This is a genomic window from Fretibacterium sp. OH1220_COT-178 (assembly GCF_003860125.1).
Taxonomy (GTDB): Bacteria; Synergistota; Synergistia; order Synergistales; family Aminobacteriaceae; genus CAJPSE01.
In genome coordinates, this window is sequence record NZ_RQYL01000013.1 from 1 (window position 1) to 57,671 (window position 57,671).

Genomic DNA, 57,671 nt, shown 5'->3' on the forward strand with positions numbered 1-57,671 from the left:
TAGCCCAAGCGCGATTTCAAACACTTGAATGTCTTTCATAATGTCTCTACTATACCACTTCTGACAATTTCGAACTCATCCTTACCCACTCTAAATATCGAGGAACCAACAGTGTTAAGCTTAAGTCGCGAGACAACAAGCCATCACCTGCGAGGTGCAACGATAATTATGCCATACAGACTCCCGAAAATCGAGGTCAAGACGACGGATAAAATGCAGGACATTACCCCCTTTGCCGGTCTTCTCCCTGTCGTCGAACTTTGGAACGGACTTCATCTTCCCGAAATCATCGACACTTCCATAGGAATCCGAAAACACAAAGGGTACAGGGACTCCGAGCAAATCCTGTCGATGGTCCTGTTGAACCTCAGCGGCGGCAGTGCCGTGGAGCACCTGAAGTTCCTGAAGGAACAGCTTGGGACGAAGAGCTGTCCTCTGCCGTTCCCCTCTCCGACGGCAGCGCGGGATTACGCTTGCGGCTTTCATAACGAATCGGAGGACGAGCACCGAGGCCCTGGCCGTTCTTTCGTCCCTGCGTCTAACGCGGCACTGAAAGGTTTCGAGGAGCTTCATCGTCATCTTCTGCACTGCGCTTTCGAGGCATCTCCTCAGGAGGAGCTGACGCTGGATCAGGACGCGACGTTCATCGAGACGGAGACGTCGGGAGCGTTATACAACTACAAGGGGAAACGGAGTTACGAGGCGCTGAACGTGTATTGTCCTGAGTACGACCTGGCGGTGGCGACGGAATTCCGTGACGGGAATGTGAATCCGGGTTACGGCCAGCTGGAACAGCTGAAGGAGGTACTGGCACACCTGCCCGAGGGAGTGAAGAAGGTGAGGTATCGTTCCGACAGCGCGGGATACCAGACGCGTCTGCTGCGCTATCTTGCGGAGGGAGGGGACGCTCGTTTCGGAGTGATCGAGTTTGCGCTGTCGTGCCCGATCTGTGCGGAGTTCCGTAAAGCGGTCGAGGCAGTTTGCGAGACGGATTGGCATCCCTTGGGCAACGGACGGGAATGGGCGGAGGTCGTCTATGCGCCGCAGTCTTTGAGTCTCAGCAAGAGGGGGCCGACGTATCGATTTCTTGCCGTTCGGGAGCCGTTCGATCTGGAGAAATCTGTTAAGAAGCGCCGATTGTCTCTGGAGCTTGAGGACTCTCGCCAGCTGCGCATTCCCGAGCTGATTGAGGACCTGGAGGGGGAGAAGGAGAGGGCGAAGAAACTGCACCTGACGGAGCTGGGAGGGCGAGTGTACAAGGTGTTTGGTATCGTGACGAACATGGAGGATTTGGATGGAGGAGCGATAATCCGGTGGCATCGGGAGCGGTGCGGCAAGTCCGAGGAAGTGCACCGAATCCTGAAGTATGACCTGGCCGGAGGTCACGTCATCTCGCACCGATTTGGTGCGAACGCATTCTGGTGGAACGTGGCGGTGCTGTCGCTGTCTTTGCACAGTCTGTTGAAGCGCCTGCTGCTGCCCTCTGAAGTGAGGGCGTGCCGTCCGAGTACGCTGAGATTTTTGTTCTACACGAGTGTGGGTCGTATCGTTCGCCACGCGCGGCGCGTTGTGCTGCGAGTGAAGGAGGGGGTGACGGGGAGCTGGCTGCTCGGAGCGTACAGGCGACTGGAGAAGTTGTCCTTTTCGCTGGAATGAGTTGAGATCGAGACTTGCCAATAGCCGAGACTCGGGTGTGAGAACAGGCTCACACTGATGAGTCTATTGCGACAACAGGAGAGCACTCCTTTTTTGACGGCAGAGGAGGGCCGGAAGCGCCGATTTTTTCAAAACTTCCCCTGCCGGCTTCATTGACTTGTCCTGCAATTCTCTTGCCTGTGGTTTTGGGCCCCTGCGGTTCGCTTGACTTTACCCCGCCGTTGCGGTATAAACTGCTTGCGGAAGAAACGCCGTTCTTTTCGGAAAGGAGGGACTCGAATGCTGCGCTGCGGAGGCACCTGAGGAGCTGTCTTGGATGCACGGGATGCATGCCGTGGTGGGATTCCTTCGTTGAGGGAATCGTTCGTTCGGGTCGCGTTTTCCGAGGATTGACGTGTCTTTTCCGCATGCCGTCACTTCCGAATTGAATGGAGGCCGCCCGTTCGGCCTCCTCTTGTTTTTTTAAGGATTCCCCCTTACCCCCTCTCGTCTCCCGATCGAAATCGATCGGTCCGTGCGGAACGAGCAGGACCCTTTGTGCCCCAACCCCAACGGTCCGTCATCCCCGTGAATCTCAATCCCGTAATCGGCGCGCCCGATCGCTTCTGCGCCTGCCAAGGCGACAGCGTCGGGTTCCTCTCCCGTCCGCTTTGTCCGCATGTTCAGGAGGAACGACATCCATGAAGAAGTTCGTGCTTTCACTTTTTGTCCTTGCGCTGCTGCTCTCCGCCACAAGCGCCATGGCCGTCCAGTTCGTCAATGTCGCCACGGGCCCGACCGGGGGCACCTACTACCCCGTAGGCTCCGCCATGGCCAAGATATGGACGGACCATATGAAGGGCATCAAGGCCAGCGCCCAGTCCACCGGGGGAACCATGAACAACATCCAGTTGCTGGCGGACGAGGAGGCCGAGGCGGCCTTTGCCGACGGCCTCTACTACGACGCCTACAACGGACTCGAAAGCTACAAGGGCAAGCCTCAGGCCTTCTTGCGCGCTGCCGCCCCCCTCTATCCGGAGGCCATTCATCTGCTCGTCGCTCGGGACAGCGGCATCGAGACCCTTCAGGACCTGAAGGGCAAGAGGGTCTCCGTCGGCGCCGTGGGCGGCAGCACCATGCTGACGGCCTTTCATCTTCTGCGCCTGGCCGGCCTGGACCCGGAGAAGGACATCGTCCCGGAGAACCTGGGCCATGCAGACACCGTAGCGGCCTTCGCGGACAAGCGCATCGACGCCTCGGTCACCATCGGGGCGATCGGCATCGCCAGCGCCGTGGAGACCACCACCGTCGGGACGGCCTCCCTCATCTCCATCCCGCAGGCCATCGTCGGAAAGATCTGCGAGGAGACCCCCTACTTCAGCCCCATCACGATCCCCGCGGGCACCTACAAGAACCAGCCGGGCCCGATCGAGACCTTCAGCAGCCCCAATATCCTGGCGGTGCACGCAAGGCTGGACGACGACCTCGTCTACGGTATGACCAAGGCCCTTTTCGAGCACAAGGAGGACCTCGTCGCCGTCAGCGCGCGGATGTCGGCCATGAACCCGGAGTCGGTCGCACAAATCAAGATCCCCCTCCACCCGGGAGCGCTCCGCTACTATAAGGAAATGGGCATCCTGCAATAAGCCCATCAGCGATGCGCCGCGACCTTGGGGGACGGATCGAACGCAGTCCGTCCCCGGCCGACCGAAAAAGGGACCCTGCGGATCTCAGGACGACCGCGATCTTCGTCCTCTGCATCGCCATGTCCCTGTTCCATCTCTACACCGCGGGGATCGGCCTCCTCCAGACGCCCGTCCAACGGGCCATCCACCTGGGGTTCGTCCTGGTCCTGACCTTCCTGCTCCACCCGCTGAAGGGGGGATGGGGGCGGCTCGACGGTATCCTGATCCTCTGTGCCCTCGCCGGAACGGGCTACATCGCGCTCTTTTTTGAGCCCATCGCCCTGCGGGGAGGGAAGGCCCTGCCCCACGAGATCGTCCTGGGATGCCTCACCATGCTGACCGTCCTGGAGGCCGGCAGACGCGCTCTGGGAAGGACGCTCCCCCTGATGGGGCTGGCCTTCCTGCTCTATTGCCGCTACGGCCGTTACGCTCCGTCGATCTTCATGCATCGGGGCTATTCCCTGGAGCGGATCGTCCAGCACATGTACCTGACGACGGAGGGCATCTTCGGCGTGGCGCTCGGGGTCTCGTCCACGTTCATCTTCATGTTCATCCTCTTCGGGGCCTTCCTGTCCCACAGCGGAGGCGCCAGGCTCTTCAACAACCTGGCCCTTTCCCTGGCGGGAAAGAGGCCGGGGGGCCCCGCCAAGATGGCCATCGTCGCCTCGGGGCTCCTGGGGACCATCAACGGCTCCTCCATCGCCAACGTGGCCACTACCGGAGCCTTCACCATCCCGCTGATGAAGGAGGTCGGCTACACTCCGGAGGAGGCCGGGGCCATCGAGGCCTGCGCCTCCACGGGCGGCCAGCTCATGCCGCCGATCATGGGGGCCGGGGCGTTTGTCATGAGCGAGTTTCTGAGCGTCCCCTACATCAGGATCCTCTCGGCCGCGACCGTCCCGGCCCTGCTCTACTATGCGGGGCTTCTCACGAACGTCCATCTCGGGGCCCGCAGGGCGGGCATGAGGGGGATCGGCGGGGAGGCCCCCAACGTCGGGGCGGTGCTGCGGGCCGACGGACACCTCCTGCTTCCCCTCCTTCTCATCGTGGCGATGCTGATGAGCTCCTACACGCCGCTCAAATCGGCCTTTTGGGCCATCGTCCTGATGGTAGGCATCTCCTCACTGCGGCGGCATACCCGCATGGGCCCCGGTCTGTTGGCCCGTACCCTGGCGGACGGCGCACGCAGCGCGGTCGGCACCGGGATCGCCTGCGCCGTCGTGGGGTTCGTCGTCGGCGGAAGCTCCCTGACCGCCCTGGGACTGACGCTCTCGGACAACATCCTGGACCTCGCCGGGGGCGCTCTGCCGTTCGCCCTGATCCTGTCGATGGGCGCCTGCCTTCTTCTGGGCATGGGACTGCCGACCACCGCCAACTACATCGTGACCAGCACGGTGGTGGCCCCGGCCCTCGTCAAACTGGGAGTCATGCCGCTCGCCGCCCATCTGTTCGTCTTCTACTTCGGGATCATGGCGGACATCAGCCCCCCGATCTGCCTGGCCTCCTTCACGGCTGCGGGCATCGCCAAGGCGGACGCCACAAAAACGGGGATCAAGGCCTTGTTCCTCGCTCTCTCCTCCTTTTTGCTGCCCTATCTCTTCGTCTACCGCCCTGAAATCCTATTGGAGGCGGGGTCCCCATGGGACAGCCTGGTGGCCGCATCAGGAGCACTGGTCGGCGTCGCCGCCCTGGCCGTCGCCGTCCAGGGATGGTGGGGCAGGCCCTTGGGCGTCGCTATGCGCATTGCCGCCTTCATCCTGGGGCTCGCGTGTTTCGCCCCCTCCCCCACGCTGCGCATCGCCGCCGCATTGGCGGCGGCCGGGCTGGGATGTGCGGTTCGCTCCGAAAAGACAAGCTCCGCTTGGGAAAGGATAAGGGATCCCAAATGAAGATATTGATCGTATCCGGCTTTCTGGGGGCCGGGAAGACCACGTTCATCCGGGACGCGGCGCGCCGGATCGGCGGCTCAATCGTCGTCCTGGAGAACGAGTTCGGCGAGGTGGGGGTGGACGGGGATCTCCTGTCGGACGCCCCCCTCGAGGTCGTCGAGCTGGCCCAGGGCTGCATCTGCTGCTCCATGAAGACGGATTTCCTGCGGGCCGTCGCCGAGATCGACTCTCGTTTCCACCCCGATGCCCTCCTCATCGAGCCCACCGGGATCGGCTCCCTGAGCCTCATCCTCGCGTCCCTCTCTCAGGACATGGGGAACGGCGCCGTCCTCGCCCGTCCCGTCACGCTCGTCGACGCGGAGGCGTTTTTGGACTACCTCGAGATCTTCGGCGAGTTCTATCGCGATCAGATCGTCAACGCCTCCACCCTGATCGTCACGAAATCGGAGGAACTGCCACCCGAGGAGCGCGAGAGGGTGTTCTGGAGCCTGGCCGACCTGAACCCGAAGGCCGAGATCGTCCTCCCCCCCTACGAGGAGCTCCCTCGGGAGTGGTGGGATCGTCTGCTGGAGCCCTCCGGGGCGAGGTGCGCCGTCCCGGCCGGGAACTCCGCGGCGCTCTCGCTGGAGAGCCTGGGGCTGAGGGACCTGGCCTTCAGAAGTCGGGACGCCCTGGAGGAGTGCCTCGACCGTCTGGGCTCCGGCTCGTTCGGCCGGATCCATCGGATCAAGGGCATTGCCCCCGCAGGCGAAGGGTGGCTGCGCTTCGACGTCGCGCGCCGGAGGCGGACGATAGGGGCGTGGCGGGCGGAGAAAGCGTCCAGCAAGATGACGCTGATCGGCGAGGACCTGGACACCGCGGGAATCCGAAAGGCGCTGTCCGAGTTTCGGGCCGGGACCGTCTGAGGTCCGGCCGGCGCCGACGGCGTGAATTTCCGAGAGGGAACGGAAGGGAGAACGGATATGCCGATGAGCAAGGAGGAGTATCTCAAGCAGCTTTCGGACTGCGTTCTGGAGATGGAGGACGAAAGGGTCGTAACGGTTGCGGAGGAGTACGTCCGAGAGGGACACAGCGCCCTGGACGGGATCAACCTCGGCCTGGTGGACGGCATGAATCGCGCGGGGCTGCTTTACGAGCAGGAGGAATACTTCGTGACGGACCTCCTGCTCTGCTCGGACGCCATGTACAACGGACTGGACGTCCTGAGGCCACGGCTGAAGGCCGAGGCCGCGGATACGGGGGAGCCGATCCCCTGCGTCATCGGGGTCGTGCAGGGGGACACCCATGATATCGGAAAGAATCTCGTGAAGATCATGATGGAGACGGCGGGGTTCACGATGCACGATCTGGGCCGGGACGTGCCCATCGAGTCCTTCGTGGACAAGGCCCAGGAGGTGGGCGCGCGTCTCATCTGCCTCTCCACCCTCATGACCACGACGATGGTCGGGATGCAGCGCGTGGTGGAGCTCCTGAAGGAACGCGGGCTCCATGGAAAGGTCAAGGTCATGATCGGCGGCGGGCCCGTCTCCCAGAGCTTCTGCGACAAGATCTCCGCGGACGCCTACACGGGCAATGCGATGGAGGCCGTCCGCGTGGCGAAATTGCTCCTGAAGGGCGAGCCGGTCCCCGCCTCCTGACAGGCAGGCGCCGGCCCGATGCAACACCTAAAAGCGCCTGAAACGACGCTCGCCGGCAGGCCTGCTTATCGCCCCTGTGGGCGATGGGGCAACGGAGGGTCCCCTGAGCGGGGATTCGAGGGAGGGCAGGATCTGCGGAAGGAGGGAACAGCGTGAACGAAAAGGAAAGGCTCCTCGGGGTGCTCCGCGGCGATCCCATCCGTGAGGTGCCCTGCATCTGTCCCGGCGGCATGATGAACGCCATCGTCGTCGGCCTGATGGACCGGTGCGGGATCGCCTGGCCGGAGGCCCACACGGATCCGGTCAAGATGGCCGAGCTCGCCAGGGCCGTGTACGACCACGACATGTTCGAGAACTACGGGGTGCCCTTCTGCATGACCGTGGAGGCCGAGGCGATGGGGGCCCCGGTCGACATGGGGAACAGGGAATGCGAGCCTCACGTGACGGACTACGTCCTGAGCTCGGTGGACCGCTGGGAGGATCTGGCCGATCCCGACCCGTACCGCGGGCGTCCCGGGGTCGTCATACGGGCCATCGAGGAGCTCCGGAGGACGGGAAGGGACGAGGTCCCCATCATCGGCAACCTGACGGGCCCCCTCAGCCTGGCGACGTCCCTGGTGGATCCCATCGATTTCTACAAATCCCTGCGGCGTAAAAACGAACAGGCCCACGCCCTGATGCGGAAAGTGACCCACACGCTGATCCGCTTCGGAGTCGCCCAGACGGCGGCCGGAGCGGACGTCCTGGCCATCTCCGACCCCAGCGGCACGGGCGAGATCCTCGGTGCGCGCTATTTCGAGGAGTTCGCCGTCCGATACCTCAACGAGCTGATCCGCGGCGTGCGCCGGGTCTTCCCCGAACTCCGCTTCATCGTCCACATCTGCGGCAGGATGAAGAACGTGTTCGGCGAGCTGCGGGCGGTGGAGGCCAACGCCTTCAGCTTCGATGCGATGGTGAACCTGCGCGAGGCGCGAAAGCAGCTGGCGCCCCGCAAGGTCATGGGCAACGTCAGCTCCTTCGGCCTGGTCTTCGCCTCCGGGGAGAGGGCCGAGGCCATGGCCCGAGCCGCCATCAACATGGGCTCGGACATTCTGGCGCCGGCCTGCGGCCTGGGTACGCAGTCGGACATCCGCTCCGTGCAGGGCCTCCTGAGGGCGGCCAGACGGAACCGGGAGGAGGCCCCCCTTTCATGCACGCCCTGAAGGTCCCGGCCAGGGGGCTTTCCCTCCCCCTGGCGCCGGGCGTGGATCTCCTGACGGCCCTGCGGTCCGCAGGACTTCGGGTCAACGCGGCCTGCGGGGGGCGGAGGACGTGCGGCAAGTGCAAGGTCCGCATACTCGACGGGACGGTCGACCCCGCGAGCGGGGAGGAGCGGCGCTTTCTCTCCGAGGAGGAGCTGAGCGGCGGCGTACGCCTGGCCTGCTTCGTCCGCCCGAGGGGGGACGTCAGCGTCCTGCTCCCCGACGCGGAGGAAAGGGGACACCCGATCCTGACGGACGGCTTCGTCCCCGACTTCGCCTTCGACCCGCCCCTGCGGCGGGAGACCGTCGCCGTGAACGCCCCCACCCTCGAGGCCCCGCTCTCCCTGGACGAGCGCCTGGCCCAGGCGGCAGGACTGAGGACGATACCGATCGCCACCCTGAGGCGACTCCCCTCCGAGGGGACCCGGTTCTCCATTCTGACCCACGATGGGGAGTTTCTGACGGCGGAGCCCGAGGTCGGCGAAGGCCTCTTTGCCGCGGCGGTGGACATCGGGACGACCACGGTCGTCGCGTCGCTCATCGATATGGATACGGGGCTCGAGCTGGGCAGCGCCTCGGCCGTCAATCCGCAGAAGGAACATGGGCAGGACGTTCTGACCCGGATCACCTGGGTTCAGGAGACGGGGTCGGAGGGCGTCGACCGGATGCGGGGCGAGATCGTCCTGGCCGTCGAGGAACTGATCCTGTCCCTCTGCGAAGCCCGATCGATCCCGCCCCGACGGGTGCTCCAGCTCAACGTGGGGGCGAACGCGACCATGACCCACCTCCTGCTCGGCGTGGATCCCCGCTCGATCGGCTGCTCCCCCTACGCGCCCCGGCTGAGGCACGAGCGGTACGAACGGGCCTCGGATCTGGGGTTCACACGCATCCATCCGGAGGCCCGGGTATTCTGCCTTCCGCAGATATCCTCCTTCGTCGGAGGGGATATCGTCGCCGGCATCGTCACGGCGGACCTGACGGGGACGCAGGACAACGTCCTGTTCATCGACATCGGGACGAACGGCGAGATGGTCCTCTCCCGAAGGGGGGAGCTCTTCGCCGCCTCCTGCGCGGCAGGGCCGGCCCTCGAGGGGATGAACATCGGCTGCGGGATGCGCGCCCAGGAGGGGGCCGTCGAGGAGGCGTCCCTGCGGGAGGGCCGTCTGTCCCTGGCCACGATCGGGGGAAGGCCGCCTCTCGGCCTCTGCGGCAGCGGAATTCTGGCCGTCGTTCGGGAGTTCCTCTCGGCGGGCTTGATCACGAAGCGGGGCAACATCGCCCGCGCGGAGGAGGTGAGCGCGGAGCTGCGCCCGTTCATCGGGGAGGCGGGAGGGAAAAGGAGCCTTGTGCTGTGCGGCGGCCCCCCTTCCCTGTTCCTGACCCAGAGGGACGTGAGGCAGATCCAGCTGGCCAAGGGCGCCATCCTCTCCGGGGCCCTCTGCCTGGTCTCCGCCGCGGGACTGGCGCCGGACGAGGTGGACCGGGTCGTGATCGCCGGACAGTTCGGAAAGCACCTGGCCCCGGAAAGCCTGGTCGGCGCAGGGCTGCTCCCAGCCTCCTTCGGGGATCGGATCCATTACATCGGAAATTCCAGCAAGACGGGAGCCTATCTTTCCCTGGTGTCCCGCGAGCATTACCACAGGATGACCCACGGCATCCGCCAGGTCCGCTACATCGAGTTGAGCACGCTCCCGGGCTACGACAGAACCTTTGCCGAAGCGCTGCTCTTTTGAGCGGGCGAACGGCCCGCATCGCCGGGCGGAGCGGTTCGCCCGCATCGAAGGCAAGGCGGCTTCGTCCGCCGAGCCGGGGAGATCCGCCCGGCAGGAAACCGAGGGAGGGAGGATCGTGAAGATCTATCAATGCAAGTCTGAGGACGCGCCGAGCCTCGTCCCCGTCCTGCGGGAGCTGGGGCTGAGCTACGAGGAGACCCTGAGGGAGGGAGTGGCCCTCGCGCGTGCGGCGGAGGGGGTGCGGGAGAAAAACGGCATGGTCCACACCATGCTCCCCCTCTCGGAATGCCTGATGTCGGCCTGCCTGGGGGCCTCCATCAAATGGGATCCGGAGTACGGGGACCGCGTGGCCAGAGAGGCCTTCTCCGACTGGGAGGAGGCCGAGGCCTTCCGGTCAGAATCCATTGGTCGGGCCCTCCTGGAGCCCCTCTTCGAGGCCGTCGGGATGCTGAAGGAAAAGGGCGCCAGGATCGTCGTCGGCGTGACGGGGCCCATCTCCCTGCTCTCGGCCCTCCTTCCGACGGAGGAGGTCTATCGGGCCATGGCGAAGCGGAAGGATCCCTTCCCCAGGCTTTTAGGGATCGTCGAGGACTTCGTCGCGGAGCACATCGAGCGGTTGGACGCACTCGGACCGGAGCTGATCTACCTCGTCGACACCCTCGGGTCCCTGGACCTCGTGGGGCCCCGTCTGTTCCGGCAGGTTTCCGGCCCCAGCTACCTGCGCGTGCTCAGACGGGCGGAGGCCCTGGCGACGCCCATCTACATGTGCCCCAAGAACATGACGTCGCTCTTCTCCGTGGGGTTCCTGGAGAAGGCCGAGGACGGGAATCTTTGTGCGGGGCCATGCCTGGCCCGGAGGTTCCGGGAGCTGCGCTGGGGGAGGTGCCGCCTCGCCCCGGAGGCTCCGGCGTAGCCTTTCGGGCTCCGGATCGTCGGCCGAGGACGCCGAAACGGCGTCCGGGCATCATGATTTTCCAGTTTTTCAATACGGAAAGGAGCGTTCGGGACATGAGCCATGCGGCAAAAAAAGGAACGGGGCCTGCGGCGGACCGGCAGGAACGCCTCAAGGTCTCCATCTCGCTGTGCGAGACGGCCATCACCCTCTTCGGCGTGAACACGAGGGATTACTATTTCAACGCCGACACCATGGCCGACGTCGAGGCGCGGTTCTGGGAGCGGTTCCGGCCGGACGGCGCGAGCATCTCCATCACGCTGCGCGGCATGGCGGAGGCCATGGGTTCCGTCATATCCTACAAGAACCACTGCATCCCCAGCGTGGAGACGCCGCGGGTCCGGGAACCCAAGGACGTCTACGGGCTCAGGGTCCCCGATCCCCTCAAGGACGGCCGTCTGCCCATCGTGCTGAACGCCCTCGTCAAGCTCCGGAAGAGGCTGGACGGAAAAATTGCCGTGGGCGCCGGAATGGCCGGCCCGGTGAGTGTCGCCATCGCCGTCTGCGGCGCGGAGAACTTCCTGCGCTGGACGCGCCGCCACCCCGAGGAGATCAAGCACATGATGGACATCATCGTGGAGGGGAACAATCGGTACATCGACGAGCTCGGCAAGCGCGGGATCGTCGGGCTCTCCTTCTCGGACCCCGTGGCCTCGACGGACCTGTTGGGCTACAAGCAGTTCCTCGAGTTCTCCCTCCCCTACTTCACGGCCAACGTGCGGTACGGCGGCAAGGTCCTGGGAAAGAATCCCGGCACCCACATCTGCGGACACACCAAGGGGATCTGGAAGGACATCGTGGGGTCCGGGGTTTCGAGCTTCAGCATCGACAACGTGGAGGACCTGGCCGAGGCCAAGGAGATCATGGGGGACAGCATCGCCATCATCGGGAACGTGCCTCCGGTCAACGTCCTGAACCTGGGCGGGGAGGAGGATATCAGGAGATCCGTCGCGGAGTGCATCCTGAAGGGACACGACTCCCCCAAGGGCTACGCCCTGGGATCCGGCTGCCAGGTGCCCCTTTTCACCCCCGCGGAGAACATCGACGCCTACATCCGGTGGGGAAAGGAGTTGGGTAAATTGCCCATCGACGTCGAAAGGCTGCAGCGCATCGCGGCCGGCGAGGAGGGCGCCGCGTGAGCGGCGGTGCCCCCGAAAAATCCCGGAGCCCCGTACCCTGACTGGGTGCTCGTATTCCCGCCGCGGGCCGGATGGCCGGGGGATCTGCACAGGCCCCCGGCCATCCTTCGACGAAAAAACGGCGGAGGCCGGTCAAATTTCGTCCAGAAGCTGCTGGATGCTCTTCTTTCCGAAAATCACCTTGTCGTCGTCGACCACGAGGCAAGGGACGCTCATCACGTTATACCGTTCCTTCAGCGCTCCAAAGTGGTTGATGTCGTACACGTCCGCCGTCACCAACGGATTCAGCGACGCAATCTGCTGGGCGGCTGCAACCAGCTCCGGACACATCGTACAGGAGAGGGAGATCAGGATTTTCATATCGATCTTTCTGTCGATCCCCCGAACCCGCCCCCTCGTCTCCTCGTCCAGGGGCTGCCCCGGTCCGGAGGCATTGTAGAGCCCCAGCATGAAGGAGGTGAATTCGTGCCCGCCGGGCACGCCGTGAAAGGCCAGGCCCGTCTCCGTACCATCCTCCCTCAAAATCCTGACACAGGGCAGCTCCGAGGATGCCATCCCCTCGCCCGTCGACACGGTCAGCTTGTCCGTCAGTTGCGCCAGCTCCTCCATATAATTCCGGAGCTCGTGCGAGACGGGCCGGGAATCGAGGTAGAGCTTCAGGATCAAGTTCCGCTCCATCCGGGAAAAGATGACGTCCATCTGCTGACGCATATCCGGAGAGAACAGGCCGCCTGCCGAAGGCTGAGGGGCCTCGCCCTTCGCCTCCGGGGCCGGAGCGGCCTCCCTGCGGACCGGCTTGAGCGGGTGGATGCCCGTCTTGGCCTGCATCGCCGCCGCATACCGCTCCAGCTCCGTCGCCGCCGTGGCCCCATCGCCAACGGCGGTAACGACCTGCCGCAGGTTTTTCACGCAGACGTCCCCCGCCGCGTAGACGCCGTCCAGACCGGTCTTCTGGTTGCGGTCGGTGACGACATAGCCCTGCGGGTCGAGCTCCACTTTGCCCTTGACCAGCTCCGTGGCCGGCACATAACCGGCGAACACGAACACGCCAAAGGTGTCGTTCCCCTCCGTCGAGAACACGGTCTCCTCTCCGGTCCGGGAGTTCCTGTAGCGGATCCTGCGAAGGGCGGTGTCGCCCGACACCTCCTCCACCTGCGTGTTCGTCAGCACCGTAATCCGGGGATGGTCCCGCGCCTCCTGTGCCGTGGCCCCCGCGCAGGAAAAGTCGTTCCCGCGGATCAGCACCGTCACATGGCTGGCGTATCGGGTCAGGAAAACGCTCTCCTCCGCCGCGGCAAAGCCGCCGCCGACGACAAAAACCTCCTTGCCCGTGAAAAACTCGCCGTCGCACGTGGCGCAATAGGCCACGCCGCGGCCGCGGAATTCCGCCTCGCCGGGGAAGCCGAGCATCCGCGGATGGGCGCCGGTCGCGATCAGCACGCCGAAACAGGAGTAGACGCCCCGATCCGTATGGACCTTTTTGACATCCCCATCCAACTCCAGGCCCACGACCTCCGCCATCAGGAACTCGGCGCCGAAGTTCTCCGCCTGAACGCGCATGGCCTCGGTCAAGCTTTTTCCATCCGCCCGCCCGACCCCGGGGTAGTTCACGACCTCGGAGGTGATCGTAATCTGACCGCCGAAGGCCTCCTTTTCAACGATCAGGACACGGTAACAGGCACGGGCGAGGTAGAGGCCTGCCGTCAAACCGGCAGGCCCCCCTCCCACTACAACGACATCATAAAAGTTCCGGTCGTCCATCAGAGCTTGCCAACCAGATCGAGGCTGGGCTTCAAGGTATCCGCACCGGGCTGCCACTTGGCCGGGCAGACCTGATCCCCATGCTGGGCCACAAACTGGCAGGCCTGCAGGCGGCGGAACAGCTCATCGACATTACGGCCCACGTTGCCGGCATTGACCTCGTACACCACGATCTTTCCATCAGGATTGACGATAAAGCTGCCGCGCTCCGCCAGGCCAACCTCCTCGATCAGCACGTTGAAGTCCCTGCTCAGCGCGTGGGTGGGGTCCGCCAGCATCGGATAGGAGATCTTGCCGATGCGCTCGGACCCGTCATGCCAGGCTTTATGGACAAAATGGGTGTCCGTGGAAACGGAGTAGACCTCGCAGCCCGCCTTCTTGAAATCGGCGTACTTGTTCTGAAGGTCCTCGAGCTCCGTGGGGCAGACGAAGGTAAAGTCCGCAGGGTAGAAGAAGAAAACGCTCCACTTACCCAGGATATCCGCCTTCGTCACGGTCTTGAACTCACCGTTGTGGTAGGCCTGAACCTTAAAATCGCTCACTTCTTTGTTGATCATGGACATCGGAAAATCCTCCTTTGGATCAGTTCGTCAGTTTACCCGACTTGCCGTTTTATTGCAGGGCGGGAGCCCTCGTGTACAGCAGGCCCGCCCGGTCAATCCCTCTCACTGCTTCCGTTCCGTGGGGCATGCCCTTCCCCGGCACTCCTTGCAGACATAGGACAGTTTCAAATCGTAAGATTCGATATCCAGGCCGGTCTCCGCCTTCAGTTGCTCCGTGAGGTCGCCCAGGAAGACGTCCTGGATCCTCCCGCAACACCGGCAAAGCAGGTGATCGTGCCGCGAATTGCGGTCGTAACGGTCCGGCTGGCCCTCGACGCTCACCCTTCGAATCAGCCCCTGTGCGGAGAGCGCGTTGAGGTTGTTGTAGATTGTGGCCATGACGATAGAGGAGTGCTGTTTTTTCATCTCGAGGAAAATCCGCTCCGCGGTCATGTGCGTACCGGCCCTGTTCACGAGCTCCAAAATACCGTTGCCGTACCTGCCCATAGCCCCCAAAATAGAATTGATTTAAATCTAATTTACCCTATAGATATCAATTCGTCAAGCACTTTTTTCTCCCCTTGGCGACGTTCAGGGACAGAAATATTTTTGTTGCGGAGACAGCACCGGACATAACTTCCCCGGGGAAAGAGAACGAAGCCTGGAGCGATGGTCAACGGGAATGAACCACGCGCGGATGCGCCCCGCCTCGATGGAGGAAAAAGCGAGAGGCACCGGGCTCTCTCGCCCGGCGCCTCCCATAAATTAAAGTACGGTTCAATCCATCGCGATCCTATCTACTTCTTGAGGGTTCTCCAGATCTTACCCGAATTTTCATAGCTGGGGTCCAGGGTCTCCCTACCGGGAGTCCAGGACGCGGGGACGACCTTGCCCGTCTTGGCGTGCTCCTGAAGCGCCTGAATGCCGCGTATGATCTCGTCGGCGTTACGCCCCAGAGGAGGGACGTTGACGGACAGCCAGTTGACGACTCCGTCGGGGTCGATGACCACGGTCGCACGGATGTCCACTCCGGCGGCCGGGACGTAGGCTCCATAAACATCGCCCAAGACCCCGCCCGGGTCCGTGAGCATGGGGAAGGGAACGCAATCCTTCATGCAGTCGATATTGCAGAGTTCGAAATCGTGCCAGTTCTTGTGAACAAACTTACTGTCCGTGCTGATCAGCAGGACCTGAACGCCCATCGCCTCGAAATCCTTTGCCCGCTCTGCCAGAGCGGTCAGCTCCGTGGGTCAAACGTAGGTGAAATCCCCCGGATAGAAAAAGAGCAAAACCCACTTCTTGGCGTAATCCGAAAGTCTGAAAGTGTCAAAAGCCTTTTTGAAATACCCCTCGGCCGTGAAGTCCGGCGCCTTCTCGCCAACCCGGACCCTGTTGCTGCAACAACCTTCCATGACAACCCCTCCTTGAAATAAACACGAAGACCAAAATTACACTAAACTACTTGGTATTCTATCGCTCCCGCAAAACACGGGGACCGTCAAAAATACCTAGTTCAAACCCACGAACGGATTACCTCAGGAAGCCTTCGACGACCTCGGACCATTGATCTAACAATATCCGTTCTGAACGTACTTCTTCCGCCCCTAGCGCTGGAGCCCCCCTCAGACCTTGACAAGGGATAAGACCCCAATTATTATTTGTTTGCTTAGAAAAACAATTTAATGGATCGACAAATCTCTGCTGCTGTTTTTCAAGCTTTGTCGCTGTATTTTTGTTTTGCCTCGATGATTTTTGTTTCTCTAGCTTACCCAACGATGGGAGGAGGGAGTTTGCATCCTAAGTCGTTAGGTGGGCGGAGCAGTTATGGAGCCGAAATCTTCGGGCTCCGACATGACGCAGCGGATGCGCGGCATCCGGAAAGGAAGGATCGGCACAATGAGCAGAAAGGGTCTATGCGTACTGGGCGTGCTGCTGGCCTTCGTGCTGGTGGCCGGAGGACAACCTCGATTCGCTTCGGCGGAAAATCTTCCGAACACGATGAAGGTGGTCCGTACCTTCGGCGGAGAGGAGGTTGAGGATGCCTACAAACTGATGGGAGGCTGCGCGAACCGCCGCATGTCCTATCGCCTGATGCAGGTGTTGGAGAGGAATCAGTACGGGGACCGCGTCTTTCGTCCCTATGATCTGAGCCTCCGGTCGGAGTGGATGTTCGGCTGCGCGCTGAACTTCTTTCAGAGGGAAAAGTACACGGGGGAAGACCAGGGGATCTGGCTGAACTGGCGTTTTGCCATGACGGCCGGCGCCCCGAAGTTTCAGTTTTCGGGGCGCTCCCGTTCCTCCGGGGAGCGTTTCCTCTGCACGCCTCCCAAAGCGGTGGCCGAGGACCTCTTTACGGTCAATGCCGAATGGAACAAGAGGCTCGGACAAAGGTGGAGCGCCCTGCGTGCGAAACTGATGAAGGAGATCCTCGAAGCGGACTTCCCGGGGAAAAAACCAAAGGATCTGACGGAGGAGGAGCAGGAGAGGCTTCTCGAGAAGCTGAACGCAAAGATGGCCGTCGAGTGGCCCAAGCAGCTCAGCCCCGAGGAAAAGAAACTGGACGACGAGAGCAATCGCCTCGGCGGCGAACTGGAGAGGGTTCTGACCACTCCCCAGGAGAAGGACTACGAGTACAGGGTACTGGAGAAGGGCGTCGGCGTTCCGGTCCTCGTTCGGGACGGCAAGCTGAAGTACGACGGCGGCACGCTCGAGCTTAGTGCACAAAACCGCGGCCTGACGGAGACGATGCTTTTCAGGATGGTTCAGATCGCCTCCGGGCTGTGGCCGGATGGTGTGTTCCGATCCGGCGGCGTGTCGATCGAGACGGGATGGAACGACTCGAAGGTCAGGGGCTTCCTGACGAACGAGCTGAAGGTCCCCGCCGGTAAGGTCCGGATGGGGGCGGCGGGGAACCTGACCGCGGGGAAGGACCTGACGCTGGCCGACGCATGGTTCCGCGTCACTGCAGCCTCGACGGGCAAGACTCTGCTGTTCCGGGCTACGGAGCGGATGCTGTCGCCCCGGTATTTCGAGCTGAAGAGGCAAGGCGCATCCACGGAGGTGGAGGAAAACCGCTTGGCTGCATTGGCGAAGGCATCCCCCTTCCTCGGCGGGTTCGAGGTCCGCGACCACACGGCCGCAGAGAACCTGAACGACGTCCTGTACGGCAACAAGCTCGTATACCTGAGGCAGGACGGCTCCAAGGCTGAGCTGGAGCTGGGCGCTCTGCTCCAGCAGATAAAGGGAACCCCCAACGTCAGCGCCGACAGTCTCTTCAACGCCGTTGCCGGTTTCCGCTCCGCTCAGCTCGTCTCCCAGGCCTGGAGCGACGGTGCCTTCAGGCCGTCGGACGTCGCCGTTGCCGTCGGCCCTGCCCTGGGCGGGACCAACCCCGGGGATTTCTGGAGCTCCCTGGGCGTCGACGATGTGACCATCGATGCGGGGGCCGGAGACGGAAGGCTGAGGGTGACGGTCCGGGTCAAGTCCACGGGCGACACCTACACGATTCGCGAGGCCGAGGACCTGGGACGCCGGGACTACGCGAACCTGAAGGGTTATGCCGACAAGATCCGGCCCACCGCCGAAAAGGAAAAAGGATCCGGGAGCGTCGGAACTCATGGGCTTGCCGCGGACAGGGCGGTATCTGCGCTCGGCACCGTTCAAGCCGCACACGCACATACGGGCTGGAGAGGCGCGCTCCACATCACCGAGGAGAGCATGGAGGCGCTGGAGGAGAACCTGACTTCGGTACCCAGCGTGGGCTACGTCCTCGTCTCGAAGGCGCAACAACCCGGAGGTTCGGAGCCGGGGACACCCGAGCCGGACGCTCCCAAACCCGACCGGCCCAAGCCCGACGTGCCCAAGCCGGACGTTCCGAAACCGGACGTGCCCAAGCCGGACGTGCCCAAGCCCGATGTCGGACAGAAAGAACGTGTTTTGGGCGATTTCCTCAAGGCGCCCAAAAACTGGAGCATCAGCGAAACCCGACAGGGCCCGGTCACCAGGGTCTCCCTCTCGATCCGCTTCGAGACCGATCTGGACCTGAAGACCGTTCGTCTGATGACGCAGGGATTCCGTCAGGACACGGTGAAGGCCGAGCTCGTCCCCGCTGTGGCCGTCAAGTCGCTCTCCGCTGCAGCAGCCGGCAAGCGCGCCTATACGCTGAAGGCGTCGGGGGAGTTCGAAACGGCGAACAGGGACAAGGCAGCGATCACGGGCATCCGCTACACCACGGCCGACGACGCCGCGGAGAGGGAGCTGCCCCTCCCCTCGTCCGGAATTCCGCTGAGCGAGATGAAGCAGGCCGCCCCGGAGGGCGAAAAGAAGAGCGGCGGCAGCGGGTGTGATGCCGGGCTCCTGTCGTTTGCAGCTCTGATCCTGGCGCCCGTCGCGGTGCGCTCCGGCAGAAGGTCCAGATAGCTTCAGCACTTCATCTTTCGTCCCAGCGACAAGCGCAAGGCCGCCCTCTTGAAAGGGGCGGCCTTGCGTCACGCTACGGACGTTTTTTCGAGAGCGGGGGGCTTTGCGTGGTCCCAAAACGCAAGGCTCCGTTTCCCGATCATGCACAAGCGACGGCCGATGCCCCTTGAATGAAGATCCGCTTCCACTCGGAGAAAGGCCGGTCCGAGCCCGACGCAGCGGACCGGAGACGATCGGCAATCACGGGATCGACCGGCGGTCTCCTGCAAAAGACGGGGCCGCGGATCCCCGCAGCCCCGTCTTAATGGTACGACGCAGGTTCGTACGCCGGCTACTTCTTGACCTTGACCTTCTTGGCCGGAGCCTTCTTGCCCGAAACTTTCTTGGCCGGAGCCTTCTTTTCGGGCGCAGGGGCCTTGCCGCGGGCGTAGGCCAGCCCCTTGCCGGGGGTGGACTTGGGGTCGACCGCCGCAAAAACCTTTTTGGTCGCCTCGGCGCTTCCGTCGAACACCGTGCCGTAGATCTCGTTGCCCAGCATGTCGAAATGCTTCAGGTACGTCACCGCAAACTGCTTGCCGTCCGGGGTGTACTCGTAGCCGTACTCGGTGAAATAAAGGCTGCCCGCAACCTCGGGAGACAGGCTGTACTTGGACATCAGCAGGTCGACCGTCTGCTGCTTGACCGAGGTGTTGGTGTAGTACTTACGGGCAACCGCGAAAAGAACGCCGTCCTTCTTGCCGTAGTCCAGGAGGTACCACTGCATCTTGACATGGTCCTGCCCCAGATTCTTCTGTTTGGCCGGGTCCCAAGCCAGTGCAGGAGAGGAGGCGAACAGGGCCGCCGCCAAAACCAACGCGCAAACGAGCACTTTCTTCATTTCCCAACACACAACCTTCCCCAAAAGGAAATTAGGATAGCGGCGTCACCGCCCTATCCATTATTTTCGCTATTTTAGCACAGAAAAACACGGCGGGGCAGCGAATTTACCTCCGCATTTTTGACGAAAAGCGCCCAGGACCGGCATATCCGGACTATTTTTTGTTCCGGGCCCCGATCCCGTTGCTGACGGGGCGTTCCCTCCCCTCCGAGGGAGCGTTGTAGAGCTTGCCGTCGATCAGGATCTCGGAGGACCCCCCTCCGTCCAGGTTCAGGGCGTAGGCGACGTCGTGCGCACTCAGAATTTCCGCGGCCTCCTCCAGGGTCGCTCCCGAAGCGTGCAGCCCGTTGCGCCCGTCGATGACCATAAAGAACCACCTTCCGTCCTCGGTCAGGCCGACGACGGAACGCGGGTGCCTGAGCGAGACCAGGGAGTTGCCGAACCCCTCGGCATCCACCCGCACCTCTCCGTCGCTGAGCAGGAAGGGCCCCGCCTGGACAATATTCTTCATCTCGCTCCAGGATTCCCCGCCGTTGCCGGTCAGTTCGCTTTGCACCCCAACCGCAGCGCCCACGGGGAAATACCCCTCCAGCAGGGCCGCATTGCTCCCATATCCGGCCAGCACCCAGGAACCGGGCTCCAAGGGGCCGCCGCCGCCGAAGCGCAGGCCGGCGCTCCGCCCGTTTCGAACCACGACCTCCGCCGCCGGAACGGACGTCACTAGCGGCGTCGAGGCCCCATAGTGCGGCGTGTAGAGCACCAGCGTGTCGCCCTTGACGAAGCGGTTCACGGCGTTCAAAGCAAGATCCCCCTGCTCGGTGCGGACGGAGCCGCTCCAGAGCACCTCGCCGAACGCCGCCTCGTTTTCGTCGTTCCATCCCAGACAGGTGCGCCCCTGGTAGGGTTTGTTCACAAGGGCCCCCCGGACCCGGAGCGTGCCGATGGGCGCACCGCGACCGCGGCCCGTCACGGAGAAGAATCCCCCATTGATGGCCGCTCGGACGCGAGCGGCGCGGGCGATCTCCGACAAAGGCGCGAGGGTGGACACCCCTTCGGGGGGAAGGATCGGCTCCAGCTTGTATCGATCGGGATCGAGCGTCAGCATCACCCAGTAGCGCGGCGCCGTCTCCAGGCTGACGTTCGAGACCGACGGGAGGACGCGCACCTTCAGCCTCCGGGACCGGATGAGGTCCGCGAGACGGCGTACCTGAGCGTAGTCCTCCAGGAGTGCGCTGCGCAGATGCCACTCGTAGTTCGGCTGGGAGGCCGTCATCTCGAACCCCTTGCCCTTCAAAAACCGCTGCATCGCCTCGACTGCCGGCTTATCGTCGAATCCGTCCGCATAAACCCTCCACTTGGGAACCGCGGTCGCCACACCGCTTCTGTGGACGTGCAGCGTCGTACCCGCCACGGGCGAAAGGGTCACCTCCAGCAACAGGTTGGCGCTGGCCTTGCGCACCGCGGACAGAAGGCTTGCCGCCTCCCGGTCCGTGAGCTTGTGGTCGCCCCTGAAGGTCTTGGCCTTCTGAATGAGGGGCGGATCCATGCGCGTCGCCACGGTCAGGCAGCCCCGTTCGTAGGCGGACAGGCCTCCCGCATCCTTGAAGGAGACCGGCATGTTGGAGAGGATTCGGGCCTCGACCTCGAGCCCCAGGGCCTGGACGACCCATCGAAGTGCCTCCCGGCGCGTCGCCGGGGCGTCCAGGCTCTTCACCCGCTCCGTCACCAAACCGCTCCTCAGAACAAAGGCCGCCCCGCTTCGCTCCTTCGCCGTATTCCAGGAAAGTCCCCGGGCCTCCAGAAGGCCCGAGAGAAAAGCCCCCCTGGAGACCGACGGCGCCGCCTCCGCGGCCAGAACAGACAGCCAGAGCAGAAGAAGGGCGGACAGCCCCCGAAGCGCAGCGCGCTCCGCACGATTCCTCAAAAAACGCAATCGCATCGACCCCTTTAAGCAGGCAACCGCCCCCTCGATACCGTCAGGGCCCGAGGGGCGTGTTGTTCGCCTCGACACCGCAGGAATTGCCGCGGCTCGAAGCAGACAAACGCCTCCTCGAGACCGTCAGGACCCGAGGAGGCGTGTTGTTCGCATGATCCGAGGGCGAAACCCATAAACGAAGGACCGGCAAACGCAGTGCACCGAACCAGTCGCTCATAAGTGACGCCGCAAACCTTCGAGTTGCGCGTTGCTGGCTTGGGAGCTCTATCGGGAACGTCATGCAGCGGCTCCGCCTTCGACGCCGCAGGAATTGCCGCAGCACGAGTCAGGCTACGCACTCCCCCAGTTTCCACACGGACCTTATCGGCCGCGCTCCGGAGGCGTAGGCAAAGACCGCCGGCGTCTCGCCGTCCAGCACCAGGAAGTCGGCCATCTTGCCCGGCTCGATGCTGCCCGCCTCGCGAGACATCCCGATCGCCCAGGCGGCGTTCAGGGTCGAAGCCGTCAGGGCCTCCTCCGGGGTCAGTTCCATCCCCATGACGGCGAGGCTGAAGACGAAGGGCATGGACTCGCAGAAGCACGACCCCGGGTTCAGATCCGTCGCCAGCGCAACGGGGACCCCCTTCTCGATCATCGTCCGGGCGCGGGCGAACGGCTTGCGCAGGCTGTACGCCGTCGCCGGCAACAGCACGGCCACAACGCCCTCCTTCGCCATGGCCGCTATCCCCGCATCGGAGGCGGCCAACAGATGCTCGGCGGAGACGGCGCGCATCTCGCCCGCCATCGCGGCTCCGCCCAAGTCGTGCACCTCGTCGGCATGGACCTTGAGACGGAACCCCCACTCGCGGGCGCGCTGCAGAACCCGGCGGCTTTGTTCGACGGAGAAAACCCCCTCCTCGCAGAAGATGTCGCAGAACCGGGCGATCCCCTGTTCCGCAATCGCCGGAAGCATGTCCTCCCTCAAAAGGCTCACGTATCCCTCCGGGTTGTCCTTGAACTCCTCCGGAACCGCGTGGGCCCCCATGAAGGTCGGGACGACGGTCTGCGGCGTCTCCCGGCCCAAGCGGTCGATCACGCGCAGCATCCGGAGCTCCGTCTCCGTGTCCAGACCGTAACCGCTCTTGATCTCGATCGTCGTGGTCCCGTAGAAGAGCGTCGAGGCCAACAGGGCGCGGGAAAAGTCGAACAGCTCCTGGTCCGAGGCCGACCGGACCGACCGGACCGAGGAGAGGATTCCGCCTCCCGCCTTGAGGATCTCCAGGTACGACTTGCCCTCGAGGCGCATGGAGAACTCCGTCTCGCGTCGGGCGGCGAAGCAGGCGTGCGTGTGCGGATCGACGAACCCCGGGATCACCGCAGCCCCTTCCAAATCGAACTCCTGGTCCGGGCAACGGTCCTCCAGGCACTTTTCCACATCCGCCATCGCCCCCACAGCGGCAAACTGCCCGTTATCGACCAGAAAACAGCCGTCCTCGTAAAAGGCCAGCTTACCCTGTTCTCCCCCCGCAGCCGGATCCCTGCCGGTGAGGGGCGTATAGATGCGTCCGTGCTTGAAAAGCTTCAAGGTCATAGCCGCGACTCCCTCCTCGAACACAAAAATTTAAAGACAAAATGCGACGGCATACGGATGCCGCCGCACTTGCAAGCGTTCTCTCATCACGGGGAATCCGTAGGGTTCCCCACCATTATAATATACTCTCGGCGCGTCAGGGCTCCTAGGCCAGAGATCCGACGGCCCCCTCCGCCGCCTCCAGGACCGCGCCGCTCATGGTCAATTCAAGGACGCGCTCGATGAGCGGGTGGAGGTATTCGTCCTTCTTCAGGAAGGGAACCACGGAACGGATCCGGGCGTGCGCCGCCGCCGTCCCCTTCCCCGGCTTCAGGTCCCCGAGGCTGAAATCCAGGGCCTGGGCCCCCATCAGCAGCTCCACCGCGACGATCTTGCGGACGTTTTCCAGAATCGTCACGGCCTTTCGGGCGGAGTAGCCCCCCATGGAGACGTGGTCCTCCTGATTCGCAGACGTCGGGATGGAGTCCACGCACGACGGGTGGGCCAGCACCTTGTTCTCGGAGACCAGCGAGGCGGAGACGTACTGCGGGATCATGAACCCGCTGTTCAGTCCGCTGCTCTCGATCAGGAAGGGGGGCAGGCCGGAGAGCGAGGCATCGACCATCCGAGCCTGACGCCGCTCGGAGATGCTGCCGAACTCGGCCAGCGCGATCCCGAAAAAGTCCATGGCCAGGGCCAGCGGCTCGCCGTGAAAGTTGCCGCCGCTCAGCGCCTCCTCGTCGTCCGGGAAGATCAGCGGATTGTCCGTTACGGAGTTGATCTCCGTCTCCAGGACGCCGCGGACGTAAGCCAAAGCGTCTCTGCCGGCTCCATGCACCTGCGGCACGCAGCGCAGGGAGTAGGCGTCCTGCACGCGATCGCCCTTGTACTTCTCGACAATCCCGCTGCCCTCAATCAGGCGGCGCAGGTTCGAGGCGACATCGTTCTGTCCTCTGAAGGGCCTGAGCGCATGGGTGCGGGCATCGTAGGCATAGGGGACGCCGTGCAGGGCCTCCATGGACATCGCCGCCGCAACGTCGGCGGTTCGGACCAGCCTTTCGGCGTCCAGCAAGGCCAGTGCGCCCACCGCGTTCATGACGGTGGTCCCGTTGTTGAGGGCCAGCCCCTCCTTGGCCCCAAGCGAGATCGGAGCGAGCCCCGCATCCGTCAGCGCCTCGGCGGTGGGAACGACCCTGCCCCGATACTCCGCCATCCCCTCCCCCATGAGGGCCACGGCCAGATGCGAGAGGGGACAGAGGTCCCCGGAGGCCCCGACCGATCCCTGGCAAGGAATCAAAGGATGAATGCCCGCATTCAGCAGGTCGGCGAGGGCGGACAGGGTCTCGAGGCTGATGCCCGAATTTCCCCGGCTGAGCGTGTTGATCCGCAGCAGCATGATGGCCCGCGTCACGTCCACGGGGTAGGGGTCCCCGACGCCGCAGGCGTGGCTGCGCAGCAGGTTCTCCTGAAGCCTGCTGCGATCCTCGCGCGAGATGCGGACCGAGGCCAGATCGCCGAACCCCGTGGTGATGCCGTAGACCGCCCGATCCGAGGCCGCCCAGCGCTCCACGAGGGCAGCCGCCCTCTTCACGGCCCGGACCGCCCCCTCTCCGAGGCATACCTTGTCTCCGTGTCGCGCAACGCGCTCAATGTCGTCAAATTTCAAAGAAAGTCCATCCAGGGCGATCGTGCGTCCGCTCAATTCGTGACACCTCCTGCAAGGAAAGGGCAAGGCAAGGCCTCGCAACGATGAAAACGGTAACGTCCCGTCCGCGGTACAGTGCAATTCCATTCACTACCCCCAAAAACCTGAACCCGATTCTAATCAATTTTTCGAAAATCAGCAATAGCAACGATTTACAACAAAAACGCATCCCACAGACAGTCCATCGCATCGATGCTGCGACAGTTCGATGCATCGATATGCAGCAGGGACAGGGGCAAGGTCGTCCGCACCGGTTGGGCATATCCCCGCAGGTCTGATATAATAGGGCAAAGACGGATAAACCCTGCGGTGCTCGTGATCGCGATAATGTCTTGAGCCAACGCTCGATTTCCATGAGGATCCATGGTCCTTGTCGGGGATGACGACGGAACGTTGACTGAACTGAGGCGAGGCAGTCCTCACTTTAATGGGAACGGGTCAAGACTTTCAAGACACGGCTCTCGCGGGGACAGATTCGAAAGAGGACCGGGGCGGCCGAGAAAGCCGCCCCGGTCCTCTTTCCCCGCCCCAAGGCTTCGACGGGGACCGCAGAATGGAATGGACGGACAACGAACGAAAGGAGAGGGACGCAGCCCCCTCGACAGGGAGCGCGGTCCCGAAGCGTCGCATGCAATCATTCGTCAGAGTCGCCGCCACCCGCTGGACGGACGACGGGCGATCGACGGTCATCGAGGAGTCGGTGCTGGTGGAAAGGGAGTTCCTCCTGCTCGTCAACGGCCGTCCGTTCAACCGTCAGGCCTGCACCCCGGGCAATGCGCGCGAGCTGGCCGTGGGGTTCCTGTGTTCCGAGGGCTACATCTCCAACGCGGAGGAGATTCTGGAGCTGGAATCCGACGAGGCGGCGGTCAGGGCGAGCGTCCGGCTCGCCGAGCCCTTGAGGCGCCGCGGGCCGATGCGCCTGCCGCCGCTGCATTGGGACCCGCGGACCGTCATGAACCTCTCCCGCGCCTTCCTGGAGCGGTCCGCACTCTTCAGGGAGACGGGCAGCGTCCACTCCGCCCTGATCGCGAGGGACACGGAGCCGCTCTGCTTCGCCGAGGACCTGGGACGGTTCAACGCCCTGGACAAATGCCTGGGCAAGGCGCTTTTGGCGGGAGCGGACCTGGCACGCTGCGCCCTCTTCACCAGCGGCCGCCTGCCCCTGGGCATCGCGCTCAAGACGATACGCGCGGGCATTCCGCTGGTCGTGTCCCGCTCCGCGCCGACCGACGCGGCGCTCGAACTCGCCTCACGCTGCCGCCTGCAGATCGCCGGCTTCGCCCGGGGCGACCGCATGACCGTGTACTCATAGCCCCTTTCCCGACAAAGAGCTCCCCGGCCGTCCGGGGAGCTCTTTCAGCACTCTCTCGAAAAAACTATTTTTCGGGCTTCGCGTCCGCCTCGTTCAACTTGTCGAGCAGCTTCTGGAGCCCCAGCACCTTGGCCCAGGACGCCTTCTGGAACTTGCCCCCCAGCTTGCGGTAGGGGGCGTCCGGCTCGGGCACGTTCAGGAGCTCGGTCGTCAGCCGTCCCTTCAGACAGAGGGGACGTCCGGGGCCCGGAGGCAATGCCCTGACCGCCACCGCCTTCCCGTTCTTCTTGAGCACCTCGAACGAGCAGCCGTAGTCGCAGACCCGGCAGTGCTTGACTTCCTTCGCGAGGTCCCACGTCCTGCCCTTGCGCGCCGCGCGCCGGTCCGTCAGGGCCCCGACGGGGCAGACGGAGACGCAGCGGTTGCAGGATACGCACTTCGAGGCCTCGAGCGTCAGATCGTCGTCCGCGACGATCCGCGTGCCGTACCCGCGCCCGGCGAAGGCCAGGACCTGACGCTCCTCCTCCACCTGATAACAGACCCTGACGCACTTGCCGCAGAGGATGCACTTGCTGTCGTCCTTGACGATGTAGGGGCTGGAGAGGTCGACGTGCTCCGGCCTGCGGACGCCGTCGTGCTCCCGAAAGGCCACCCCGTATTGCCAGGCGTACTTCTGGAGGAGACACTCCCCGGCCTTGTCGCAGGTCAGGCAGTCGTTGGGATGGCTGTCCAGAAGGAACTGCAGGATGGACCGGCGGTAGCGGACGATCCGGTCCGTCCCGGTCCTGATGTCCATGCCGTCCCGGGCCAGCAGGGAACAGGAGGTCTGGAGCTTGGAGCTCCCCCCCACCTCGACGATGCACAGCCGGCAGGCGGAGGCCACGGGCAGGCTTTTGTCGTGACAGAGCGCCGGGATCTCGATCCCGAGCTCCCGGGCCGCGTCCATGACGGTCGTCCCGGACGGGACGGAGACCGCCCGGCCGTCGATGCGCAGAGCGACGTTTGCCATGACGGGCCTCCCCTCAGCGCTTCTCGATGGCGCCCACCGGACAGGCGGCCGCGCAGGCACCGCACTTGACGCACTGGGCGGGGTCGATGACGTGGCGCTCCCTGGGCTTTCCGGAGATGCAGGAGGCGGGACAGCCCCTCGTGCATTTCGTGCAGCCGATGCACTTCTCCGTGATGAAGAAGGAGAGCAGCGCCTTGCAGGAGTGTGCGGGACACGTCCGTTCCCTCACGTGCGCCTCGTACTCGCCGCGGAAATAGTGGAGCGTGCTGAGCACCGGGGTCGCCGCGGTCTGCCCCAGCCCGCAGAGCGAGGTGGCGGTGATCACGTCCCCCAGATCCGCCAGCACCTCGAGGTCCTCCGCCTCTCCCCGGCCGCCGGTGATCTTCTCCAGGGTCTCGAGCATCCGTTTGGTCCCCTCCCGGCAGGGCACGCACTTGCCGCAGGACTCCTCCACGGTGAACTCCAGGAAGAAGCGCGCGATGTCCACCATGCAGTCGGTGTCGTCCATCACCACCATGCCGCCCGACCCCATGATGGAGCCGATCCGGGCCAGGGACCCGAAGTCCACGGCGGTGTCGAAGAGCTCCCGGGGGATGCAGCCGCCGGAGGGCCCGCCGGTCTGGACGGCCTTCACCTCGCGCCCCTCCGCGGCCCCGTCGCCGATCCCGTAGACGATCTCCTCGATGGTGGTCCCCATGGGCACCTCGACGAGCCCCGCATTGCGCACCTTGCCCACGAGCGAAAAGACCTTGGTCCCGGGCGAGTCCTCGGTCCCGATCCCCAGGAACCAGTCGGCCCCCCGGTCCAGGATCAGCGGGACGTTCGCGAACGTCTCCACGTTGTTGATGATCGTGGGACAATCCCAGAGGCCCCTGTGGGACGTACGGTAGACCTTGGTGCGCGGCATTCCCCGTTTGCCCTCGATGGACTCGATCAGCGCCGTGCCCTCGCCGCAGACGAAGGCGCCCGATCCGAGCCGGAGCTCGATGTCGAAGGCGAAGTCCGTCCCCAGGATTCCGCGCCCCAGCAGGCCCCGTTCCCGGGCCTGAGCGATGGCGTGCCGGAGGTGCTCCACCGCCAGCGGGTACTCGGCGCGAACATAGATGAAGCCGGTATCGGCCCCGGTGGCGTAGCCGGCGATGGCCATGCCCTCCAAAACGGCGTGGGGATCGTTCTCCAGGATGGAGCGGTCCATGAAGGCCCCCGGATCGCCCTCGTCGGCGTTGCAGACGATGTACTTCTGGGGCACATCGTGGCGGAAGGCCTCCGCCCACTTCTTTCCGGTGGGGAACCCCGCTCCGCCCCGGCCCCTGAGGTTCGAACGCGTCATCTCCTCGATGACCTCACCCGGCTTCATCGCCGTCAGCGCCTTGGACAGGGCGGCGTAGCCGCCGATCGCCACGTAGTCCTCCACGTTCTTGGGATCGATGATGAAGCAGTTCCGCAGCACGAGCCGCAGCTGTTTTTCGTAAAAGCTCCCCGCCAGACGGTACTCTCCGTCGACAAACACGACATCCGACCTCTCCCGCAGCCGTTCGTCCAGGCGTTGCCGGGCCCGGGCCCTCAGATCCCCGAGCGTGCCGGTCGTGATCTCCCTCACCTCCGCAGTCGTCGCCGCCATCTTTCTCCCCCTCTCGCAGCGTCCAGGATGACCCACGAAATCTATCGGTACTTGTCCAGCGTCGCCTTCACCGTCGCCGGGGTCAGGTTTCCGTGCTGCTCCCCGTCGATGGCGATGACCGGAGCGATGCCGCAGGCACCGAGACACCGTGTCGGGGTGATGGAAAACTGGAGGTCCGGAGTGGTCTCCCCCGCCTTGATGCCCAGCTCCTGCTCGAGGGCATGCATGACGCCCTCGACGCCCTTGACGTAGCAGGCCGTGCCCAGGCAGACGCTGATGTCGTGCTTTCCCTTGGGGATGAAGGTGAACTGAGAGTAGAAGGTCGCCACGCCGTAGACCTCCGACATCGGGACCTTGAGCCCCTTCGACACGATCTCCAGCACCTCCTTCGGGAGGTACCCGAAACGCGTCTGGGCATCCTGCAGCACGGGCATCAGCGCCCCCCTGCGCCCCTTGTTGTCCTCGATAAACGCCTCAAACGCCCTGAGCTTCTCGCGGTTCTCCTCCATATCGAACTTGAACTCAGCCATTCCGGGCCCCCTTTCGAAAACGGCTCAACCGACGACACGCCCCTCTCCGCGGGGAAAGAGCGCCCCTCTCCCCCATTCCATGATACAATAATCCAGCAGAAATTGGATATTTCAAGCAATTTATCGCCCCGTCTATTGTAGCGTTAAAGTATCAAATTGACCATTACGGATGTGCCGGGTCAACTCCAGAGTCGATTTTTCAGGGACATTTGCAGTGTTCCGCCGAAAGGGGAATTCGAAAGGAGGCTTCGGAACTTGATCAAGCTGAACATCGACGGCCGCGACGTCGAGGTGAGTCCGGGGACGACGATCATCGAAGCGGCCCGCAAGCTGGGCGTGGAGATCCCCAATCTTTGCTACGACAAACACCTGACCGCCTTCTCGGGGTGTCGGATGTGCGTCGTCGAGCTCGAGGGATCGAGCAAGCTGGTAACCGCCTGTTCCACTTTGGTCAGGGACGGCATGGTCGTGCGAACGAAGACGGACCGGATCGTCCGCTACCGCCGCAGCCTCCTGGACCTCATCATGGGCAACCATCCCCAGGACTGCCTGACCTGCGAGAAGGTCGGGAGCTGCCAGCTCCAGAACCTGTGCTACGAGTACGGGGTCAAGAAGAGCCGCTGGACGAGGACCAACACCGACCTTCCGCTGGACGAGGCGAACCCCGTCATGATCCGCGACCAGAACAAGTGCATCAAGTGCGGCAAGTGCGTCCGGGTCTGCCGCGAGGTCCAGGTGACGGGCACCATCGACTTCGTGGGGCGCGGCGTCGACTCGACGGTGACGACGGCCTTCGACCGGCCCATCGACCGCGAGATCTGCCGGATGTGCGGACAGTGCGTCGCCGCCTGTCCCACGGGCGCCCTGATCAACAAGCATTTCGTCGGAACGCGCCCGTGGGAGGTCAAGAAGGTCCGGACCACCTGCCCCTTCTGCGGCACGGGCTGCAACTTCGACCTGAACGTCAAGGACGGGCGGGTCGTGGGGGTGACCCCGGCGGAGGACGCCGTCATCAACGGCACGCAGCTCTGCGTCAAGGGGCGCTTCCACACCGACCTGATCCACAGCCCGGAGCGGCTGACGCACCCCCTGATCAAGGTGGACGGAAAGTTCCAGGAGACGACCTGGGACAAGGCCATCCGGTTCGCCGCCGACCGCTTCACCGAGATCGTGGAGCGACACGGGCCGGACGCGGTCGCCGGCCTCTCCTCGGCGCGCTGCACCAACGAGGACAACTTCGCGTTCCAGAAGTTCATGCGCGTGGCGATCGGCACCAACAACGTCGACCACTGCGCCCGGACCTGACACGCCCCCACGGTCGCAGGTCTTGCGACCTCACTGGGAAGCGGCGCCATGACGAACTCGGTGAACGAGATCCTGGACGAGGACCTGCTCTTCGTCATCGGCTCCAACACCACCGAGGCCCATCCCGTCATCGGCATCAAGATGAAGCAGGCGGTCCGGCGGGGCACGAAGCTCATCGTCGTGGATCCGCGCCGCACCGAGCTCGCCGGGATGGCCGACCTCTGGCTGCCCCTGCGCTCGGGGACGGACATCGCCCTCATCAACGGGCTCATGCACATCATCGTCAAGGAGGGCTGGCAGGACGAGGCGTACATCCGGGAGCGCTGCGAGGGCTACGAGGAGCTCCTGAAGACCGTCGAGAGCTACACGCCCGAGCGGGTGGAGTCCCTGACGGGGATCCCGCGCGAGCAGCTCCACGAGGCCGCGCGCCTCTACGCCACGACCCGGAAGGCCGGCATCTTCTACACGCTCGGGATCACGGAGCACATCTGCGGGACGAACAACGTCAAGAGCCTGGCCAACCTGGGGCTCCTGACCGGACACATCGGCTTCCCGAACGCGGGCATCAACCCGCTGCGCGGACAGAACAACGTGCAGGGCGCCTGCGACATGGCCGCACTGCCCTCGGACTTCCCCGGCTACCAGAAGGTGACGGACCCGGAGAAGCTGGCCTTCTTCGAGCGGCTCTGGGGACGGAAGCTCTCCGGAAAGCCGGGCCTGAAGATCCCCGAGATGTTCGACGCCGCGCACGAGGGGACCCTGAAGGCCATGTTCGTCATGGGCGAGGACCCCGTGATGAGCGACGCCGACGCCAACCACATCAAAAAGGGCTTCGAGGCCATGGAGTTCGTCGCGGTGCAGGAGATCTTCATGTCCGAGACCGCGAAGTTCGCCGACGTGATCTTCCCCGCGGCCTGCTACGCCGAGAAGGACGGGACCTTCACCGCCTCCGAACGCCGGGTTCAGCGCGTCCGCAAGGCCGTGGAGCCGCCGGGGGAGGCCCGCGTCGACTGGCAGATCGTCGCGTCCGTCGCCCGGGCCATGGGCGCCAAGGGGTTCGACTGGCGCACCTCCGAGGACGTGTTCGACGAGATCCGGGCCGCCATGCCCACCTACAGGGGCATGACCTACAAGCGCATCGACAAGGAGGGGCTCCAGTGGCCCTGTCCGACGGAGGACCACCCGGGCACCCCCTACCTCCACAAGGACGTCTTCTCCATCGGCAAGGCCAAGATGACCGCGATCGAGCACGTGGAGCCCGCCGAGCCGGTCTGCGGGGAGTATCCCTTCCTGCTCATCACCGGGCGGAGGCTCGAGCACTACAACGTCACGACGCGCTTCTCCCGGACGCTCGACGCCATCGTGCCCTGCGAGATGGCGGAGCTCCACCCCGACGACGCCCAAAGGCTCGGGCTCGCCGAGGGGGAGCTGGCCCACGTGACCTCGCGGCGCGGGCAGGTCATCACCCGCGTGACGCTGACCGACCGCGTCAAGCCCGGCTCCATCTTCATGACGCTGCACTTCAAGGAGTCGCCCGTGAACGAGCTGACCATCGGGGCCTTCGACCCCATCACGCTCACCGCGGAGTACAAGGTCGCCGCCGTCCGGGTCGAGAAGGTCGAGAGCGACTACGACCCCGCGACCGTCGAGCGGTTCGTGAACCTGCGCCACGCCGCCGGCTTTGACAAGGGCTAAAGGACCGGAGAACGTCCCGGGACTCCGTCCCGGACTCTGCCAAGGGAGCAAGCTCCCTTGGATCCCTTTCTACCGTTCCGGGAGGGGGGGCGTTGCCCCCCCTCCCGGAACGGTCAATGGGGGTGCAGGGGGACACGTTCCCCTGCTGGGGGTCTGGGGGCGAAGCCCCCGGGTCCTCTTCGGTCTTTGAGCTTTTGACCATGCTCACGGCGGCGGTACTGGCGGGAGGCGCGAGCTCGCGGATGGGTCGGGACAAGGCGGCGCTCCTGCTGGGGGGCGTCCCGCTGCTGAGACGGGCGGCAGACCGGGCCGCGGCCTGCGCGGACGAGGTGCTGGTGGTGGGCCGGGAGGGCTTTCCCGGCCTGTCCGGCGTCCGGCTCGTCCCGGATCTCGGCGGGCCTCCCAGCTCGATGCGGGGGCTGCATGCGGCCCTGACCCATGCGGCGGAGGATCGTGTCCTGCTCCTGGCCTGCGACATGCCCTTTTGGGACCCGGGACTGGTGGATTATATGAAGGGGCTCTGTCGTGACGCGGACGTGGTGGTGCCGCGCCCCGGCGGGCGGTACGAGCCCCTCTGCGCGATCTACCGCACCGCGCTCGCGGCGCGGGCGGAGGCGTTGCTGGCGGAGGGGAGACTGAAGCTCCGGTTCCTGCTGGAGGAGCGAGGGGTTCGGGTGCGCACCGTCGAGGACGGAGACTATCCCTTCGGAGAAAATGCCTTTTTCAACATCAACGCGCCGGAGGACTACCGCCGGGCCCTTGAAATTTTTGCGGCAGAGCACTCGAGGCGGAGAGACGGAGGGGAACATGAGGAATTTTGCCAAGGAGAGGAAGGATGACCGCACGGGGGTCGACCTGGAGACCGCGCTGGCGCTCATCGCACACGACGTCGCTCCCATAGCCGAAACGGAGAGCATCCCGCTGGCCGAGAGCCTGGGACGGATCCTCTGCGAGGACGTGCACGCACAAGGGGATCTCCCGCCGTTCGACCGCTCGCCGCTGGACGGCTACGCCCTGAGAAGCGAGGACACGGTATCGGCCGGTGAGGTCTCCGTCGTTCTGTCCGTGGTGGATACGGTCCATGCGGGCCGCATGGGGGACGTCCCGGTGACCCGGGGAACGGCGGTCCGCCTGATGACCGGCGCCCCCATCCCCAGCGGGGCCGACTGCGTCGTGCCCTTCGAGAGGGTCGAGGAGGACGGGGAGACCATCCGGCTCTCGCGTCCGCTCGCACGCCACCAGAACTACTGCTTCCGCGGCGAGGACGTGCGGAGGGGTGCGGTGGTCGTGCGGTCCGGGGCCAGGGCGGACGCCCGGTCCATCGGCGTCCTGGCCTCGTCGGGACGGGGGACGCTTCGGGTCTTCCGGCGTCCCCGGATCGCGGTGTTCTCGACCGGCGACGAGCTCGTACCGGCGGGGACGCCCCTCGGTCCGGGTTCCATTCACGACTCCAACTCCCTGATCATGGAGTTTGCGCTTCGGGCGCTGGGCATGGCCCCGACCAACCTCGGCTGCCTGCCCGACGACGAGGGACGGGTCGCCGAACTCATCCGGAGCCTGTCGGACCACGACCTGATCGTGACCTCGGGCGGCGTGTCCGCCGGAGACAAGGACATCTTTCACGACGTCCTCGACCGGCTCGGAGCGGAGACGATCTTCCGGCGGGTGAGGGTCAAGCCGGGGACCCCCGTGATGGTCAACCGGGTGGGGCGATCCGTCCTGGCGACCCTGTCGGGGAATCCGTTCGCGATGTTCGTCAACCTCCAGCTCTTCGTCCGTCCGATCCTCGCGGCCCTTACGGGGGACTCCGGCCTGCTTCTGCAGGCGGGAAGCGCGGAGATGGAGAACGATTACCCCAAGGCGAGCCCCATGCGCAGGTTCCTCCGGGCGACGCTTCGCGGCCCGCGCGTCCGCGCGCCCGAGGGGGACTCCCCGGGGATGATCGGCAACATGGCGGACAGCGACGTGCTGATCGACATCCCAGCCGGGAACAAGGGCCTGCGTGCGGGCGAGACCGTAAGGCTCTGGCACATCCGCCCCCGATGAGGCCGGCCATCCCCGGGCCCCCCACCGTATGCATCTGCGGCCACAAGAAGTCGGGAAAGACCCTGCTCGTGACGCGGCTGGTGCGCCATCTCTCGGACCTGGGACTGGCCGTCGGGACGATCAAGCACGACGGGCACGATTTCGACCTCGACCGTGAGGGCACGGACAGCTGGCGGCACCGCGCGGCGGGAGCGAGGGCTTCGGCCGTCTTTTCCTCGAAGCGCTGGGCGCTGTTCCGCGACGGAGAGCCCGCGCTGGGGACGATCCTCGCGTCGATGGCCGACATGGATCTGATCCTCGTCGAGGGACTCAAGGGATCCGCATGGCCGAAGATCGTGGTTTATGGGGAGGGGGAACGTCCGGAGGCCGCAGAACCGATCCTGGCGGTCGTGTCGCGGGAGCCCGTGGAGCTGCCGTACCCCCGATTTCGCCCGGACGAGGTCGAGGCCATCGCCGCACGGATCCGGTCCGGGATTCGGGATTGCCCATAAGCGGCCACGGGGCGGCCTTTGCGGCCGCCCCGTGTGACAGTGCGTAAAAGGAAGAGATCGCGAGTCGGACTCAGTGCGTCTGCAGCCGGGCCGCCTTGAGGACGTTCTTGGCCAGCACCGAGGTCGTCACCGCACCGACGCCGCCCGGGACGGGGCTGATCATGGAGACGATCGGCTCCACGGCGGCGAAGTCGACGTCGCCGCAGAGCTTGCCCTCCGCGTCGACGTTGATCCCCACGTCCACGACGATGCTCCTGTCCGTAACGCAGTCCGCACCGATCATCCCCGCCTTGCCCGCCGCAGCCACGAGGATGTCCGCCCTGCGGCAGACCGAGGGCATGTCGACGGTCCGGGTATGGCAGATCGTCACGGTGGCGTGCTTCGCCAGCATCAGCATCGCCAGGGGGCGCCCCACTACCATGCTGCGCCCGACGATCGTCACGTTTTTCCCCTTGGGGTCGATCTTGAAGTGCTCCAGCATCTCCATCACCGCACCGGGCGTGCAGGGCGCAAACCCGTCGTCCTCGCCCGCAAAGACCTTGGCGGCGCTGAGGGGGCTCATGCCGTCCACGTCCTTGCGCGGGTCGATGGCGCGACGCGGGGCGTCGCCGTCCAGGTGCTTGGGCAGGGGCCGGAACAGCAGGATGCCGTGAACCGCAGGGTCCGCATTGATCTTGCCGAACTCGGAGTCGAAAGCACGCTGATCGATATCCTCCGGAAGTTCGTACACCTGCGCGGCGATGCCCAGCCCCTCGAAGCGCTTCAGCGCACCGCGTTCATACGCCAGGTCGTCGCCCCGGGCACCGACCCGAACGATGGCCAGCTTGGGCTCGATCCCCTTGGCCCGCAACGCGGCGTGCTCCGCCTGCAGGGCCTCCTTCATGCTCGCGGAAACTTCCGATCCCTTCATGAGAACAGCCATGTCCTTCGTCTCCCTTCTCGGATCTCAACGATCGGGCGCGGTGCTCCGGCGCACCGCTTTCCTTATCCTACCTTAAAGTACGATAACACAAAATCCTGAAAAAGGGGCGCCGGATGCAGCGGTTCGCGGACAAAAAAAGGCCCCGGCCAGAACTTTTCCAGGACCCTTCAAGGACAAGGAGAGGCGTCGCCGACCTCTCGTCGGGCTCCGCCGGGCCCTCCGGTCTCGACCGGGTATCCGGAATTGCTCCAGCGAATCCAGCCGTCGCTGTACTTCGAGACGTTGTTCAGCCCCATGGCACGGGCATAGAACCAGACCTCGGCGGCCCTCCAGCCCATGCCGCAGGAGAAGATCAGGTGGCGGCTCCAATCGATGCCGCAGCGCCGCCAGAGGCTCAGGATCTCCGAGTCCTGCCGCATCGTGTCGTCCACGTTGCGGTAATAGTCCAGGGAGTGGGGATCGCCCAGGCCCGCATACCCCAAAACGGCCCCGGGAATGTGTCCCACGATCTCCTGATGGTCGTAGCCCGAGACGTCCCCGCGGTACTCCTCCAGGGAGCGGATGTCCACGAGCTGCGACGTCCCCCAATCCGAGCGGAGCGCCTCGATCTCGTCGATCGTCCTCAAAACCTCCCCACGGCCGGGGACGGCGATGCCGAAGGACGATGCCGGCACGGGCCGGACCGCCTCGGTCGACAGGGCGTATCCCCGTCGTTTCCAGGCCCCCAGTCCGCCGTTGAGGACCCGAACGTCCCGGACTCCCAGATAGTGCAGGGCCCACGCCGCACGGCACATGGCCATGGGCGAGGCGCCGGTCACCACCACGCAGTCCTCCGAGGTGATGCCCAAAGCCAAAGCCGCTTCCTCCAGGGCTTTGGGATCGGCCAAGCGATACCGCGTCTCGGGCACGAGGTTTTTGTCGCTGTACAGATGGTCCACATCCAGATGGACCGCTCCGGGCACGTGTCCGAGTGCATGGGAGACCTCGGCGCCGCCCTTGCTGGCCTCGACGACCTTGACGCCCCGGCCGGAGTCGAAGGTCTCGGCCGGGCGTCCCTCGAGCCGCTCCCTGAGCGCGAAGGCGGACACCAGGAGTCCGTAGCCGGGATAGCGCTCCAGAGGACGGCCGTCGGCCCGAGCCCAGATTCCGAGGTCGAAGGAGGAGATCCTCTTGAAGCCTCGTCTCCGGAGCCAATCGCCCAGCCGGGCCGTCTCCTTCCCTCCGACGTCGTAGAGGAGCAGCTCCCGATCGGGAGTCATCCCCTTCTCGGTCAACGCCTCGGAGAGGCGCTCCTCCAGATCGTCCCGGCAAACGTCCAGCCATCCCGCATCGAAGCTCACCGCCCCGGGCGCGTGCCCGCCCCATGAGGGGCACCCATCGCTCCAGCCGTTGTACAGATCGCTTCGGCGGGCATCCACGAGCAAGGCGCCGTCACGACGCAGGGCGTTCCTCAGCTCCTCGGCGTTCAGCATCGTCAAGCCTCCTTTTTTTCCCAGACCCTTCACGACGGCCGGGCCCCCGAGCCGAACCCGGGGACCCGCCGATACGCGTTCCGTGCCGTTGTTTTCCCTGCGCTCCTCCGGGCTACTCCACCACGTCGTCCACCAGGAAGAGCTTGACCGCGGAGCACACCTGGAGGATGAAGATGAAGAGGACCACGAAGCCTCCGGCCGCCCCGAGGGATTTGACCCCCTCGACGCCCTGTTCGGTGCCTCCGAACGCCGCCATGATGATGGCGATGGCGCCGATGATCACGCCCCAGAGCACCTTGAGGTAGCCCGGCGCCTCGGTTCCGATGGGGACGTCCTTGATGCACATGGAGGAGATGCTGTTGGTCGTGGCGTTCGCCGCCGTGACGTAGGAGATGTAGATCACGAAGAGGTTGATCGGGACCACGATGTAGCCCAGGTTGAAGGGCAGCACCCTCAGGAACTCCCAGAGCGCCGTCACGGCGTTGGAGTTCTTGATGGTCCCGACCAGGTCGACGCCTCCGGCCATCTGTATGGACAGCGCCGAGTTGCCCCAGATGGAGAACCAGACGAGCCCGAAGACGGCGGGCAGCACGAGGTTCACGATCAGGAACTCGCGGATCGTCCGCCCTCGGGCGATCATGGCCAGGAAGATGCCCGTCACGGGGGCGTAGGCCACCCACAGCGCCCAGTCGTAGAGGGTCCAGAACTGGTTCAGAGGCACGCCGGCGATGTCCACGGGGTCCAGGGACCAGAGCCAGAAATTGTTCAGCCACGTGGCCAGCCCGGCGGTGGCGTTACGCACGATGAAGAGCGACGGGCCGGTGATCACCAGAAGGATCATGAGGCCGTAATAGAAATAGGCATTGAGACCCGCGATCTTCTTCATGCCCTTGTCGAGCCCCACGTAGGTCGACGTGGTGAAGCTCAGCACGATGAAGATTCCCGTGACGACGAAGAGGGACAGCGTTTTCTGCAGGCCGTAGATGTGCTGCACCCCCGTGGTCAGCAGGGTGATGCACATCGTGAGCCCGGAGGTCAGGCCCAGGATGATGGCCATCATGGAAAGGGTGTCCACCAGACTGGCCGTCACGCCTCGCGCGACCCAATCCCCCAACAGGGGCTTGAGGGTCGAGGTCACGGCCAGGCGATCCTTCTTGTTGTAGTAGATGTAGGCCATGAGCACGCCGCTCAGGGCGTAGATGGCGTAGGGGATGAACGTCCAGTTGTGGAAGCACCGGGCCATGGCGAACTGGGCGGCCTGAGGGGTTCCCGGGGCGATGCCCAGGGCGTCCAGCTCCCGATAGACGTTGCCGTAATAGATCAGGGGCTCGTTGACGCTCCAGGTGACGATGCCGACGGCTACGCCGCCGGTGAGCGTCATGGCGAACCAGGTCCAGAAGGGATACTTGGGCTCCGCATCCCGGCCGCCGATCCGGACGGACCCGATCTTGGAGAACATCAGGTACAGCACCAGCAACAGGGTGACGAGGGTGACGAGGGCATAGGCCCAGCCGAAGGTGAGCAGAGTCCATCGGAAGAAGCTGCGCGCGGTCGCGGTCATCGACTTGTTGTCCCACAGGCCCCAGACGGCCGCAGCCCCTATCAGAACGAAACCGGGAATGAAGACCTCCCACCTCAGCTCTCGTTTGTCCTGAATTCTTGTCGCGTCACTCATCGAACTCGCTCCTTTCAATCCAACGATCGTCAATCCAACGATTCGGTCTCGAGACCGTCCCGATTTGCAGCCGCGCCCTCATTGCCAGTGCAGCAGGACCGCACCGACGGTAAAAGCCGCCGCGACCAACCAGGAGATCAGCACGTAGGGCATGATGAAACGAAGCCACTTCGAAAAGGGGACCCGAGCATACGTCAGGTACCCCACCAGGACAGCCACGGCAGGGTAGCACAGATTGGACAGCCCGTCTCCGAACTGGAAGGCCAATATGGCCGTCTGTTTGCTGACCCCGAGGATCTCCGCCATGGGGAGCATGATCGGCAGGGTCGCCATGGCCTGTCCGCTTCCGGAGGGAATGAAGAAGTTTATGACCGTCTGCACGGCGAACATGGCCGACGCCGTAAACGTCGTAGGCACGTCCTTCAGAGGCGACGAAAGCGCGTGAATGACCGTATCGATGACCCCGGACTTCTCCATGATGACGGACAGCGCCCTCGCGAGGCCTATGGAGAGGACTCCGGCATAGATCGAACGCCCTCCCTCCACAAAAACGTCCGCAATGCGGTTCGGTGTATACCGGGCCACAAGGCCGGCCGCAACGGCACCGAGAAGGAAGAAGGCCGAACGCTGCGCGTTCTTCCATCCCCAGTACACCGCTCCATAGACCGTGAGGCCGAGAACGGCCAGAAAAATCAACAAAATGACCTTATGAGCGAAAGTAAAGGGACATTCCTCGAGGTCGACGTGTTTCTCCTCCAGCACGCCATCGACCTTCCACAAGACGCTGCTCGACGGACGCCTCTTGACCCTGGCGGCGTACGGCAGGATGTAGGCCAGCGATACGGCCCACAGCACCACGAGGACCAAGGTCCTGTACCCCATCCCCGAGAAGATGGGGAGCCCCGCCATGGTCTGGCCGGTCCCGACGGTCCAGGGGTTGGTGGGGCCGGCGGTCCAGCCTATGACCACGGCCACCACAGGAGTGGCTATGCCGACGATGACGTCATACCCCAGGGCCAGCGCTATGGTCACGCAGATGGGAGCGAAGGGAATGGCCGCCTCCAGCATGCCGGGGAAGGCGCCGAGAATGGCGAAAAAAGAAAAAATCAGGACCAGAACCCACGAGGAACGGTTGGAACCGAAACGCCGGGCGAAAGCCGCCACGACGCCCGTAATCGCTCCCGTGCTCTCGAAGACCTTGATCGATCCGCCAATCATCAAAATCATGAAAATCAGAGGTCCCGCAGCGCTGAGTCCTTGATGAACGGTGCTGACAAAATCGACAAAAGAAAAAGCCGGCCGTTCCGTGTAATGAAACGAAAGCGGATCGATGACCTTCTTTCCGTTCACCATCACCGACTCGTACCGTCCCGCCGGGGTCAGCATCGATACCGCTCCCACCACGACGATGAGCAGCATGAGCAAAACAATGGCGTTCGGCATGAGGCTCCGTTTCGAGGCATTGCGCTCCATGTCCAGATCCGACCTCCTTTGTCCTCACCAAGTCCTTCTCCGATACAATGCCGCATCTTGTTTTCGGAACGCGGGCAAAGTGGGGTGCCGATACCCAATCAAACCGAAGCCGGAGGCTTTGCATGTACTTCCGAAGGCTTACGGAATGAAGTCATACGCTATTCATATTTCTGGGGATTCGTCGTGTTTCAGTGAAAGTCCACCTGGGCTCCCAGCCCCATCTCCCGCGCCTTGTCGTAGATCAGGCTCGCCAGGGCGATGTCGTTCAGCGAAAGCCCGCGGTGCCAGAACAGGATGCGCTCCCGGTCGTTCTCGCGGCCCGGCTTCTTGCCCGCCACAATTTCGCCCAGCTCCGAGTGGAGGGTTTTCTCCGTCAGCTTGCCCTCGTCGACGTGGCGCCTCAGAGAACCGAACTTGCCGCCCTTGCACTGGCCCCAGTCGTCGACCACGATCTTGTCCATCACGTCGGTCAGCGAGAACTCCACGGCGCTGATCGTCCCATAGGGAACGACGAAGGTTCCCGGGGTCACCCACTCCGTCTTCAGCAGCGGTTCGGGCGTCGTCAGGCGCGTGGCCTCCACCATGATATCGGCCCCCACCAGGCACTCCTCGCTCGTCTCGACGGCCTTGACCTCCTTGCCCAGGCGCTCCGAGAGCCGCTTGGCGAAATCGTTTCTGGACTCCGGCCGACGGCTGTTCACCCGGATCTCCTCGAAGTCGAAGATGTTGTCCAACAAAACGACGTTCCACCAGGACGTGCCGCGCGATCCCAGATGCCCCAGAACCTTGCACTTCTTCTTCGCCAGATGCTTGGCCCCCAGAGCCGTGAGCGCCCCCGTCCGCATGCAGGTGATCTCCGTGCAGTCCACGATGGCCCTGGGGACGCCCGTCCGAGGATCGTACAGCGTGATCAGAGCCAGCTCCGAGGGCAGGCCGACCTTGTAATTGTCCACGTAGTCGCCCACGACCTTGACTCCGGCCATGTCCAGCGGGGCGATATAGCCGCGGAGGATGTTGAAATGCCCGTTGAAGCTCGGATCGGGGATCAGGTGCTCGCGCGGTTCGATCACGACCTGTCCCTGTCCCTGCGCCAACAGGCTCTTCTCGACGGCTCCGACGATCTCGTCGTCCGTCAGGGCCATCCTCTCGATATCGCTCCCACTGATGAAATGGATCTTCAAAGCACTCATGACGGCAACCTCCTCATACGAAGAATAAGAAAGACACAATCCTGCGGCAAAAATTCAGGACTCCGCACACGGACGGCCCGGCAACTAAAGCGCGTCGTGCGCAACCCCTCGGGGGGCACCCCCGGAAACTCCCAGGGGGCATCGTCTCAAAAAACGCGGCAGCATCCGAAACCGAACGGCCTCATCGCTCCGACAGGCTCTTAGAAGGAGGGAAGCAGGTCCCCCGACGCCAGGAGCTCCCGCGCCTTCTCGATATCCCGGCTCAGGTTCCTGTCGCGGTCGTAGAAGGGCACGGCCCTGCGGAAAATTTCATAAATTTTCCGGGTCCCCTCGCCCAGGGGTTTTTTGCCCCTGAGGTCCACGGCCTGGGCCGCGTGCATCAGCTCGATGCCCAGAATGTAATGGAGGTTCCCGACGATCCGGGAAGCCTTGTCCGCGGCCAGGGGAAGGTTGCTCGCGTGATCCTCGATCGTCCCCGACACCGCGTAGTAGTCCATCGAGGAGGGATTGGCCCAGAGCCTGTTCTCCGCGTCCAGCATCGTGAAGGTCTTCTGGACCGTGGTGAAGGCCAGCACCTCGACCTCCTTGGGGGTAAGGGCCCGGGTGAGCTTGGTGAAGGCGGGATCGGCGAGCTTGAGCATCCGGTAGCAGGACATCTTCGACAGGTGGCTGAGGGCGGACGCCGCCATCTCGACCGCCAGGGCCAGGCTCAGCGTCTCGAAGTTGGGGCTGACGTAGCTCCTGCCGGCCTCCAGGAGGATGCAGGGATTGTCGTCCGTGGCGTTGATCTGAACCTCCAGAATGGAGCGCACGTAGTCGAGCGCGTCGTAGACCGTTCCGGAGACCGCGTGGGCGCACCGGAAGCACAGAGGGTCCTGCAGCGCCCGGGCCGGGTCGGGAAGATGCAGAAAGCTGCCCTCCAGCAGCGCCCGACACTCCCAGGCGGAGCGAATCTGGCCCGCAAGGCCGCGGACGCCGTTCACGTCCTCCCGCAGGGACTCCATGACCCCGTTGAGCCCCTCGAGGCTGAGGGCAAAAACGCCGTTGGCCGTAGCGACCAGCGTCTCTGCATCCCTGAGAAACAGCGCCGCGAGGGCCTCGCCCTGAGCGTTGGACGAGAGGATCCCCAGTCCGTCCTTGGGCCCCAGCACGACGGGCTTCAGCCCACAGAGCTTCAGGGCCTCCCCCGCAGGAAGCACCCTGCCGCCGTACTCGACCGTGCCCTCCCCGATGAAGGCCAGTCCGATATGGGCCAGGGCCGTGATGTCCCCCTCGCCCACGGACGAGCGCCTGGGGACCTGCGGATGGATGCCCTCGTTGAGGAAGGCGCAGTAGAGCTCCAGAATCTCGACCGAGATGCCCACGTGCCCGAGCAGCGCCTTGTTCAGGCGGATCAGCATCATGGCGCGGACCTCCTCGGAGGAGCTGAGGTCCCCGACCCCAACGCTGTGGGTATTCAGCACGTTTTTGTTGTACTGCTCGAAGAAGGACGAATCGAACTCGGTATCCTTGTTCCACCCGACTCCGCGATTCAGGCCGTAAACGGGCTTGCCGGCGGCCGCCATATCGAACAGGATCTGGCGCGAAGCCATGGCGCGCTCCTTGGCCCGCTCCTGGAGGGCCACCTTCCTGCGGTCGTAAACCACCGAATAAAGATCGGCAAGCGAGAGATCTTTCCCCGTCAGCACCAAGGGCTCCATCGATTTTCCTCCCGTTTTCGGAATATAAGCACCGCAGACGCGGCGTGCCCGCTCGGGTTGTAAGGGCGGGCACCCCCCGAACTCGTCGGAGGAAGGTCCGAAATGCCGCCATCGTCTGCCGCAACAGAATCGATTTTAGCGTGATCCGGCGGGCAAACAAAATACAAAAATTTTATGCGGTCGATAGGTTTTTTCCTATCGCACGAAAAGGCCCGGCTCCCGAGGCCGGGCCTTTTCGTGCGACGACGCATGGGCCCCCTCAGCGGCCGAAGCTGCCGTCAAACGCCTCCACCGCCTCGATAAAGACGCGCACCCCCCGGGAAAGAAACTTGTCGCGGTGCCAGGCCAGACAGAAAAAACGTTCCATGGGCTCGCAGTCCTTCAGCGGGACGATCCTGAGGCGGTCGGCGGCGAGGTCCTTCCGGATCAGACGCGACGAGATGACGGTGACGCCCAGCCCCTCCGAGACCGCGTTGACGATGGCCTCCGCGTTGTTGTACTCGCCCCGGACGTTCAGGGTCAGCCCCCTGGCCCGAACGGCCTCCTCGAACCGAGCCCGCGTTCCGCTGCCCTTCTCCCTGAGGATGAAGGGAAAGACGCAGGCCTCTTCCAGGGTCAGATCCTCGCGCTCCGCCAGAGGGTGGGCGGCGTCGCAGACGAATACGAGGGTGTCGGGGATCATGGGACGGGTGAGGATCTCCCTGCTCCGAATCCTCCCCTCGACGAGCGCGATGTCCAGATCGTTGTTCAGCAGTTTGCGCTCGATGACCCCCGTATTGTTGACGTACAGATACACGTTGACGTCCGCATGGTCGTGCATGATCTGCCGCACGATACCGTTCAGCACGCAGGTCCCCACCGTCACGGTGCCGCCGACCCGGATCAGGTCCATCGCGTTGTGCTCGCGCATGGCCTTTTCCAGGCTGGTCTTGGCCTGGAGCGTGTGCGTGGCGTAGCGCAGCAGCAGGCGCCCCGAATCGGTGATCTTCAGTTCCTTGCTGAACCGTTCGAACAGCTTCGTCTCGTAGACCTTTTCAAGCTCCGCAATGACCTGGCTGACGGTCGGCTGGGAAATGTGCAGGTTCGATGCGGCACGGCTCATGGTCCTGGTCGTCGCGACCTCGACGAAGATCCGAAGGTGTCGAAGCGTCATGTTGTCCTCCCCCTCGATACTCGGTTTCCAAAGGCGCCTCTACTCCTCCGAGGACGCGAAAATGGGGAAAAGCCCGCGATTTCCTGCCGGAATGATCCGCGAGCCCTCCCCCATCCATTATGCCATGCCCGGGCCGCTGGGGACTCTATCCGCCCCCTACGGGCCGATTTTTAAGAACGCGCGTCCTTCAGGTAGGCGAACCAGTAGGCCAGCCCCACGAAGAGCGTGCCGCCCAGGATGTTCCCAAGGGTGACGGGAAGCAGGTTCGCCAAGAACATGGACCTCCAGTTCAGTGCCTCCATCTGCTGAAGTGTGACCCCCAGCTCCAGAGCCTTGTCCATGAACAAGGGGTCGGCCTTGGCCATGATCCCCGCGGGAATGTAGTACATGTTCGCGACGCTGTGCTCGAAGCCCGAGGTCACGAAGAGCCAGATGGGGAAGAAGATCGCCAGGACCTTGCCCGCCACGTCCTTGGCCCCGTAGGCCATCCCGACCGCGAGGCAGACCAGCCAGTTGCAGAGGATCCCCATGATGAAGGCCTTCCTGAAGATCAGCCCCGTCTTGGAGGCCGCAATCTTTATGGTGAAGCCCCCCAGAAGGCCCTCGGTGTATTTGAGCTGCCCCGTCTTGAGGACCAGGTAGGCCACCAACACGGAGCCGATCAGGTTGCCCACATAGACGACAATCCAACTGCGCAACAGGGCCCTGAGGGTAATCCTGCGCTCCGCCAGAGCCATGACCATCAGGCTGTTTCCCGTAAACAACTCTCCCCCAGCCACCACAACCAGGATCAGCCCCGTGGCGAAGAGCGCCCCGGCCAGAGACTTGCCCAGACCGACGGACTTGATGGTGTGAATGGCCTCGTTGGACCCCTGAGAGGCGAACGCGATGAACGCCCCGGCCAAAATCCCCAAAACCAGCTGTTTAGATATGGAAAGTTCCGCTTTGCTCTGTCCCACGCTGACGACATACTCCGCGATCTCGGCCGGACTCAGATAACCGTTCTGCACGCAAAGTCACTCTCCCTTCGCAAGACTCGAAAAAGCACCTACGACCGGAAAAACGCAACTTAGACGATACAAACAATCTCTCGAAAATCCGATTCCCCTTCGGTGTTCTCCCGGACCGGATTTTCGGCCCGGGAGAACACCGAACGCTTCTCAGGGAAATGCCCGTCGTGTCGGCTCTACCCCTCAGAGGTGACGGAAGGCTGGGGTGTGGCGCTGCCCCTCGAGACCCGGGGCGAAAAAACGGAGGCTATTCCACGATCTCGGCGCCGCGGAAGAACACCCAATTGCGAGGAGAGATGTAGATGCCCTTCACCCGGGCGCTCTGCATGTAGGGCGTCGAGTAGAAGTAGATCGGCAGCACCGGCAGGTCGCGCATCAGGATCGCCTCGGCCCTGTGCAGGGAATCGATGCGCTTGGCCCGGTCCATCTGCCTGAGGGAGTCCTTCACCAGCGCGTCGTACTCGGCGTCGGAGAAGTTGGCCACGTTCTCGGGAACGCCCGTCTGCCACAGCTCCAGCAGGCTGCCCGCATCGAAGAAGTCCACGATGTAGGCGTGCCGCGCCACGTCGAAGTTCTTCTGGATGCGCGTGTCGATGAACACCTTCCACTCCTCGTTCGAGAGCTCCACCTCCACGCCCAGGTTCTGCTTCCACATGGCCTGGAGCGCCTCCGCGACGGCCTTGTTGATGGGGTTCAGGTTGTACTTGTAGGTCACCTTGGGAAAGCCCTTGCCGTCCGGGTACCCGGCCTCGGCCAACAGCTTTTTGGCCGTCTCGACATCGGCTCTCTCCGGCAGATACCCCTTGTCCTCCGCGCGGAAGTCCTTGCCGGATTCGACGCCGGGGATTCCGTAGGGGATGAACGCGACGGCCGGCTTCTGGCCGCCCAGCGTCACCTTCTCCACCATCGCGGTCCGGTCGATCGCCAGGTTGAAGGCCCGGCGCACCAGCGGGTTGTCGAACGGCGGCCTCTTGACGTTGAAGACGGAGAAGGAGGTGCCGAGCGTCGGGGCCACCTTCGCCTCGCCGCTCTTGACGAGCTGCGGCGTCATCTGCGGCGGAATCCGGTCGATCAGGTCGACCCTGCCCGCCTTGAACGCGGCCAGGGCCGTGTTGGTGTCCGTGATCATCACCAGACGGAGCTTGTCCACCTTCACGTTGTCCGCGTCCCAGTAGTGGGGGTTCTTCATCAGGGTCATCTCGCTGTTGTGCTTCCACTCCGTGATCATGAACGGCCCGTTGCAGGGGGTCGTCTCCGGCCTGGAGCTCCACCCGCGCGGGTCCTTCTCCACCACTTCGGCCCGCGCCGGATAGAAGATGTGGTAGGACAGGTAGTCCAGCATCAGCGGGGACGGATACTCCAGATCGATGCGGAACGTGGCGTCGTCCACCGCGACCAATCCCACGTCCTCGGCCTTGGCCTTCTCGTTGAAGAACGCCTCGCCGTTCTTGATGAAGAAGCCCAGGTGGGCGTAGGGGGACGCGTTTGCGGGGTCGAGCGCCCTCAGAAACCCGTAGCGGAAGTGCTCCGCCGTCATCTGCGTCCCGTCCGCCCACTTGAGGCCGGGACGCAGATGGAACGTCCAGGACAGGCCGTCCTCGGCCACCTCCCACCTCTCCGCACACCCCGGCTCCGGCGCATCGTCGAAGCCGATGCGCACCAGCCCCTCGAAGAGGTTGAAGATCACGTTCGACCCGTCCACCGCGTTGTTCAGCACCGGGTCGATCGTCCGGGGCTCGACCCCCAGGTTGTAGACGACCTCCCTCTCCGCCGCGAATCCCGCACCGGCCAGCGCCGGAGAGAACACCGCCGCCAGCACCAGAAGCCACTGCATACACCTTCTCATCTCACACCGCCTCCTTATGGCATTGAATGAACGGAATGGCTCGCACCCGCGTCAGGGAAGTTTCGGGCACGCGCACAGGTGCCCGTTTCCCACGTCGGTCAGTTCCGGGACGACCCGCCGGCAGGCGTCGTCGGCATGGGGGCAGCGCGTGTGGAACTTGCAGCCCGAGGGAGGGTTCAGGGGACTTGGGACCTCGCCCGACAACGCGATGCGCCGGCGGGCGTCCGACAGGTCCGGGTCCGGGATGGGGATGGCCGAGAGCAGGGACCGGGTGTAGGGGTGCATGGGGTTGGTGTAGAGCTCGTTGCTCTCGGCCAGCTCCACGATGCCGCCCAGGTACATCACCGCGATGCGGTCGCTGATGTGCTTGACCATCGACAGGTCATGGGCGATGAAGAGGTACGTGAGCCCCAGCTCGTCCTGCAGGTCCTCCAGGGTGTTGACGATCTGGGCCTGGATCGAGACGTCCAGCGCCGAGATCGGCTCGTCGCAGACGATGAACTCCGGCTCCACGGCCAGCGCCCGGGCGATCCCGATGCGCTGGCGCTGACCGCCGCTGAACTCGTGCGGATAGCGGTTGGCGTGTTCGCTGTTCAGCCCGACCAGCCTCAGAAGGCGCCGAACGCGGTCGGGCCGCTCGTCCCTGGGGAAACCGTGGATGACCATCGGCTCCATCACGATGTCCCCCACCGTCATGCGCGGGTTCAGCGAGGCGTAGGGATCCTGAAAGATCATCTGCATCCGTTTGCGCCATGGAAGCATCTCCCTCTGGGAGAGGCGCGAGATGTCCTGCCCCATGAAGCGGACCGATCCGTCCGTGGGCTCGTAGAGCCTGACGATGGTCCGCCCCGCCGTGGTCTTGCCGCAGCCGGATTCCCCCACCAGCCCCAGGGTCTCCCCGGCGCGGATGGAGAAGGAGATCCCGTCGACCGAACGCACCGTGCCGCCCGAGACGGCAAAGTGCTTGGCCAGTCCGCACACCTCCAGCAGGGGGGCGCCGTTTCGTCCGCTCATCGTCCCTCCTCCCCTCCCGGCCGGGCCGAGAGCCAGCAGGCCGTCCCGTGCGTGTCCGAAAGTCGGGTCCGCGGGGGCGGATACCCCATGCAGATCCGCATCGTCTCCGGACAGCGCGCCGCGTAGGGGCAGCCTGCGGGCGGGTTCAAGAGGTCGGGCGGCTGCCCGTCGATGGGGATCAGACGTTTTTTCGCCAGCTCGTCGGGGTTGGGCACCGACCTCAGGAGCCCGCGCGTATAGGGGTGTGCCGGGGCGTAGAAGACGTCGCGCCGGGACCCCTCCTCCACGATCCTCCCGCCGTACATCACCAGGACGCGATCCGCCATTCCCGCGATGACGCCCAGGTCGTGGGTGATCAGGACGATCGACGTCCCGAACTGGGACTGAAGCTCCTTCATCAGCTCCAGGATCTGGGCCTGGACCGTCACGTCCAGGGCCGTGGTCGGCTCGTCGGCTATCAGCAGGTCGGGATTGCAGATCAGCGCCATGGCGATCATGATGCGCTGGCGCTGGCCGCCGCTGAACTGATGGGGATACTGGCCGATGCGACGCTCCGCGGGCTCTATGCCCACGCGGCGCAGCATCTCGAGCGCGCGCTCCCGACACTCGCTCGAAGTTCGGCCGCCGTGCCGCCTCAGGGGCTCCTGCAGCTGGTAGCCGATGGAGAGCACCGGGTTCAGGCTCGTCATGGGGTCCTGAAAGATCATGGAGATGCGCCTGCCCCGCAGGTCGGCCATCCGCCGTTCGGGGAGCGTCGTCAGTTCGGTCCCGTCGAAGTCGATGCGCCCTCCCACGACGCGTCCGGAGGTCCCGAGCAGCCGCAGCAGCGACAGCATGGTCACGCTCTTGCCGCTGCCGGACTCGCCCACGATCCCCAGCACCTCGCCCCGCCTCAGCTCGAAGGACACCCCCCCGACCGCCTTGACCTCCCCCACCGGGGTGAAGAACGAGGTCCGCAGGCCCTCCACGCGCAGAATAACGTCCCTCGCCGTCACGGCGCTTCCCTCCCTCGCCATCGTCTCCGCCCCCCTCGAGTCCCGGCAAAAAGGCATGGTCATTTCCTCAGGCGCGGGTCCAGCGCATCGCGCAGGCCGTCGCCCAGGAAGTTGAAGGCCAGGATGGTGACCGAGATCGCCGCGGCGGGAAAGAAGAGCTGCCACGGATAGATCGCCAGGGCCCCGATCGCGTCGTTGCACAGCACCCCCCAGCTCGCCATCGGCGCGCTGACGCCCAGTCCGACGAAGCTCAGGAACGCCTCGGCGAAGATGGCCTGGGGGATGGAGAAGGTGAGCGTCACGAGGATGGGCCCCATCGCGTTGGGGATGAGGTGCCGCAGCAGCATCCGGGTGCCGGACGCGCCCAGGACCCGGGCGGCCAGGACGAACTCCTCGTTCTTGATCCTCATGACCTCCGAGCGCACGATGCGCGCCATGGACGCCCAGTAGGAGATGCCGAGGGTGAGGAAGATGCTCTTGAGGCCGGGGCCCACCACGACCATCAGGAGGATGACGTAGATCATCAGCGGAACGCTGTGGATGGTGTCGACGATGCGCATCATCAGGTTGTCGGTGCGCCCGCCGACGAAGCCGGAGACGCCGCCGTAGATCACGCCGATCGTCAGGTTGATGAGGCTCGCGACGAACCCCACGGCAAGGGAGATCCGCGCGCCGTAGAGCACCCGCACCAGGAGGTCCCGTCCGAACATGTCGGTTCCGAACCAGTGCTTCGGGCTCGGCATTTCGTTGGACTCCATGAAATTCTGCGCGTCGTAGGTGTAGGGCGAGAGCCAGGGGCCCACGACGGCCAGGAGCAGGATCGCCAGGATCGCCGCCCCGCCCAGAAGGGCCAGCCGGTCCCGTCTGAGGCGTCCCCAGGCGTCCTGCCAATAGCTCCGGGAGGGGCGCAGAAATTCCGCGCCCCGCTTCTCGGCCTCTCCGACGGGCTCGAACAGGGAGGGATCGTTCAGGTCCGGGGACGCCGGTACGGCGGCTCCATCGAAGACATTCATCGCGTTGACCCCCTCAATGAAGCTTGATCCGCGGGTCGATGAACCCGAGGCAGATGTCCACGACCAGGTTCAGGAAGACCAGCAGGGCGCTGTAGAAGATCGTGACCCCCATGATGGTGGTGTAGTCGCGGTTGGAGATGCTGGTGACGAAGAAGGTGCCGAGCCCGGGAACGCCGAACACCTGCTCCACGACGAAGCTGCCCGTCAGTATTCCTGCGGCCAGAGGGCCCAGATAGGTGACGACCGGGATGATGGCGTTGCGCAGCGCGTGGATGTAGACGACCGTGCGCTCCCTCAGGCCCTTGGAGTAGGCCGTGCGGATGTAGTCCTGCTGGATGACCTCCAGCATGCTGGAGCGCGTCAGGCGGGAGATGAAGGCCGTGGGGTACCCCGCCAGGGTCAGGGCGGGGAGCAGGGCCGTGGGCAGCCCCTCCCAGAAGCCCACCGTCACCCAGCCCCACCGGTAGGCGAAGAGGTACACCAGCGCGGTCGCGATGACGAAGTTTGGAATGGTGATGCCGAGCGTGGCCAGGACCATCGCGCTGCGGTCCTGCCATCGGCCGCGACGCAGTGCGGAGACGATGCCCGCGGGGATCCCCACGGCCAGCGCTATCGCGAGCGCCATGGACCCCACCATCAGGGAGACGGGGAATCCGTCGCGGATGAGCTCGTTGACCGTTATGCCCTCGTAGCGATAGGAGGGCCCCAGGTCGAGGCGAAGGACGTCCCAGAGATAGCGCCCGTACTGCACGTGGAGCGGGTCGCTCAGACGATAGCGGTCCATGATCTTGGCGAGGATGTGCGGGGGGATCCCCTTCTCGTCCGTGAAGGGACCGCCGGGGATGGCGCGCATCATGAAGAAGGTGAGGGTGATAACCACGAACAGGGTCAAAAGGCTGGTCCAGACCCTTTGGAAGATGTATTTTCGCACCGTCCGAAACCTCCCGGAAGACTCGATTTAAAAACGGGAATGCCGCCGGTTCGGAAAAAATCGAGGACACGGCAGTGCCGGATCGATTATAGCACTGTCGTCCTTCGGCGACGGGGAAACGACCGCCCCCCCTTTCGCCGATCGGTCTCCCCGTCCCTCCCGGACGGTCCGTCGGGGAGGGGACGAGGGCTTTTTTGTGCTCCTACCCTTGACGCCAAGGGGCTTTGTGGTTGAATAGGGTACACTCGGGCCTGGACGTCCGTCCGGACGCCCAGGCCTGCAGGACGCGCCGCCGTTCGGCAAAAGGAGCGCGCGACGAGGAAGGAGTTGAGTTTTTCTTTGACCTGGTTCGGAGCTCATATCAAAACCCGTTGTGGTTTGCTGGCGATGTGGATTCTCGTTTCGGTCGGGGCCGGGCTTGGGAGCGCGGCGCCGCAGGAAGGAGGGGCGTCCGCGGATATCGCGACCGTCTCCCCGGACGTCCTCTCGAAGGACATCGCCTCGGGGGATGCCGCCCCAGCAAGCGCCGATCGGACCTTCGGTTTCGAGGACGTGATCGAGAGGGCCAGAGAATCGGCCGGGAAGCGCTACGTCCCCCCGGCGCCTCCGCCCGAATCCCTGCGGAACATGAACTACGATCAGTGGCGCACCGTCCGCTTCAAGCCGGAGCGCGCGCTGTGGCGCTTCGAGAAGCTGCCCTTCGAGCTCCAGTTCTTCCATTCGGGCGTCTACTACGACCGCAGCGTGGACATCAACATCATCGAGGAGGGCCGGGCCGTGCCCGTCCCCTTCTCCACGGACCTCTTTCAGTACCCCAACGACGATCTCAGAAACCGCGTCCTCTCCTCCGACGTCGGGTTCGCCGGCTTTCGCATCCATTACGCCATCAACAGGCCCGACTACAAGGACGAGGTGGCCGTCTTCCTCGGAGCCAGCTATTTCCGCGCCGTGGGAAAGGACACCAAATACGGGCTGTCCGCTCGGGGCCTGGCCCTGAACACGGCGCTTCCCTCCGGAGAGGAGTTCCCCTGGTTCCGCGAGTTCTGGATCCGGAGGCCGGAGAGCGACGACGTCGAAATCGAGCTCTACGCGCTGCTGGACAGCCCCAGCTGTGCGGGGGCCTATCACTTCGTCGTCACGCCCGGACCCGAGACGAAGATGCGGGAGGAGTTCCGGGTTTTCTTCCGGAAGGGCGTCGAGAAGGCCGGGCTGGCCCCCCTCACGAGCATGTACTTCTACGGCGCGCCCGAGAACGGCCGGACCGGGGACTACCGTCCCGAGGTCCACGACTCCGACGGACTCCTGCTCCACAAGGACGGCGACATCTGGCAGTGGCGCGCGCTGCGGAACGGGGAGCGGCTGGGCGTGGCCTCGATACCGGTGGAGCGGCTGTCCGGCTTCGGGCTGCTGCAGCGGAACCGGAACTTCGACCGCTATCAGGACCTGGAGGCCGACTACGAGAAACGCCCGTCCCTCTGGGTCGAGCCGGAAGGGGCCTGGGGTCCCGGATGGATCGAGCTGATCGAGATCCCGACGGACTCCGAGTACAACGACAACATCGTGGCCTTCTGGGTGCCGAAACGTGAGGCCCCCGACGAGCCCGTCTCGGGCGCCTGCACCCTCTACTGGGGGCATCACGAGGAGCGCCTCCACACCCTGGGGCGCGTCGCGGCCACGCGCCAGGCGACCGGGGACCGGAAGAACTGGGTGCGCTTCCTCATCGACTTCGAGGGGGGCGAGCTCGACGCCCTGCCCGCGGACTCCGGCATCACCAGCATCGTGGAGGTGGAGGGGGCCAAGCTGGTGCAGAAGCACCTCGAAAAGAACTCCCGGACCGGCGGATGGCGCCTTTCCTTTCAGGTCGAGCTGGAGGCGGGCGGAGGGTTCACCGTCTTTCCCGCCCTTCCCCCCTCCGTGAAGCTCACCGCGGTGCTGAAGAAGGGCGAGAATTTTCCGAACCCCCTCACCGAGACCTGGTCCTACGCCTTCGGGAGGTAGACGGCGATGAACGTCAACGGACCGGCGCCGGGAGAGCTCCTCAGGGATCGGCTGCTCCTCTACGTCCGCGCCCTACGCCTTCCTCCGCGCGAAGGACTCGAGCTGGTGCTGGAGACCCTGGACGGGCTCCGGGACTCCGGGATGGAGGAGGTCTCGCACCCCAGCGCCCGGGACCTTCAGGCGGCCATGGAGAGACTGACGCGGCTGTGCGCCGAGCGGGGCTTCGGGCGTGCGGAGGCGCTGCCGGCCTCCGCGCCGCCCTACAACCGCGGGTCCATGCCGCCGGCGTGCATCTCCGCAACGCGCGGCGGCCCCTTGCTCGGCGGCGCGGCGCGCCTGCTGAGGCGGCTCCTCGGGAGGGCTCCGCGATGACGTCCGCGGTGCCGGCAAAGCCCGCCTGGCGCTTCTCGGCCCTGTGGCGGCGCTGGCTGTTCCTGTTTCTGATCGTGGTCCCGTCCGCACTGGCCGCCTCGTACATGGCGCTCCTCCTTCCGGAGAAGGGCGGCACGCCGGTGGAGGTCGTTCTGAGCGTGCTTTTCGGCATACTCTTCGCCTGGATATCCACGGGCTTCTGGACGGCGCTCTTCGGATTTTTCGTGCTGCTCTTCCGGCGCTCGGGCTACCGGATCATCGACCCCCAGGCGCCGCTCCCCGTCCTGCCGGAGGAGGCCAGGACGGCCGTGCTCGTCCCCGTGTACAACGAGGACCCACGCAGCGTCGGCGCAGGGATCCTCGCGATGTGGCGTTCCCTGGCCGACACGGGCATGGGGAGGGGATTCGACTTCTTCATCCTGAGCGACACCACGGATCCGGACGTCTGGGTCCGCGAGGAGGAGATGTGGAACGAGCTGCGCGAGCGGCTGGGGGCGGAGGGGCGCGTCTTCTACCGCCGCAGGGCCTCGAACGCAAAGAGGAAGAGCGGCAACGTGGCCAACTTCTGCCGCCGCTGGGGCCGGAACTACCGCTACATGATCGTTTTGGATGCGGACAGCGTCATGTCCGGGGACACCTGGGTGCGCATGGTCGACGCGATGGAGCGCCATCCCCGGATCGGAATCCTTCAGACGCCTCCCAAGGGGGTGAACCGGGAGACCCTGATCGCGCGGGTCCAGCAGTTCGCCAACAGCCTGTACGGCCCGGTCTTTGCGGCCGGTCAGAACTTCTGGCAGCTGGGCGACGCGCAGTATTGGGGGCACAACGCCATCATCCGCGTGGAGCCGTTCATGCGCCATTGCGAGCTGCCGAGGCTTCCGGGCCGGGGCCCGCTGAGCGGGGAGATCCTGAGCCACGACTTCGTCGAGTCGGCCCTGATGCGCCGTGCGGGGTACGAGGTGTGGCTGGCCTATGGGGTCGGCGGCAGCTACGAGGAGACCCCCCCGACCCTCATCGACGAGCTGAAGCGGGATCGGCGCTGGTGCCAGGGGAACCTCCAGCATCTGCGCCTGATCTTCACCTACGGCTTCTTTCCCACGCACCGGGCGCTCTTCATCAACGGTATCCTCTCCTACGGCTCCGCACTGCTGTGGCTGATCTTCCTGGCGGCGAGCTCGATCCAGGCGCTGATGGACGTCCTGACGGTCCCCGTGTACTTCCCGGAGCACAACATGCAGTTTCCGCGATGGTACGTCTGGTCCCCCGAATGGGCCCTGACGCTCTTGAGCTGTACGGCGCTGCTGCTCTTTCTCCCCAAGCTGCTCTGCCTGGTCCACGCGCTTCTGGTGGCACGGACCGGGCCGAGCTACGGCGGAACGGCCCGGGTGCTGCTCGGCGTGGTGGGCGAGACCCTGCTCTCCGTGCTGCTGGCTCCGATCCGGATGATCTGTCACAGCCGCTTCGTGGTGGTGACCCTGCTCGGCTGGGGAACGAGCTGGGGCGCACAGTCCCGGGACGACCGGGGGACCACCTGGGGCGAGGCCCTGCAGGCGCACTGGTGGGCGGTCGCCGTGGGACTGGTCTGGGGCTGGCTGCTCCACAGGGTCACGCCCTCCTTCTTCCTGTGGCTGCTGCCCGTGATCCTGCCGCTCGTCCTCTCCGTCCCCATCTCGGTGTTCACCAGCCGCGCCTCTCTGGGGAGGGCCGCAAGGCGCCTGGGGCTGTTCGACATCCCCGAGGAGCGCCGTGTGCCGCAGGAGCTGGCGGACAAGGCGGCGGAGCTGAAGGAGCGCCGCCATTACGCGCCCCTCTCCCTCCCCGAGGAGGAGGGGTTCCGTCGGGCGGTCGCCGACCCTCTGCTGAACGTCCTGCACATCGCGCTCAACCGCCGGCGGAGGGGCCCGGTGATCCCCGAGCGGGTCGAACGGGCCCTGTCGGGAGCCGTGCTGTCCCGGCAGGAGAAGATGGACCTGCTGAACAGCCCCGCCTCGATGCGCGAGCTGCACCGAAGGGTCTGGATGCTCCCCGGGGACGCGGGCGCCCCCTGGGGACTCTGAGAAACGGAGGATGAGGTTTCATGTCGCACTACGACAAGTTGGGTGAGCACGGGGAGATGTGGACCTATCTGGGCTTCGAGCCCTGGGAGCACCGTGGGATGGCGGGCGTGGCCCGGAAGATCACGATGACGAAGACCAGCCTGCTCGGGCCGGTGGCCCGGTACTATGCCTGGGATTACGTCGTCTGGCGGCACGGCGGGGACGCCGATGTCGACTACCTGATGCGGGAGTGGAAGCCCATGCCGGACGTCATCATGCAGCGTTTTCTCCTGGTCGGCTCCTCCCTGCGCGGGCGGAGGGCGCGCAGCTTCCTCCTCGGCTTCAGGGGGTTTCTGGAGGTCTACGGCTACCTGCCCGGGGTCCAGTTCCACAAGAAGGTCGCGGACCTCGTCCCGCCCGTGGAGCTGGCATTGAAGGAGGAACGCGCCTGAGGCCCGCCCGACGGAAGGGCGTCCACGAGCACCCGTTCGGATCGGAGGGGGGACGGTTGTCCCCCCTCCTTTTGCGTTGCGCTATAATTAAGGAACCTAAGACATCCACATATTTTTCCGACCGTGGGAGAGGAGGCGTCGGCGGAAGCGGAGCAGCGGTTTCGTCTGCGGACGAGGGGGGATACGCCGCCTCAGGGGGACGCGTCCCAGGGCAGAAGACGAAAATTTTCGTTTTTTGAGGAGGAGAGGGTAAAATGCTTCTTGGATTGTTGGTTGGAGCGATGGTCTTTTTCGCCCTGTGCTACAGGCTTTACGGAGGCTACATGTCGCGAATCTACGGGCTGAGCGACAGCAACAAGACGCCGGCGGAGGCCATGTACGACGGCGTCGACTACTGTCCGGCACACCCTGCGGTCTTGCTGGGGCACCATTTTTCCTCCATTGCGGGTGCAGGCCCCATCGTCGGGCCCATTACGGCGGCGGGCATGTTCGGCTGGCTGCCCACCTATCTTTGGTGCGTCATCGGCTCCGCGTTCCTCGGCGGGCCCCACGACATGGGCGGACTCGTCTCCTCCATGAGGCACGAGGGCAAGTCCGTCGGGGAGGTCGTCGACCGTTGGATCGGCCGTGCCGGGAAGGTCCTCTTCCTGTGCTTCACCATTTTGACGTTGATTCTGGTCGTGGCCGTGTTCCTGCAGCTCTCCGCCAGCTCCTTCGCGTCGGATCCGGCCGTCGCGTTCGCGGCGACGCTCTACATCTTCATGGCCCTGATCTTCGGCCTCCTCATCTACCGCATGAACTGCCCGCTGTGGCTGATGACCATCATCATGGTGCCCATCATCATCTACGCCTGCTGGCTCGGCAACGGAAACCAATTGATCTCCCGCTACTTCTCCCTGTCCGGAAACCCCGTCCTCGAGTTCCATCAGGCCGGCATCGACATGCCTCTGGCGGACGCCGCCGCCTTCGACAAGGCCAAGACCAAGAACGCCGAGGCCGTCGCGGCCTATGCCGACTTCGACGCCTACAAGGCCGCCCGAGAGGCTCGCTTCCAGGAGCTGAAGGCGACGGACGAGGTGCTGCAGAAGAGCGGCGCCGCGAGCTACGAGGAGTTCGCCAAGGCCCAGAAAGCCCTCAATGTCAAGAACACGGAGAACTGGCGCTGGGTCCTGGTGGTCTACATCATCCTGGCCTCCGTGATGCCGGTCTGGCTGCTGCTTCAGCCGCGCGACTACCTGGCCTCCTACTTCCTCTACTTCGCCGTCATCATCGGCACCATCGGCATGGTGCTGGGCAGCAGCAAATTCACCGTCGAGCTGCCCGCCTTCAAGGGGTTCGTCGCCGGCAACAATTACCTGTGGCCGATGCTCTTCATCATCGTGGCCTGCGGCGCGCTCTCCGGGTTCCACTCCCTGGTGGGAAGCGGCACGACCTCCAAGCAGATCCGCAGGGAAAAGGACTCCGTCCTGGTGGGATACGGATCCATGCTGATCGAGGGGCTCGTGGCGGTCATCGCCCTGGGGACGATCATGATCTCCGGGGAACTCCTGGGGGACCCCAGCGCCACCTACGCTACGGGATTCGGCCGCTTTGCCGCGCTGATCGGCATCGACCCCAAGATCGGAAAATCCCTGGGGCTCCTGGCCCTCAACAGCTTCCTTCTGACCTCGCTGGACACGGCCACGCGCCTGACCCGCTACCAGATCCAGG

At 64.5% G+C, this 57,671-nt stretch carries 44 protein-coding genes (1 of these 44 running past the window's edge); 20 read left to right on the forward strand and 24 right to left on the reverse strand.

Annotation, left to right across the window (positions count from 1 at the left end; translation table 11 throughout):
• The first annotated feature begins 351 nt into the window (after positions 1–351).
• The 9 genes from EII26_RS06500 to EII26_RS06540 all read left to right on the forward strand — a co-directional run bounded on the left by EII26_RS06500 (position 352) and on the right by EII26_RS06540 (position 11,911).
• Entirely contained in the window at positions 352–1,656 is a 1,305-nt protein-coding gene (locus tag EII26_RS06500; RefSeq protein ID WP_158612188.1) for a transposase, read from the forward strand.
• Between the two features lie 680 nt (positions 1,657–2,336).
• Positions 2,337–3,281, forward strand: a complete 945-nt coding sequence (locus EII26_RS06505; protein WP_124888344.1) for a TAXI family TRAP transporter solute-binding subunit — start codon at positions 2,337–2,339, stop codon at positions 3,279–3,281.
• 11 nt (positions 3,282–3,292) lie between these two features.
• Entirely contained in the window at positions 3,293–5,209 is a 1,917-nt protein-coding gene (locus EII26_RS06510) for a TRAP transporter permease (protein ID WP_124888345.1), read from the forward strand.
• Positions 5,206–6,114, forward strand: a complete 909-nt coding sequence (locus tag EII26_RS06515; RefSeq protein ID WP_158612189.1) for a CobW family GTP-binding protein — start codon at positions 5,206–5,208, stop codon at positions 6,112–6,114. The genes EII26_RS06510 and EII26_RS06515 overlap by 4 nt, the downstream gene beginning before the upstream one ends.
• 63 nt (positions 6,115–6,177) lie before the next feature.
• Positions 6,178–6,846, forward strand: coding sequence for a corrinoid protein (locus EII26_RS06520; RefSeq protein ID WP_199735091.1), 669 nt, complete (start codon positions 6,178–6,180; stop codon positions 6,844–6,846).
• Positions 6,847–6,998: 152 nt separating this feature from the next.
• A complete protein-coding gene (locus EII26_RS06525) occupies positions 6,999–8,048 on the forward strand; it encodes a uroporphyrinogen decarboxylase family protein (RefSeq protein ID WP_124888348.1) in 1,050 nt (349 codons plus the stop codon).
• Positions 8,036–9,820 carry an ASKHA domain-containing protein gene (locus EII26_RS06530; protein WP_124888349.1) on the forward strand — a complete coding sequence of 595 codons (1,785 nt, stop codon included), beginning with the start codon at positions 8,036–8,038 and terminating at the stop codon, positions 9,818–9,820. The genes EII26_RS06525 and EII26_RS06530 overlap by 13 nt, the downstream gene beginning before the upstream one ends.
• Positions 9,821–9,935: 115 nt before the next feature.
• Positions 9,936–10,733 (forward strand): uroporphyrinogen decarboxylase family protein, encoded by a 798-nt coding sequence (locus EII26_RS06535; RefSeq protein WP_124888350.1) that lies wholly within the window; start codon positions 9,936–9,938, stop codon positions 10,731–10,733.
• A 95-nt stretch (positions 10,734–10,828) separates the two neighbouring features.
• On the forward strand, positions 10,829–11,911 hold the full coding sequence (locus EII26_RS06540) for a uroporphyrinogen decarboxylase family protein (RefSeq protein WP_158612190.1): 1,083 nt from the start codon (positions 10,829–10,831) through the stop codon (positions 11,909–11,911).
• Between the two features lie 132 nt (positions 11,912–12,043).
• Here EII26_RS06540 and EII26_RS06545 read toward each other — a convergent pair whose 3' ends face one another.
• From EII26_RS06545 to EII26_RS06560, 4 genes are all read right to left on the reverse strand, one after another.
• Positions 12,044–13,672: an FAD-dependent oxidoreductase gene (locus EII26_RS06545; RefSeq protein WP_124888352.1), complete on the reverse strand. Its 1,629-nt coding sequence runs from the start codon at positions 13,670–13,672 to the stop codon at positions 12,044–12,046.
• Positions 13,672–14,235, reverse strand: coding sequence for an alkyl hydroperoxide reductase subunit C (ahpC, locus tag EII26_RS06550; protein ID WP_124888353.1), 564 nt, complete (start codon positions 14,233–14,235; stop codon positions 13,672–13,674). The genes EII26_RS06545 and ahpC overlap by 1 nt, the downstream gene beginning before the upstream one ends.
• A gap of 102 nt (positions 14,236–14,337) precedes the next feature.
• Entirely contained in the window at positions 14,338–14,721 is a 384-nt protein-coding gene (locus EII26_RS06555; RefSeq protein WP_124888354.1) for a Fur family transcriptional regulator, read from the reverse strand.
• Between the two features lie 290 nt (positions 14,722–15,011).
• Complete coding sequence (locus EII26_RS06560) at positions 15,012–15,626, reverse strand: peroxiredoxin (protein WP_233572642.1); 615 nt, start codon at positions 15,624–15,626, stop codon at positions 15,012–15,014.
• Positions 15,627–16,110: 484 nt separating this feature from the next.
• Here EII26_RS06560 and EII26_RS06570 point away from each other — a divergent pair, with 484 nt between their 5' ends.
• Complete coding sequence (locus EII26_RS06570; protein ID WP_124888356.1) at positions 16,111–18,633, forward strand: hypothetical protein; 2,523 nt, start codon at positions 16,111–16,113, stop codon at positions 18,631–18,633.
• 331 nt (positions 18,634–18,964) lie between these two features.
• Here the strand turns inward: EII26_RS06570 and EII26_RS06575 are convergent, their stop codons facing one another.
• The 4 genes from EII26_RS06575 to hutH form a co-directional block, all read right to left on the reverse strand.
• Positions 18,965–19,510, reverse strand: a complete 546-nt coding sequence (locus EII26_RS06575) for a hypothetical protein (protein WP_124888357.1) — start codon at positions 19,508–19,510, stop codon at positions 18,965–18,967.
• A 154-nt stretch (positions 19,511–19,664) separates the two neighbouring features.
• A complete protein-coding gene (locus tag EII26_RS06580; protein ID WP_124888358.1) occupies positions 19,665–21,434 on the reverse strand; it encodes a phosphodiester glycosidase family protein in 1,770 nt (589 codons plus the stop codon).
• A 337-nt stretch (positions 21,435–21,771) separates the two neighbouring features.
• Entirely contained in the window at positions 21,772–23,016 is a 1,245-nt protein-coding gene (gene hutI / locus EII26_RS06585) for an imidazolonepropionase (RefSeq protein ID WP_124888359.1), read from the reverse strand.
• Between the two features lie 145 nt (positions 23,017–23,161).
• Positions 23,162–24,697: a histidine ammonia-lyase gene (gene hutH / locus EII26_RS06590; RefSeq protein ID WP_233572643.1), complete on the reverse strand. Its 1,536-nt coding sequence runs from the start codon at positions 24,695–24,697 to the stop codon at positions 23,162–23,164.
• Between the two features lie 631 nt (positions 24,698–25,328).
• Between hutH and EII26_RS06595 the strand changes: the two genes are divergently transcribed.
• Positions 25,329–26,012 carry a formate dehydrogenase accessory sulfurtransferase FdhD gene (locus tag EII26_RS06595; protein WP_158612191.1) on the forward strand — a complete coding sequence of 228 codons (684 nt, stop codon included), beginning with the start codon at positions 25,329–25,331 and terminating at the stop codon, positions 26,010–26,012.
• Positions 26,013–26,076: 64 nt separating this feature from the next.
• Here the strand turns inward: EII26_RS06595 and EII26_RS06600 are convergent, their stop codons facing one another.
• Genes EII26_RS06600 through nuoE form a run of 3 tightly spaced genes read right to left on the reverse strand, consistent with a single transcriptional unit; the run spans position 26,077 to position 29,172 of the window.
• Entirely contained in the window at positions 26,077–27,021 is a 945-nt protein-coding gene (locus EII26_RS06600; protein WP_124888362.1) for a 2Fe-2S iron-sulfur cluster-binding protein, read from the reverse strand.
• A 13-nt stretch (positions 27,022–27,034) separates the two neighbouring features.
• On the reverse strand, positions 27,035–28,642 hold the full coding sequence (locus tag EII26_RS06605) for an NADH-ubiquinone oxidoreductase-F iron-sulfur binding region domain-containing protein (RefSeq protein ID WP_124888363.1): 1,608 nt from the start codon (positions 28,640–28,642) through the stop codon (positions 27,035–27,037).
• A gap of 41 nt (positions 28,643–28,683) precedes the next feature.
• Positions 28,684–29,172 (reverse strand): NADH-quinone oxidoreductase subunit NuoE, encoded by a 489-nt coding sequence (gene nuoE, locus EII26_RS06610; protein ID WP_124888364.1) that lies wholly within the window; start codon positions 29,170–29,172, stop codon positions 28,684–28,686.
• Between the two features lie 255 nt (positions 29,173–29,427).
• Here nuoE and fdhF point away from each other — a divergent pair, with 255 nt between their 5' ends.
• The 4 genes from fdhF (at position 29,428) to mobB (ending at position 34,709) form a co-directional block, all read left to right on the forward strand.
• On the forward strand, positions 29,428–32,172 hold the full coding sequence (fdhF, locus tag EII26_RS13415) for a formate dehydrogenase subunit alpha (protein ID WP_124888365.1): 2,745 nt from the start codon (positions 29,428–29,430) through the stop codon (positions 32,170–32,172).
• A 200-nt stretch (positions 32,173–32,372) separates the two neighbouring features.
• Positions 32,373–33,011, forward strand: a complete 639-nt coding sequence (gene mobA / locus EII26_RS06620; RefSeq protein WP_255415942.1) for a molybdenum cofactor guanylyltransferase — start codon at positions 32,373–32,375, stop codon at positions 33,009–33,011.
• Positions 32,980–34,218, forward strand: coding sequence for a molybdopterin molybdotransferase MoeA (locus EII26_RS06625; RefSeq protein ID WP_158612193.1), 1,239 nt, complete (start codon positions 32,980–32,982; stop codon positions 34,216–34,218). Before mobA ends, EII26_RS06625 begins: the two co-directional genes overlap by 32 nt.
• Positions 34,215–34,709 (forward strand): molybdopterin-guanine dinucleotide biosynthesis protein B, encoded by a 495-nt coding sequence (gene mobB, locus EII26_RS06630; protein WP_124888368.1) that lies wholly within the window; start codon positions 34,215–34,217, stop codon positions 34,707–34,709. The genes EII26_RS06625 and mobB overlap by 4 nt, the downstream gene beginning before the upstream one ends.
• Positions 34,710–34,779: 70 nt before the next feature.
• On the opposite strand, the gene EII26_RS06635 is transcribed toward mobB, so the two are convergent.
• From EII26_RS06635 to EII26_RS06695, 13 genes are all read right to left on the reverse strand, one after another.
• Positions 34,780–35,619, reverse strand: a complete 840-nt coding sequence (locus tag EII26_RS06635) for a bifunctional 5,10-methylenetetrahydrofolate dehydrogenase/5,10-methenyltetrahydrofolate cyclohydrolase (RefSeq protein ID WP_233572644.1) — start codon at positions 35,617–35,619, stop codon at positions 34,780–34,782.
• A 179-nt stretch (positions 35,620–35,798) separates the two neighbouring features.
• Positions 35,799–37,103 (reverse strand): rhodanese-like domain-containing protein, encoded by a 1,305-nt coding sequence (locus EII26_RS06640; protein ID WP_124888370.1) that lies wholly within the window; start codon positions 37,101–37,103, stop codon positions 35,799–35,801.
• A gap of 112 nt (positions 37,104–37,215) precedes the next feature.
• The gene (locus EII26_RS06645; RefSeq protein WP_124888371.1) at positions 37,216–38,778 is read right to left on the reverse strand and encodes a BCCT family transporter; all 1,563 of its coding nucleotides are present in this window, start codon (positions 38,776–38,778) and stop codon (positions 37,216–37,218) included.
• A gap of 78 nt (positions 38,779–38,856) precedes the next feature.
• A complete protein-coding gene (locus EII26_RS06650; RefSeq protein WP_124888372.1) occupies positions 38,857–40,251 on the reverse strand; it encodes a YfcC family protein in 1,395 nt (464 codons plus the stop codon).
• Positions 40,252–40,439: 188 nt separating this feature from the next.
• The gene (locus EII26_RS06655; protein WP_124888373.1) at positions 40,440–41,441 is read right to left on the reverse strand and encodes an ornithine cyclodeaminase family protein; all 1,002 of its coding nucleotides are present in this window, start codon (positions 41,439–41,441) and stop codon (positions 40,440–40,442) included.
• A gap of 200 nt (positions 41,442–41,641) precedes the next feature.
• Positions 41,642–43,141, reverse strand: a complete 1,500-nt coding sequence (locus EII26_RS06660; RefSeq protein WP_124888374.1) for an HAL/PAL/TAL family ammonia-lyase — start codon at positions 43,139–43,141, stop codon at positions 41,642–41,644.
• Between the two features lie 259 nt (positions 43,142–43,400).
• Positions 43,401–44,294, reverse strand: a complete 894-nt coding sequence (locus EII26_RS06665; protein WP_124888375.1) for a LysR family transcriptional regulator — start codon at positions 44,292–44,294, stop codon at positions 43,401–43,403.
• 170 nt (positions 44,295–44,464) lie between these two features.
• On the reverse strand, positions 44,465–45,304 hold the full coding sequence (locus EII26_RS06670; RefSeq protein ID WP_124888376.1) for a formate/nitrite transporter family protein: 840 nt from the start codon (positions 45,302–45,304) through the stop codon (positions 44,465–44,467).
• A gap of 247 nt (positions 45,305–45,551) precedes the next feature.
• Positions 45,552–47,150, reverse strand: a complete 1,599-nt coding sequence (locus EII26_RS06675; protein ID WP_124888377.1) for a peptide ABC transporter substrate-binding protein — start codon at positions 47,148–47,150, stop codon at positions 45,552–45,554.
• A 51-nt stretch (positions 47,151–47,201) separates the two neighbouring features.
• The gene (locus EII26_RS06680) at positions 47,202–48,164 is read right to left on the reverse strand and encodes an ABC transporter ATP-binding protein (protein WP_124888378.1); all 963 of its coding nucleotides are present in this window, start codon (positions 48,162–48,164) and stop codon (positions 47,202–47,204) included.
• Positions 48,161–49,180, reverse strand: coding sequence for an ABC transporter ATP-binding protein (locus EII26_RS06685; protein WP_124888379.1), 1,020 nt, complete (start codon positions 49,178–49,180; stop codon positions 48,161–48,163). The genes EII26_RS06680 and EII26_RS06685 overlap by 4 nt, the downstream gene beginning before the upstream one ends.
• 38 nt (positions 49,181–49,218) lie before the next feature.
• Positions 49,219–50,172, reverse strand: coding sequence for an ABC transporter permease (locus tag EII26_RS06690; RefSeq protein WP_124888380.1), 954 nt, complete (start codon positions 50,170–50,172; stop codon positions 49,219–49,221).
• A gap of 13 nt (positions 50,173–50,185) precedes the next feature.
• The gene (locus EII26_RS06695) at positions 50,186–51,103 is read right to left on the reverse strand and encodes an ABC transporter permease (RefSeq protein ID WP_124888381.1); all 918 of its coding nucleotides are present in this window, start codon (positions 51,101–51,103) and stop codon (positions 50,186–50,188) included.
• 339 nt (positions 51,104–51,442) lie between these two features.
• On the opposite strand from EII26_RS06695, the gene EII26_RS06700 reads away from it, so the two are divergent.
• From EII26_RS06700 to EII26_RS06720, 5 genes are all read left to right on the forward strand, one after another.
• Entirely contained in the window at positions 51,443–53,101 is a 1,659-nt protein-coding gene (locus EII26_RS06700; protein ID WP_124888382.1) for a glucan biosynthesis protein G, read from the forward strand.
• A gap of 6 nt (positions 53,102–53,107) precedes the next feature.
• Positions 53,108–53,473, forward strand: a complete 366-nt coding sequence (locus EII26_RS06705) for a hypothetical protein (protein WP_124888383.1) — start codon at positions 53,108–53,110, stop codon at positions 53,471–53,473.
• A complete protein-coding gene (gene mdoH / locus EII26_RS06710) occupies positions 53,470–55,530 on the forward strand; it encodes a glucans biosynthesis glucosyltransferase MdoH (protein ID WP_124888384.1) in 2,061 nt (686 codons plus the stop codon). Before EII26_RS06705 ends, mdoH begins: the two co-directional genes overlap by 4 nt.
• Positions 55,531–55,550: 20 nt before the next feature.
• Positions 55,551–55,961: a hypothetical protein gene (locus tag EII26_RS06715; RefSeq protein WP_124888385.1), complete on the forward strand. Its 411-nt coding sequence runs from the start codon at positions 55,551–55,553 to the stop codon at positions 55,959–55,961.
• Positions 55,962–56,215: 254 nt separating this feature from the next.
• Positions 56,216–57,671, forward strand: partial view of a carbon starvation CstA family protein gene (locus tag EII26_RS06720; RefSeq protein ID WP_233572645.1) — the 5' portion only. Its footprint extends 434 nt past the window's final position; the window shows 1,456 of its 1,890 coding nt (coding positions 1–1,456); its start codon is at positions 56,216–56,218; its stop codon lies beyond the right edge, outside the window.

What these genes read in the sequence shown, in the direction of transcription:
- EII26_RS06555 (WP_124888354.1), bottom strand. Translation starts at nt 14,721, where the DNA reads ATGGGCAGGTACGGCAACGGTATTTTGGAGCTCGTGAACAGGGCCGGT.
- EII26_RS06520 (WP_199735091.1), top strand. Translation starts at nt 6,178, where the DNA reads ATGAGCAAGGAGGAGTATCTCAAGCAGCTTTCGGACTGCGTTCTGGAG.
- hutI (WP_124888359.1), bottom strand. Translation starts at nt 23,016, where the DNA reads ATGACCTTGAAGCTTTTCAAGCACGGACGCATCTATACGCCCCTCACC.
- EII26_RS06545 (WP_124888352.1), bottom strand. Translation starts at nt 13,672, where the DNA reads ATGGACGACCGGAACTTTTATGATGTCGTTGTAGTGGGAGGGGGGCCT.
- EII26_RS06690 (WP_124888380.1), bottom strand. Translation starts at nt 50,172, where the DNA reads ATGAATGTCTTCGATGGAGCCGCCGTACCGGCGTCCCCGGACCTGAAC.
- EII26_RS06680 (WP_124888378.1), bottom strand. Translation starts at nt 48,164, where the DNA reads ATGAGCGGACGAAACGGCGCCCCCCTGCTGGAGGTGTGCGGACTGGCC.
- EII26_RS06645 (WP_124888371.1), bottom strand. Translation starts at nt 38,778, where the DNA reads ATGAGTGACGCGACAAGAATTCAGGACAAACGAGAGCTGAGGTGGGAG.
- EII26_RS06570 (WP_124888356.1), top strand. Translation starts at nt 16,111, where the DNA reads ATGAGCAGAAAGGGTCTATGCGTACTGGGCGTGCTGCTGGCCTTCGTG.
- EII26_RS06540 (WP_158612190.1), top strand. Translation starts at nt 10,829, where the DNA reads ATGAGCCATGCGGCAAAAAAAGGAACGGGGCCTGCGGCGGACCGGCAG.
- EII26_RS06675 (WP_124888377.1), bottom strand. Translation starts at nt 47,150, where the DNA reads ATGAGAAGGTGTATGCAGTGGCTTCTGGTGCTGGCGGCGGTGTTCTCT.
- EII26_RS06500 (WP_158612188.1), top strand. Translation starts at nt 352, where the DNA reads ATGGTCCTGTTGAACCTCAGCGGCGGCAGTGCCGTGGAGCACCTGAAG.
- EII26_RS06505 (WP_124888344.1), top strand. Translation starts at nt 2,337, where the DNA reads ATGAAGAAGTTCGTGCTTTCACTTTTTGTCCTTGCGCTGCTGCTCTCC.
- EII26_RS06715 (WP_124888385.1), top strand. Translation starts at nt 55,551, where the DNA reads ATGTCGCACTACGACAAGTTGGGTGAGCACGGGGAGATGTGGACCTAT.
- EII26_RS06655 (WP_124888373.1), bottom strand. Translation starts at nt 41,441, where the DNA reads ATGAGTGCTTTGAAGATCCATTTCATCAGTGGGAGCGATATCGAGAGG.
- EII26_RS06625 (WP_158612193.1), top strand. Translation starts at nt 32,980, where the DNA reads ATGAGGAATTTTGCCAAGGAGAGGAAGGATGACCGCACGGGGGTCGAC.
- mobA (WP_255415942.1), top strand. Translation starts at nt 32,373, where the DNA reads ATGCTCACGGCGGCGGTACTGGCGGGAGGCGCGAGCTCGCGGATGGGT.
- EII26_RS06575 (WP_124888357.1), bottom strand. Translation starts at nt 19,510, where the DNA reads ATGAAGAAAGTGCTCGTTTGCGCGTTGGTTTTGGCGGCGGCCCTGTTC.
- EII26_RS06530 (WP_124888349.1), top strand. Translation starts at nt 8,036, where the DNA reads ATGCACGCCCTGAAGGTCCCGGCCAGGGGGCTTTCCCTCCCCCTGGCG.
- EII26_RS06650 (WP_124888372.1), bottom strand. Translation starts at nt 40,251, where the DNA reads ATGGAGCGCAATGCCTCGAAACGGAGCCTCATGCCGAACGCCATTGTT.
- EII26_RS06605 (WP_124888363.1), bottom strand. Translation starts at nt 28,642, where the DNA reads ATGGCGGCGACGACTGCGGAGGTGAGGGAGATCACGACCGGCACGCTC.
- EII26_RS06600 (WP_124888362.1), bottom strand. Translation starts at nt 27,021, where the DNA reads ATGGCAAACGTCGCTCTGCGCATCGACGGCCGGGCGGTCTCCGTCCCG.
- EII26_RS06660 (WP_124888374.1), bottom strand. Translation starts at nt 43,141, where the DNA reads ATGGAGCCCTTGGTGCTGACGGGGAAAGATCTCTCGCTTGCCGATCTT.
- EII26_RS06595 (WP_158612191.1), top strand. Translation starts at nt 25,329, where the DNA reads ATGCAATCATTCGTCAGAGTCGCCGCCACCCGCTGGACGGACGACGGG.
- EII26_RS06635 (WP_233572644.1), bottom strand. Translation starts at nt 35,619, where the DNA reads ATGAAGGGATCGGAAGTTTCCGCGAGCATGAAGGAGGCCCTGCAGGCG.
- EII26_RS06640 (WP_124888370.1), bottom strand. Translation starts at nt 37,103, where the DNA reads ATGCTGAACGCCGAGGAGCTGAGGAACGCCCTGCGTCGTGACGGCGCC.
- EII26_RS06515 (WP_158612189.1), top strand. Translation starts at nt 5,206, where the DNA reads ATGAAGATATTGATCGTATCCGGCTTTCTGGGGGCCGGGAAGACCACG.
- EII26_RS06705 (WP_124888383.1), top strand. Translation starts at nt 53,108, where the DNA reads ATGAACGTCAACGGACCGGCGCCGGGAGAGCTCCTCAGGGATCGGCTG.
- EII26_RS06685 (WP_124888379.1), bottom strand. Translation starts at nt 49,180, where the DNA reads ATGGCGAGGGAGGGAAGCGCCGTGACGGCGAGGGACGTTATTCTGCGC.
- EII26_RS06510 (WP_124888345.1), top strand. Translation starts at nt 3,293, where the DNA reads ATGCGCCGCGACCTTGGGGGACGGATCGAACGCAGTCCGTCCCCGGCC.
- mobB (WP_124888368.1), top strand. Translation starts at nt 34,215, where the DNA reads ATGAGGCCGGCCATCCCCGGGCCCCCCACCGTATGCATCTGCGGCCAC.
- ahpC (WP_124888353.1), bottom strand. Translation starts at nt 14,235, where the DNA reads ATGTCCATGATCAACAAAGAAGTGAGCGATTTTAAGGTTCAGGCCTAC.
- EII26_RS06665 (WP_124888375.1), bottom strand. Translation starts at nt 44,294, where the DNA reads ATGACGCTTCGACACCTTCGGATCTTCGTCGAGGTCGCGACGACCAGG.
- mdoH (WP_124888384.1), top strand. Translation starts at nt 53,470, where the DNA reads ATGACGTCCGCGGTGCCGGCAAAGCCCGCCTGGCGCTTCTCGGCCCTG.
- nuoE (WP_124888364.1), bottom strand. Translation starts at nt 29,172, where the DNA reads ATGGCTGAGTTCAAGTTCGATATGGAGGAGAACCGCGAGAAGCTCAGG.